This window comes from Clostridioides sp. ZZV15-6383, assembly GCF_020657735.1.
In the GTDB taxonomy this organism is placed as follows: Bacteria; Bacillota; Clostridia; order Peptostreptococcales; family Peptostreptococcaceae; genus Clostridioides; species Clostridioides difficile_D.
The window spans coordinates 1-57671 of sequence record NZ_JAGWCV010000015.1 but is presented as its reverse complement, the minus strand read 5'-3'; the positions used below and the strand labels follow the sequence as shown (position 1 = coordinate 57671).

General features: G+C 29.7%; 57 protein-coding genes, 1 pseudogene and 1 riboswitch (1 of these 59 running past the window's edge). Of the genes and pseudogenes, 42 read left to right on the top strand and 16 right to left on the bottom strand.

From position 1 onward, the window contains the following. The 16 genes from prdR to KGF42_RS07830 all read left to right on the top strand — a co-directional run. A protein-coding gene (prdR, locus tag KGF42_RS07905; protein WP_227823173.1) for a sigma-54 dependent transcriptional regulator PrdR crosses the window boundary here: on the top strand, positions 1-210 show its end. It extends 1551 nt beyond the left edge of the window; only the last 210 of its 1761 coding nucleotides appear in the window; the start codon falls outside the window, past its left edge; its stop codon occupies positions 208-210. 428 nt (positions 211-638) lie between these two features. After that, positions 639-2516, top strand: coding sequence for a D-proline reductase (dithiol) proprotein PrdA (prdA, locus tag KGF42_RS07900; RefSeq protein WP_227826080.1), 1878 nt, complete (start codon positions 639-641; stop codon positions 2514-2516). An 80-nt stretch (positions 2517-2596) separates the two neighbouring features. Next, positions 2597-2881, top strand: coding sequence for a CBO2463/CBO2479 domain-containing protein (locus KGF42_RS07895; protein ID WP_003422102.1), 285 nt, complete (start codon positions 2597-2599; stop codon positions 2879-2881). Between the two features lie 37 nt (positions 2882-2918). After that, the gene (gene prdB, locus KGF42_RS07890; RefSeq protein WP_077709716.1) at positions 2919-3644 is read left to right on the top strand and encodes a D-proline reductase (dithiol) protein PrdB; all 726 of its coding nucleotides are present in this window, start codon (positions 2919-2921) and stop codon (positions 3642-3644) included. Between the two features lie 79 nt (positions 3645-3723). After that, a complete protein-coding gene (gene prdD / locus KGF42_RS07885; RefSeq protein ID WP_227823171.1) occupies positions 3724-4482 on the top strand; it encodes a proline reductase cluster protein PrdD in 759 nt (252 codons plus the stop codon). Positions 4483-4496: 14 nt separating this feature from the next. After that, positions 4497-4964, top strand: coding sequence for a glycine/sarcosine/betaine reductase component B subunit (locus KGF42_RS07880; RefSeq protein ID WP_227826079.1), 468 nt, complete (start codon positions 4497-4499; stop codon positions 4962-4964). Between the two features lie 16 nt (positions 4965-4980). Further along, a complete protein-coding gene (locus KGF42_RS07875) occupies positions 4981-5364 on the top strand; it encodes a proline reductase (RefSeq protein ID WP_227826078.1) in 384 nt (127 codons plus the stop codon). Between the two features lie 19 nt (positions 5365-5383). After that, entirely contained in the window at positions 5384-6391 is a 1008-nt protein-coding gene (locus tag KGF42_RS07870; protein WP_227823169.1) for a proline racemase, read from the top strand. A 116-nt stretch (positions 6392-6507) separates the two neighbouring features. Continuing rightward, the gene (locus KGF42_RS07865) at positions 6508-7389 is read left to right on the top strand and encodes a TSUP family transporter (RefSeq protein WP_227823168.1); all 882 of its coding nucleotides are present in this window, start codon (positions 6508-6510) and stop codon (positions 7387-7389) included. A 667-nt stretch (positions 7390-8056) separates the two neighbouring features. Continuing rightward, entirely contained in the window at positions 8057-8692 is a 636-nt protein-coding gene (locus tag KGF42_RS07860; RefSeq protein WP_003422086.1) for a single-stranded DNA-binding protein, read from the top strand. A gap of 183 nt (positions 8693-8875) precedes the next feature. Continuing rightward, a complete protein-coding gene (locus KGF42_RS07855; protein ID WP_227823167.1) occupies positions 8876-9445 on the top strand; it encodes a methyltransferase domain-containing protein in 570 nt (189 codons plus the stop codon). A 211-nt stretch (positions 9446-9656) separates the two neighbouring features. Then, complete coding sequence (locus KGF42_RS07850) at positions 9657-11432, top strand: sigma 54-interacting transcriptional regulator (protein WP_227823166.1); 1776 nt, start codon at positions 9657-9659, stop codon at positions 11430-11432. Between the two features lie 464 nt (positions 11433-11896). Then, a complete protein-coding gene (locus tag KGF42_RS07845; RefSeq protein WP_227823165.1) occupies positions 11897-13204 on the top strand; it encodes an L-serine ammonia-lyase, iron-sulfur-dependent, subunit alpha in 1308 nt (435 codons plus the stop codon). A 261-nt stretch (positions 13205-13465) separates the two neighbouring features. Then, complete coding sequence (hpt, locus tag KGF42_RS07840; protein ID WP_227823164.1) at positions 13466-14005, top strand: hypoxanthine phosphoribosyltransferase; 540 nt, start codon at positions 13466-13468, stop codon at positions 14003-14005. A 98-nt stretch (positions 14006-14103) separates the two neighbouring features. Next, positions 14104-14328 carry a hypothetical protein gene (locus KGF42_RS07835; RefSeq protein WP_227826077.1) on the top strand — a complete coding sequence of 75 codons (225 nt, stop codon included), beginning with the start codon at positions 14104-14106 and terminating at the stop codon, positions 14326-14328. 103 nt (positions 14329-14431) lie between these two features. Continuing rightward, positions 14432-16117, top strand: coding sequence for an exosporium protein (locus KGF42_RS07830; RefSeq protein ID WP_227826076.1), 1686 nt, complete (start codon positions 14432-14434; stop codon positions 16115-16117). Positions 16118-16302: 185 nt separating this feature from the next. Here the strand turns inward: KGF42_RS07830 and dapB (KGF42_RS07825) are convergent, their stop codons facing one another. Next, the gene (gene dapB / locus KGF42_RS07825) at positions 16303-17058 is read right to left on the bottom strand and encodes a 4-hydroxy-tetrahydrodipicolinate reductase (protein ID WP_227823150.1); all 756 of its coding nucleotides are present in this window, start codon (positions 17056-17058) and stop codon (positions 16303-16305) included. A gap of 192 nt (positions 17059-17250) precedes the next feature. Between dapB (KGF42_RS07825) and KGF42_RS07820 the strand changes: the two are divergent. Beyond that, positions 17251-17898, top strand: a pseudogene (locus tag KGF42_RS07820) (SPFH domain-containing protein); the annotation flags it as partial. A 228-nt stretch (positions 17899-18126) separates the two neighbouring features. Here the strand turns inward: KGF42_RS07820 and dapD are convergent. From dapD to dapA (KGF42_RS07795), 5 genes are all read right to left on the bottom strand, one after another. Beyond that, positions 18127-18843 (bottom strand): 2,3,4,5-tetrahydropyridine-2,6-dicarboxylate N-acetyltransferase, encoded by a 717-nt coding sequence (dapD, locus tag KGF42_RS07815; protein ID WP_227826075.1) that lies wholly within the window; start codon positions 18841-18843, stop codon positions 18127-18129. Positions 18844-19024: 181 nt separating this feature from the next. Further along, entirely contained in the window at positions 19025-19774 is a 750-nt protein-coding gene (gene dapB / locus KGF42_RS07810; protein ID WP_227823149.1) for a 4-hydroxy-tetrahydrodipicolinate reductase, read from the bottom strand. Between the two features lie 66 nt (positions 19775-19840). Beyond that, complete coding sequence (dapA, locus tag KGF42_RS07805; RefSeq protein WP_227823148.1) at positions 19841-20728, bottom strand: 4-hydroxy-tetrahydrodipicolinate synthase; 888 nt, start codon at positions 20726-20728, stop codon at positions 19841-19843. 123 nt (positions 20729-20851) lie between these two features. Next, a complete protein-coding gene (locus tag KGF42_RS07800) occupies positions 20852-21853 on the bottom strand; it encodes an aspartate-semialdehyde dehydrogenase (RefSeq protein ID WP_227823147.1) in 1002 nt (333 codons plus the stop codon). Positions 21854-22025: 172 nt separating this feature from the next. Next, a riboswitch (Lysine riboswitch) is annotated at positions 22026-22199 on the bottom strand. Between the two features lie 77 nt (positions 22200-22276). After that, positions 22277-23158, bottom strand: a complete 882-nt coding sequence (dapA, locus tag KGF42_RS07795) for a 4-hydroxy-tetrahydrodipicolinate synthase (RefSeq protein WP_227823146.1) — start codon at positions 23156-23158, stop codon at positions 22277-22279. Positions 23159-23480: 322 nt separating this feature from the next. Between dapA (KGF42_RS07795) and KGF42_RS07790 the strand changes: the two genes are divergently transcribed. The 13 genes from KGF42_RS07790 (at position 23481) to KGF42_RS07730 (ending at position 35566) form a co-directional block, all read left to right on the top strand. Further along, positions 23481-24674: an L-serine ammonia-lyase gene (locus KGF42_RS07790; RefSeq protein ID WP_227826074.1), complete on the top strand. Its 1194-nt coding sequence runs from the start codon at positions 23481-23483 to the stop codon at positions 24672-24674. Between the two features lie 199 nt (positions 24675-24873). Next, entirely contained in the window at positions 24874-25992 is a 1119-nt protein-coding gene (locus KGF42_RS07785; protein ID WP_227826073.1) for an N-acetyldiaminopimelate deacetylase, read from the top strand. Positions 25993-26123: 131 nt separating this feature from the next. After that, positions 26124-26369 (top strand): small, acid-soluble spore protein, alpha/beta type, encoded by a 246-nt coding sequence (locus KGF42_RS07780; RefSeq protein ID WP_200907950.1) that lies wholly within the window; start codon positions 26124-26126, stop codon positions 26367-26369. Next, positions 26356-27102 (top strand): class I SAM-dependent methyltransferase, encoded by a 747-nt coding sequence (locus KGF42_RS07775; RefSeq protein WP_227826072.1) that lies wholly within the window; start codon positions 26356-26358, stop codon positions 27100-27102. Before KGF42_RS07780 ends, KGF42_RS07775 begins: the two co-directional genes overlap by 14 nt. 221 nt (positions 27103-27323) lie before the next feature. After that, positions 27324-28199 carry an Hsp33 family molecular chaperone HslO gene (gene hslO, locus KGF42_RS07770; RefSeq protein WP_227826071.1) on the top strand — a complete coding sequence of 292 codons (876 nt, stop codon included), beginning with the start codon at positions 27324-27326 and terminating at the stop codon, positions 28197-28199. Between the two features lie 335 nt (positions 28200-28534). Further along, complete coding sequence (locus KGF42_RS07765; RefSeq protein ID WP_227823141.1) at positions 28535-28690, top strand: hypothetical protein; 156 nt, start codon at positions 28535-28537, stop codon at positions 28688-28690. Between the two features lie 35 nt (positions 28691-28725). Continuing rightward, complete coding sequence (locus tag KGF42_RS07760) at positions 28726-28953, top strand: hypothetical protein (RefSeq protein WP_227823140.1); 228 nt, start codon at positions 28726-28728, stop codon at positions 28951-28953. A gap of 246 nt (positions 28954-29199) precedes the next feature. After that, positions 29200-31440 carry an excinuclease ABC subunit UvrA gene (locus tag KGF42_RS07755; protein WP_227826070.1) on the top strand — a complete coding sequence of 747 codons (2241 nt, stop codon included), beginning with the start codon at positions 29200-29202 and terminating at the stop codon, positions 31438-31440. A gap of 341 nt (positions 31441-31781) precedes the next feature. Continuing rightward, positions 31782-33317, top strand: a complete 1536-nt coding sequence (locus KGF42_RS07750) for a glycine betaine ABC transporter substrate-binding protein (RefSeq protein WP_227826069.1) — start codon at positions 31782-31784, stop codon at positions 33315-33317. 14 nt (positions 33318-33331) lie between these two features. Beyond that, positions 33332-34093, top strand: a complete 762-nt coding sequence (locus KGF42_RS07745; RefSeq protein ID WP_227826068.1) for an ABC transporter ATP-binding protein — start codon at positions 33332-33334, stop codon at positions 34091-34093. 111 nt (positions 34094-34204) lie between these two features. Continuing rightward, positions 34205-34366 carry a hypothetical protein gene (locus KGF42_RS07740; RefSeq protein ID WP_227826067.1) on the top strand — a complete coding sequence of 54 codons (162 nt, stop codon included), beginning with the start codon at positions 34205-34207 and terminating at the stop codon, positions 34364-34366. A gap of 58 nt (positions 34367-34424) precedes the next feature. Further along, on the top strand, positions 34425-34676 hold the full coding sequence (locus tag KGF42_RS07735) for a DUF3781 domain-containing protein (RefSeq protein ID WP_227826066.1): 252 nt from the start codon (positions 34425-34427) through the stop codon (positions 34674-34676). 230 nt (positions 34677-34906) lie between these two features. Next, positions 34907-35566: a class I SAM-dependent methyltransferase gene (locus tag KGF42_RS07730; protein WP_227826065.1), complete on the top strand. Its 660-nt coding sequence runs from the start codon at positions 34907-34909 to the stop codon at positions 35564-35566. A 133-nt stretch (positions 35567-35699) separates the two neighbouring features. Here KGF42_RS07730 and KGF42_RS07725 read toward each other — a convergent pair whose 3' ends face one another. Genes KGF42_RS07725 through KGF42_RS07715 form a run of 3 tightly spaced genes read right to left on the bottom strand, consistent with a single transcriptional unit; the run spans position 35700 to position 37414 of the window. After that, the gene (locus KGF42_RS07725) at positions 35700-36350 is read right to left on the bottom strand and encodes a hypothetical protein (RefSeq protein WP_054274246.1); all 651 of its coding nucleotides are present in this window, start codon (positions 36348-36350) and stop codon (positions 35700-35702) included. Next, entirely contained in the window at positions 36347-36850 is a 504-nt protein-coding gene (locus KGF42_RS07720) for a flavodoxin family protein (protein WP_054274245.1), read from the bottom strand. The genes KGF42_RS07725 and KGF42_RS07720 overlap by 4 nt, the downstream gene beginning before the upstream one ends. A 48-nt stretch (positions 36851-36898) precedes the next feature. Further along, positions 36899-37414 (bottom strand): PadR family transcriptional regulator, encoded by a 516-nt coding sequence (locus KGF42_RS07715; protein ID WP_021376471.1) that lies wholly within the window; start codon positions 37412-37414, stop codon positions 36899-36901. 340 nt (positions 37415-37754) lie between these two features. On the opposite strand from KGF42_RS07715, the gene KGF42_RS07710 reads away from it, so the two are divergent. After that, positions 37755-38216, top strand: coding sequence for a MarR family transcriptional regulator (locus tag KGF42_RS07710; protein WP_107595272.1), 462 nt, complete (start codon positions 37755-37757; stop codon positions 38214-38216). Beyond that, complete coding sequence (locus KGF42_RS07705; protein ID WP_227826064.1) at positions 38200-39603, top strand: MATE family efflux transporter; 1404 nt, start codon at positions 38200-38202, stop codon at positions 39601-39603. Before KGF42_RS07710 ends, KGF42_RS07705 begins: the two co-directional genes overlap by 17 nt. A 252-nt stretch (positions 39604-39855) precedes the next feature. Here the strand turns inward: KGF42_RS07705 and KGF42_RS07700 are convergent, their stop codons facing one another. Then, positions 39856-40008, bottom strand: coding sequence for a hypothetical protein (locus KGF42_RS07700; protein WP_227826063.1), 153 nt, complete (start codon positions 40006-40008; stop codon positions 39856-39858). Positions 40009-40394: 386 nt separating this feature from the next. Then, positions 40395-40586 carry a nitroreductase family protein gene (locus tag KGF42_RS20450; protein WP_413927000.1) on the bottom strand — a complete coding sequence of 64 codons (192 nt, stop codon included), beginning with the start codon at positions 40584-40586 and terminating at the stop codon, positions 40395-40397. 793 nt (positions 40587-41379) lie between these two features. Here KGF42_RS20450 and KGF42_RS07690 point away from each other — a divergent pair. From KGF42_RS07690 to KGF42_RS07665, 7 genes are all read left to right on the top strand, one after another. Further along, positions 41380-42030, top strand: coding sequence for a membrane protein insertase YidC (locus tag KGF42_RS07690; RefSeq protein ID WP_227826062.1), 651 nt, complete (start codon positions 41380-41382; stop codon positions 42028-42030). Between the two features lie 183 nt (positions 42031-42213). Continuing rightward, positions 42214-42885, top strand: a complete 672-nt coding sequence (locus tag KGF42_RS07685; protein ID WP_227826061.1) for a response regulator transcription factor — start codon at positions 42214-42216, stop codon at positions 42883-42885. Then, the gene (locus KGF42_RS07680) at positions 42882-44030 is read left to right on the top strand and encodes a sensor histidine kinase (RefSeq protein WP_227826060.1); all 1149 of its coding nucleotides are present in this window, start codon (positions 42882-42884) and stop codon (positions 44028-44030) included. Before KGF42_RS07685 ends, KGF42_RS07680 begins: the two co-directional genes overlap by 4 nt. A gap of 226 nt (positions 44031-44256) precedes the next feature. Next, positions 44257-44385 (top strand): hypothetical protein, encoded by a 129-nt coding sequence (locus KGF42_RS19820; protein WP_255643573.1) that lies wholly within the window; start codon positions 44257-44259, stop codon positions 44383-44385. Further along, positions 44382-45227 (top strand): ABC transporter ATP-binding protein, encoded by an 846-nt coding sequence (locus tag KGF42_RS07675; RefSeq protein ID WP_227823117.1) that lies wholly within the window; start codon positions 44382-44384, stop codon positions 45225-45227. Before KGF42_RS19820 ends, KGF42_RS07675 begins: the two co-directional genes overlap by 4 nt. Next, the gene (locus KGF42_RS07670; protein WP_227823116.1) at positions 45227-46255 is read left to right on the top strand and encodes an ABC transporter permease; all 1029 of its coding nucleotides are present in this window, start codon (positions 45227-45229) and stop codon (positions 46253-46255) included. Before KGF42_RS07675 ends, KGF42_RS07670 begins: the two co-directional genes overlap by 1 nt. Before the next feature lie 2 nt (positions 46256-46257). After that, positions 46258-47271, top strand: coding sequence for an ABC transporter permease (locus KGF42_RS07665; protein WP_227823115.1), 1014 nt, complete (start codon positions 46258-46260; stop codon positions 47269-47271). Between the two features lie 441 nt (positions 47272-47712). On the opposite strand, the gene cme is transcribed toward KGF42_RS07665, so the two are convergent. The 5 genes from cme to KGF42_RS07640 all read right to left on the bottom strand — a co-directional run bounded on the left by cme (position 47713) and on the right by KGF42_RS07640 (position 54338). Next, positions 47713-48963, bottom strand: a complete 1251-nt coding sequence (gene cme / locus KGF42_RS07660; protein ID WP_227823126.1) for a multidrug efflux MFS transporter Cme — start codon at positions 48961-48963, stop codon at positions 47713-47715. A gap of 85 nt (positions 48964-49048) precedes the next feature. Beyond that, positions 49049-49795: a MerR family transcriptional regulator gene (locus KGF42_RS07655; protein WP_227823114.1), complete on the bottom strand. Its 747-nt coding sequence runs from the start codon at positions 49793-49795 to the stop codon at positions 49049-49051. Between the two features lie 95 nt (positions 49796-49890). Next, a complete protein-coding gene (locus KGF42_RS07650) occupies positions 49891-50913 on the bottom strand; it encodes a serine hydrolase domain-containing protein (RefSeq protein WP_227823113.1) in 1023 nt (340 codons plus the stop codon). Then, positions 50913-53333: an excinuclease ABC subunit UvrA gene (locus KGF42_RS07645; RefSeq protein ID WP_227826059.1), complete on the bottom strand. Its 2421-nt coding sequence runs from the start codon at positions 53331-53333 to the stop codon at positions 50913-50915. Before KGF42_RS07645 ends, KGF42_RS07650 begins: the two co-directional genes overlap by 1 nt. 84 nt (positions 53334-53417) lie before the next feature. Next, positions 53418-54338, bottom strand: coding sequence for a GyrI-like domain-containing protein (locus KGF42_RS07640; RefSeq protein WP_227826058.1), 921 nt, complete (start codon positions 54336-54338; stop codon positions 53418-53420). A 294-nt stretch (positions 54339-54632) separates the two neighbouring features. Between KGF42_RS07640 and KGF42_RS07635 the strand changes: the two genes are divergently transcribed. The 3 genes from KGF42_RS07635 (at position 54633) to KGF42_RS07625 (ending at position 57363) form a co-directional block, all read left to right on the top strand. Then, on the top strand, positions 54633-54875 hold the full coding sequence (locus KGF42_RS07635; protein WP_227826057.1) for a hypothetical protein: 243 nt from the start codon (positions 54633-54635) through the stop codon (positions 54873-54875). Between the two features lie 587 nt (positions 54876-55462). Continuing rightward, the gene (locus tag KGF42_RS07630; protein WP_227826056.1) at positions 55463-55753 is read left to right on the top strand and encodes a hypothetical protein; all 291 of its coding nucleotides are present in this window, start codon (positions 55463-55465) and stop codon (positions 55751-55753) included. 671 nt (positions 55754-56424) lie between these two features. Continuing rightward, positions 56425-57363 carry a conserved phage C-terminal domain-containing protein gene (locus KGF42_RS07625; protein ID WP_227823110.1) on the top strand — a complete coding sequence of 313 codons (939 nt, stop codon included), beginning with the start codon at positions 56425-56427 and terminating at the stop codon, positions 57361-57363. Positions 57364-57671: the final 308 nt, after the last annotated feature.

Here is a 57671-nt window from a genome sequence, read left to right as displayed (position 1 = left end):
ATGATGGATTCTACAAATAATAGTACTGAAGAAGAAGAGTATCCTTTGGATTTGACTAAGGCAACTCAAAAGATTGAAATAAAGAACATAACGAAGGCACTTAAAATGTCTAATGGAAATAAGGCTAAAGCAGCCAAAATATTAAATATACCAAGAACAACATTGTATTATAAGATAGACCAATATAAAATAGATGTGTCTAAAATATGACACATGACTAAATTTTGACAAAATGATAAACTTTAATTTGAAAGCTAGTAAAACCAATGCTTGTAACAACATTATATATATGGGTATGTTAAAAAAAACAAAAAAGTGTTGATTAATTGACACTTTTTTTATTTGAGAAAATGTTTACAAATACAAAAAATAACATATTTTAAATAAATATTTATATAATGTTTGGCTAAAAATAGCGATAGATGGAGAATCTATTATAGAAAAAAACTTTTTGTTAATAAGTTGGCATAGGAATTGCTTATAATATAAAGTGACTTCAAGTGAGAAAAAAATAATATTAATCATAACAAATTATGTAGGTTTTAATTTACTTAATTTCTCAGTTAAGGGGTTACCTGTTGAGAAATTGAGATTTAAAATAATAAATAAGAAAATAATGTAAGGAGGTATTTTATACTATGTCAATAACTTTAGAAACAGCTCAAGCCCATGCAAATGACCCAGCAGTTTGTTGTTGTAGATTTGAAGCGGGAACAATTATAGCGCCAGAAAACTTAGAAGATCCAGCAATATTTGCAGACTTAGAGGATTCTGGATTATTAACAATACCAGAAAATGGATTAACTATAGGTCAAGTACTAGGAGCTAAGTTAAAAGAAACTTTAGACGCTCTTTCTCCAATGACTACAGATAACGTAGAAGGATACAAAGCAGGAGAGGCTAAAGAAGAAGCAGTAGAAGAAGTAATAGAAGCAGCTCCAGTAGCAGAAGCTGCAGTAGTTCCAGTAAACACAGGAGTTATAGGTGAAACAGTTAAAATACACATAGGTGAAGGTAAGAATATAAGCTTAGAAATACCTTTATCAGTAGCTGGTCAAGCAGGAGTTGTTGCTCCAGCAGCAAACGTTGCTGCTCCAGTAGCAAGTGAAGTAGCAGAAGTAGCTCCAAAAGTTGAAGAAAAGAAGCTTTTAAGAAGCTTAACTAAAAGACACTTTAAAATAGATAAAGTTGAATTTGCTGATGAAACTAAAATAGAAGGAACTACTTTATACATTAGAAATGCAGAAGAAATATGTAAAGAAGCTAATGAAACTCAAGAGTTAGTTGTAGATATGAAGTTAGAAATAATAACTCCTGATAAATATGAAACTTACAGTGAAGCTGTATTAGATATACAACCAATCGCGACTAAAGAAGAAGGCGAATTAGGTTCAGGTATAACAAGAGTTATAGACGGAGCTGTAATGGTATTAACTGGTACAGATGAAGATGGAGTTCAAATAGGTGAATTCGGTTCTTCAGAAGGTGAGTTAAATACTACTATGATGTGGGGTAGACCAGGTGCTGCTGACAAAGGTGAAATATTCATCAAAGGTCAAGTAACAATAAAAGCAGGAACTAACATGGAAAGACCAGGACCTCTAGCTGCTCACCGTGCATTTGACTATGTAACTCAAGAAATAAGAGAAGCATTAAAGAAAGTTGACAACTCTTTAGTAGTTGATGAAGAAGTAATAGAGCAATACAGAAGAGAAGGTAAAAAGAAAGTTGTTGTTATAAAAGAAATAATGGGACAAGGTGCAATGCATGACAACCTAATATTACCAGTTGAGCCAGTTGGTACATTAGGAGCTCAACCAAACGTTGACTTAGGAAACATGCCAGTTGTATTATCTCCACTTGAAGTATTAGATGGTGGTATCCATGCATTAACTTGTATAGGACCTGCATCAAAAGAAATGTCAAGACATTACTGGAGAGAGCCATTAGTAATAAGAGCTATGGAAGATGAAGAAATAGATTTAGTAGGTGTTGTATTTGTTGGTTCTCCACAAGTAAACGCTGAGAAATTCTATGTATCTAAGAGATTAGGTATGTTAGTTGAAGCTATGGAAGTTGATGGAGCTGTAGTAACTACTGAAGGTTTCGGAAACAACCATATAGACTTCGCATCTCACATAGAGCAAATAGGTATGAGAGGTATACCAGTAGTTGGTGTAAGTTTCTCAGCTGTTCAAGGTGCTCTAGTTGTTGGTAATAAATACATGACTCACATGGTAGACAACAATAAGTCTAAGCAAGGTATAGAGAATGAAATATTATCTAATAATACTTTAGCTCCAGAAGATGCTGTTAGAATAATGGCAATGCTTAAAAATGCTATATCAGGTGTAGAAGTTAAAGCTCCTGAAAGAAAATGGAATCCAAATGTTAAATTAAATAACATAGAGGCTATAGAAAAAGTTACAGGAGAAAAAATAGTATTAGAAGAGAATGAGCAGTCTCTACCAATGAGTAAGAAAAGAAGAGAAATATACGAAAAAGACGAAAACTAAAATTTAGATAACAACTAAGATTTAGATAATAATATAAATTTAGATCCAAGTTTAAAACAGTATAGAGAGGTAGAATTATAATGGATAGGTTAAAATATATCTCATCAGAGACTTTTTATGAAGGTATTATAGTTGACATCAAAGGTGGTGGAGTAACTATAGACCTAAAAGGTAGACTTGGACAATTTAAAATACCTAATAGAATGCTTATAACTGACTACGAACTTAAGATAGGTCAAGAAGTTGGATTCATGCTAAGCTATCCTGAGGTATTAAGTCCAGAACCTAATCAAGAGTATGTAGAAAATATTAGGAGAGAAAAAGAAAAACAAGCAGAAATGCAATCAAAACAAGAAGAAAAATAATAAATAATCGTTTGAAAATAGAAGGGAGAGGAAATATATGAGCCTTACAACAGTACAAGGACTTCAATCTGAAATATTCGTTCCAATAACACCTCCTCCAGTTTGGACTCCTGTAACTAAAGAATTAAAAGATATGACTATAGCTTTAGCTACAGCAGCTGGTGTTCATTTAAAATCTGACAAGAGATTCAATCTAGCAGGAGATACTTCATTTAGAGCTATACCTAATACAGCTACAGTTGATGAAATGATGGTATCACATGGTGGATATGACAATGGAGATGTAAACAAAGATATAAACTGTATGTTCCCTATAGATAGATTACATGAATTAGCTGCAGAAGGATTTATCAAAGGAGTAGCTCCTATGCACTATGCATTCATGGGTGGTGGAGGAAACCAACATGTCTTCACTGAAGAAACTGGTCCTGCTATCGCTGCTAAACTTAAGGAAGAGGGAGTAGACGGTGTAGTTATGACAGCTGGCTGAGGTACTTGCCATAGAACTGCCGTGATCGTGCAGAGAGCAATAGAGGAAGCTGGAATACCTACAATAATAATAGCAGCTCTTCCTCCAGTAGTTAGACAAAACGGAACTCCTAGAGCAGTTGCTCCATTAGTTCCAATGGGTGCTAATGCTGGTGAACCACATAACATAGAAATGCAAACACATATATTAAGAGATACATTAGAGCAATTAGTTGCAATACCATCTGCTGGTAAGATAGTTCCATTACCATACGAATATAAAGCTCACGTTTAAAATGTAATTTATATTTGAAAATATAGAACCCTTCTCCTACACAGTTAGGAGAAGGGTTTTAAGAACAAAGGTGGATATTATGGAAGAAAAAATAATGAGAAGGCTTGTTATAAAACCGTTTCATATGAATAAAGTTAATTTCGGTTCAAAAACTTCTATAAAGAAAGATGTACTTACAATCAATTTATCAAGTATAGATGAAATAAAAGAAAGAGAAGATTTAATAACAGACATAAAAGTAGACATTATAAAACCTGGAGATTATGACAGGGAAATTAATACTATTATGGACATTATACCAATATCAACCAAAGTTTTAGGCAGACTGGGAGAGGGAATTACACATACTTTAACTGGTGTATATGTAATGTTAACTGGTGCAGATGAAGATGGAAATCAAATGCATGAATTTGGTTCTTCAGAGGGAATTTTGAGAGAACAAATGGTGTTTGGTAGATGTGGAACTCCATCAGTTGAAGATTATATAATTCATGTAGATGTAACTTTAAAGGGAGGTTTACCTTTTGAAAGAACACTTCCACTTGCAGCTTTTAGAGCATGTGATGATTTTATGCAAGAAATAAGAGCGTCTTTGAAAATGGAAGACGGAAGAAATGCTACTCAAGTTCGTGAATATTTTGACAAAATTCGACCAAATGCAAAAAAGGTTGTCATAGTGAAACAAATAGCAGGTCAAGGTGCTATGTATGACAATCAGTTATTCTCAAAGGAACCTAGTGGATTTGAAGGAGGAACATCAATCATAGATATGGGAAATGTACCTATGATTATATCTCCTAATGAATACAGAGATGGTGCCCTTAGAGCTATGACTTAAGAGAGGTGGATATTATGGGAATAGGACCTTCAACAAAAGAGACATCTCTTCATCACTTTAGAGACCCACTTTTAGACATAGTTGAAAGTGATAAGGATGTAGATTTACTTGGAGTAATAGTAGTAGGAACTCCAGATGGAAATGAAAATAAAACCTTCGTGGGACAAAGAACGGCCGCTTGGCTAGAAGCCATGAGAGTAGATGGTGCTATAGTTTCATCAGATGGTTGGGGAAACTCACATGTTGATTACGCTAACACATTTGAAGAAATAGGAAAAAGAGATATACCTGTAGTTGGAGTGACATTTAATGGTACTCAAGCTAAGTTTGTTGTAAGTAATCAATATATGGATACCATAGTTGATATGAACAAATCAAAAGAAGGTATTGAGACAGAAGTTGTTGGAGAAAACAACACAAATGAAATAGATGCTAGAAAAGCTTTAGCATTTTTAAAACTTAAAATGAGAAAACATAGATAATGATTCTAACATAGACTTGTTAGGAGTGGTTGTAGTTGGGACATCAGAGTACAATGAATGGAAAACATTTTTAGCAACTAGACTTGGAAGATGGATTGAATCATTGCGACCTGGTGGAGTGATTATAACTTTAGATATGGCAGGAAACCAGCATATTGATTTTACAAATGCTATAGCAGAGTTTGTAAAATCAGATATACCTACAGTAGGTCTTACTATTATGGGAGCAGATGGACTAGTAATTACCAATCCATATTTGGATAAAGCTACCATAATTGATTATAAAAAGATAACAGGCTACATAGAAACAGAAGTAGTTGGAGACAATCACATGGATGAAGTTGATGTTAAAAAAGCATTGGCTTTCCTAAAATTAAAAATGCGTAAAGACGCAAAATAAACCTAAGGGGGAATTTGATATGAAATTTAGCAGAAGTATACAAGCTATAGACTCTCATACAGCAGGTGAAGCAACTAGAATAGTTGTAGGTGGAATACCTAATATAAAAGGAAATTCTATGCCTGAGAAAAAAGCATATTTAGAAGAAAATCTAGATTATTTAAGAACTGCTATAATGTTAGAGCCAAGAGGACATAATGATATGTTTGGTTCTGTAATGACTCAACCTTGTTGCCCAGATGCTGACTTTGGAATAATCTTCATGGACGGTGGCGGATACCTTAATATGTGTGGCCATGGTACAATAGGAGCTATGACAGCAGCTATAGAGACAGGTGTAGTTCCAGCAGTAGAACCTATAACTCATGTAGTTATGGAAGCTCCAGCAGGAATAATAAGAGGAGATGTTACAGTTGTAGATGGAAAAGCTAAAGAAGTATCATTCTTAAACGTACCAGCTTTCTTATATAAAGAAGGTGTTGAAGTTGACTTACCAGGTGTTGGAACTGTTAAATTTGACATATCATTTGGTGGAAGCTTCTTTGCTATAATACATGCAAGTCAATTAGGTTTAAAAATAGAACCTCAAAATGCTGGTAAATTAACTGAGCTAGCTATGAAACTTAGAGACATAATAAACGAGAAAATAGAAATACAACATCCAACTTTAGCTCATATAAAAACTGTAGACTTAGTTGAAATATATGATGAGCCAACTCATCAAGAAGCTACTTACAAAAACGTAGTTATATTTGGTCAAGGTCAAGTTGACAGATCTCCATGTGGAACTGGAACAAGTGCTAAATTAGCTACTTTACATGCTAAAGGTGAATTAAAAGTAGGAGAAAAATTCGTATATGAAAGTATATTAGGAACTTTATTCAAAGGTGAAATAGTTGAGGAAACTAAAGTTGCAGATTTCAATGCTGTAGTACCTAAAATAACTGGTTCTGCTTATATAACTGGATTTAATCATTTTGTAATAGATGAAGAAGATCCACTTAAACATGGATTTATTCTTAAATAAGTAATAAATAAATTGGGAAATTAAAATAGAATAGTAGCCACTTGTCTACTATTCTATAGCTTTTAGGCTATAAGATTCAGAATATATGAAAAAATAAAAAAATAGGAGGATGGATTATGGTAGCAATCTTAAAGGCATTATATGTAGTATTCGCAGCAATCTTTGCAGTTGTGTTTGGTAAAGACGTAGCTAAAGCAAACAAAGAGGGGAAACTAGAAGAACAAAGTACTCCAAAAGTTGCTGTAACAGGATTTATAACAGACTTCTTTGATACATTAGGAATAGGATCATTTGCTCCAACAATAGCAATGTCAAAAGCTTTAAAATTAAATATACCAGATAAAAAAATGCCTGGGACATTAAACGTAGCACATACTATTCCAGTTGTTACAGAAGCATTCATATTTACATCAATCATACCAGTTGATGGTGTTACTCTAGTATCTATGGTTGTGGCAGCAGCTGTTGGTTCATACATAGGTGCAGGAATAATAGCTAAGATGGACGAGAGAAAAATACAACTTGTTATGGGTGTAACTCTAGCATTAACAGCAGTATTAATGTTATTAGGTCATCCTTGGGTTAACTTATTACCAGGTGGAGGAAATGAATTAGGACTTACTGGTATTAAATTAGTAATAGGTGTAGTAGGAAACTTTATACTAGGAGCTTTAATGACAGCTGGTATAGGTTTATATGCTCCAGGTATGGCAATGGTTTACTTCTTAGGAATGTCTGCAAAAGTTGCGTTCCCAATAGTTATGGGTTCTTGTGCATTATTAATGCCAGTTGCAAGTATGAAATTCATAAAAGAAGATGCGTATACTAAAAAAGCATCAGTTATAATAGCTATCTGTGGTTTAATAGGAGTTTTCGTAGCTGCATATATAGTAAAAACTTTACCAATGGATATATTAAAAGCATTAGTAATAGTTGTTATAGCTTACACTTCTGCTACAATGATAATGGCTGCAAATAAAAACAAAAAGACTGCTTAGTTAAAGACTACTTAGTGTTTATTAAATATTACAGCTAATAATAAAGATTATAAACTGCTTTAAAATATTGAATTAATATTTTAGAGCAGTTTTTTATTTATTATAATTATATAAAGCAATTAACATGCCAATTATGCAATATATATAGTAATTTAGTAGATTTAATATAAAAATTGTTGTATTTTTAAGGATTAAAGCATAATTTAAAGCTAAATATTTAAATTTTATAATCAATAAGTTCAATAAATGTTCATATATTAATACAGATTAATAAAAGTATAAGTTATAATAAGTCTATTATAACTTATACTTGAGAAAAATAAGTTTATAGTGACTTAATACTTATCTGAATTGTTTGAATAAATTTAATCTGTTGAAATTGCTTGTATATAGTGGTTAAATTTAAGTTATATATGACTTAATAATTATATAATAAGAATTTTGTAATTAATCCAACACTGAAATAGATAGCTTGATTAGTATATGTGGTATAAAAATATAATAATTTTATAATCATAAAAGTAAAATATTAAATGAAATTTATAACTAAATAAAAACTTTTAAACAGCACTCAAAGATTTGTAATAAAATACATCCCTTACAAATATATTTATTATATAAGCTGATACCAGAAATATAAGAATTAACAATTGTGGAGGGATAAAATATGATAGCTGTTAAAGATGAGAATAACGTAGTAAACTTAAGAGGGGAGTTAGACAATAAGCTAGAATTTAGTCATGAGATATTTGGAGAAAAATTTTATAATATGAAAATAAAAATAAACAGACTAAGCGATTCTTTTGATATACTTCCAATGACTGTATCAGAAAGACTTCTCCAAGATATTGACCTTGATAAACAAAATTTAGTCAATGTTGTAGGTCAATTAAGATCATATAATAAAACGTTAAATAATAAAAATAGATTAGTGCTTACAGTATTTGTCAGAGAAATAAAGAGCATAGATGAGGAAAATAAAGACCCTAATAGTATATTTTTAGATGGATATGTATGTAAGGAACCTGTGTATAGGAAAACCCCTTTAGGGAGGGAAATAACCGATTTATTAGTGGCTATAAACAGACCTTATAACAAATCTGACTATATCCCATCAATAGTTTGGGGAAGAAATGCTAAGTTTGCAAAGAATCTAAAGGTTGGAGACAGGATACAGCTTTGGGGTAGGGTTCAAAGTAGAGAATATGAGAAAAAGATAGATGAAAATAATGTGGTTAAAAAAATGGCATATGAAGTATCCATATCGAAAATAAAAAAATTGGATGAAAATAACAATGAATAGGCATAAAAAGTAGACTGATTTTTATGAATAAAATACTAATAAGTTTGATATAATAACATATTAAAATGTATAAAGATTGTTTAAAAAAATACTAATGAAATATCTCTTGAATAGTTGCTCTCCATTTATTATAATGTAATCTGTACATAATTTATAATTGAGGAAATGAAGAGGTGAAGCATTGTGAAAAGCATATTATATCAGATAAATAGACAGCCGGTTAAAGCTAAATATACATCTGATGAATTAGAATGTTTTTTGGATACAATTGAGTATAATGTAGGTGATAAAATATTGCTTGTTGGTCATATAGGAAACCTAGGCAAGAGATTGAGAGGTCTTGGGACTTCTGTAACTATACTGGAGAATAGTAACTATGAAGATGTCTGTTATTCTTTAGTGTATAATGAAAATTGCAATGTAGTTAAAGGTAAGTTAGAGTTTCTACCATTTGATGATAATCATTTCAACAAGATAATAATAGTAGACCAATTTAATGTTATTACAGATTGTGAAAAAGCTTCATCTGAAATACAAAGAGTATTAAAGGGCAATGGAGAGGTTATATTAGAGGATTTAAATTTAAAAAATTTAAAAGTTAAGTTAAACTATCTTAAACATAAGTTTTGTGGTTCCGTTACAAAGATTCACTATCCACATGAAGTATTCAATATATTTTCAAGATTAAACTTTGACGGCATGATTAAAGAGTCAAATAAATTAAAATATATTTATGTGGGAAAAAGAAGATAAATGAGTTAAAATATAAATATGGATATAATATAAAAGACTAGGTTGAGCCTAGTCTTTTGTTATAAGGAGATGTTTAGATGGAAATAAATTATGAGTTAATAATAATTGTTATGCTCTTTGTAATCCTAATGTCAATCCAATTTACTTTAAATAAAATATACTTGATTCTTAAAGAAATAAGACAAATACTCATGTTAAAGAAAAATAAGGAATGATGATTATGATAGGTTTAGAATATATAAAATCTGATATTCAAAATATAGCTGAAGCTATAGTGTCAGTACTCAATATAGATGTAACTATAGTAAATAAGGAGTTATTTAGGATTGCAGGTACAGGAGTATATATAGACAAAATAGGTGAGAAAGTAGATAAATATACGGCTTTTAAAAAATCACTTACAGAACAGATTACAATACTAATTGATGACCCAAAGAGTAGTGATATATGTAGAGAATGTTATAAGAATGGGGCTTGTGTAGAGTTTGCAGAAGTGTGTTGTCCTATTATATGTGATGGTGATTCTCATGGTGTTATAGGTCTTATAGCCTTTACAAAAGAGCAAGCACAGATTATAGAAAATAATAAAAATGGTCTTATAAACTTTTTAGGTAAGATGGCAGATTTAATATCTAATAAATTAAAAGCTCAAATTAAAACGTATGAACTAGAATTAGAAAAGAAAAAATTAGAGACACTATTAAACAATATGGATAAGGCTGTTGTGTCTATTGATGTAGATGGCAAGATTGATAAATATAATTCAAAGTTTAAAGAGCTTTTTAATATAAAAGATAATATAACTGGCAAAAACATATTTGTTGAATTAGATTTTATAAAGAAGCCTTCTATAAATAACTTTAAAAAGGACAAATCATGTAGTTTTTTTTATAAGGGGTATGGATATGATTCAAAGGGAATATATAACATCAATAAAATAGTATTAAAAAATGAGTTAAAAGGATATGTTATTGACTTTATAGATAAAAGAGATGCTATAAAAAACTACAATAAGATAAATAAGGATTATAAGATAAAATTGGAAAATATAATTGGAGAAAGTGTGGCTATAAGAAATTCTAAAAAAGAAGCCTTAATAGCTTCTAAATCAACTTCGACAGTACTTATTACTGGAGAAAGTGGAACAGGTAAAGAACTCTTTGCAAGAGCCATACACAACCATAGTAATAGGGTAGATAATCCTTTTATAGCTGTAAACTGTGCAGCCATACCAGATAATTTATTAGAGAGTGAATTATTTGGATATGAAGAGGGTGCTTTTACTGGGGCTAAAAAAGGTGGAAAGCTTGGAATGTTTGAAGTAGCTCATAAAGGAAGTATCTTTTTAGATGAAATAGGAGATATGAGTTTGCATTTACAGTCAAAGTTATTGAGAGTATTACAAGAAAAAGAGCTTAACAAGATTGGAAGTAAATCAAATGTTTTGATAGATGTAAGAATTATCGCTGCCACAAATAAAGATTTAGAAAAAATGGTTCAAAATGGTACTTTTAGAGAAGATTTATATTATAGATTAAATGTTATACCTATAAAACTACCAAGTCTAAGAGAAAGAAAAGAAGATATACCACTTATAATCAAGCATATGGTTAAAGAGTATTCAAAAAAGCTAGATAAAAATGTTATTGATATAGATAGTAGGGTTGTCGATTCTATGATTGAATATAAGTGGCCAGGTAATATAAGAGAATTACAGAATATTATTGAATATAGTGTGAATATGTCTTCATCTCCGATAATTACAATGAATGTAATTCCTCAAAAAATTAAAAATACATCTGTAGAAGAATTAGAAGTTAAAAGTGATAGGATAGTTCCACTTGATGAACTTGAAAAGATTGAGATAATAAAAGCTTTAAATAAATATAAAGATTATAAAAAAGATAAAGAATTAACAGCAAAGGCACTTGGAATATCAAGAGCCACATTATATAGAAAAATTGAAAAATACAATATAATTTCATAGTAATGTAAGAATGTAATAAAAACTATATAAAGCTATATAAAATTTAAGTACAAACAAATAGTAGAAGTCTATAAAAATAGTAGATGTATAAGCATCCAAAAAAATAAAATCAGATGTAAAGTTAAAATTATTAAGAAGGATAATGTAAATACAGAGGATTGTTTCAAAGGTAAAAAATAATATGTATTATTCGTCTCAAAATGATATAGAATCTCATTTTGAGATTTTTTTTTGTCTTTTTGCGAAATTGTCATCCATTTCTCCATTTAAAAAAATATAAATCCTCTATGTAAATAAAAAAAAATATATATGGAAGCAGTCATATCAACAATTATAGAATATCATGCTGAAAATATGAACAGAAATAAAAAATATGGCATGTATTTTGCTATAAATATATAAGAAATTATTTAATAGAATTATTTGAGTACTAAATCTAAACTTAATTGGGAGGTTTATATATAATGAGAGATATAAGAAAAGAATTGGTGGAAATATTAAAGGCAGAAGTTAAGCCAGCAGTAGGATGTACTGAACCAGTAGCTTTAGCCCTAGCATGTGCAAAGGCAAAAGAATTATTAGGAGAAGAAATCGTTGAAAATCGTATGCTAGTTAGCCCTAGTATCTATAAAAATGGTATGTGCGTAGGTATACCAGGTACTGAAAGATTAGGATTAAAAATAGCAGCAGCTTTAGGTATAGTAGGTGGTCATTCTGAAAATGGGCTAAGTGTATTAGAGACTCTAACAAAAGAAGAAGTTAAAATAGCTGAGGATTATATGGATAATACTCCTCTATCAATAACACCTGCTGATACAAGAGAGAAAGTGTTTATAGAAGTTGTGTTAAAAGGAGCAAATCATATTGCTAAAGTTAGAATAAGAACTAAACATGATAATTTTACATTTTTAGAAAAAGATGGGGAAGTATTATTAGATAATGAACCAAAAGTATCTGCTTCAAGTGATACAGCAGAAAAAGCTGAAAATTTAATGGACACTGTAACTATACAAGAATTAATAAAAAATGTAGAAGGCATTGATTTTAAAGATATAGAATTTTTACTAGATGGAGTAAAAATGAATGAAGAAATGGCTGAATATGGATTAAAGCAAAAAACTGGTATTGGTGTTGGATATGGAATTAAAAAATCTATGGAAGAAGGTATTTTAGGTAATGATGTTATAAATTATGCAATGATGCTGACTGCTGGAGCTTCAGATGCAAGAATGGCAGGAGTAAAAATGCCTGTTATGAGTTCAAATGGTAGTGGAAATCATGGTTTAACAGCAATTCTTCCAATAGTTGCTTACAATAAAAAATTCCCACAATCTGATGAAAGACTAGCAAAAGCTTTGGCTATATCTCATCTAGTAACTGGTTATATTAAGAACTATACAGGAAGATTATCTGCTGTATGTGGATGTGGTGTTGCTGCATCTACTGGAGCAACTGCTGGTATCTCTTGGCTTATGAATGGTACTGAAAAGCAAATAGAAGGAGCTATAGAAAATATGATAGCCGATTTAAGTGGAATGATATGTGATGGTGCAAAAGCTGGTTGTGCATTAAAATTATCTTCTGCTGCATCTGCGGCTATACAAAGTGCTATAATAGCTAAGCAAGATTGTTTTGTACCACCACTAAATGGTATAGTTGGTTCAAGTGTTGAGCAAAGTATACAAAACTTAGGTAGAGTAAGTGATAAAGGGATGTCTATAACAGATGAGATAATCTTAAATGTAATGAATGATATGAATAAAGTTGACTAGTATTTTAAGATATGATTATGTATAAATTTATGTATAATAGAAAAAACTTGTTAGTGCAAGTTTTTTCTTTTTTTTGTCTAAAATATATAGTATGTAATTTAGGATTAGTATATGAACTACTTAAAATATAAGATACATTGTTAATAATTGTTGAATGTACTTAAAAACTCAATAATATTGGCTAATATTGAATAAGAGTATTGAAAAAGTGAGCAATCTCTTATAAAATTAAGAAGGATTATTACAATTGGAGGTCTTTTTATGGATATAGAAACAAAAAAATGGGAAGTGTTGTATTCAGAAGAAAAAATTAAAGATAAATTAAAAGAATTAGGAGCAATTATAGAAAAAGATTATAAAGATAAAAATCTTATGGTAGTATCTTTATTAAAAGGGAGCTTTATATTTTGTGCAGACTTAGTTAGAAATATAAATTTACCTCTTAGAGTTAATTTTATGACTACATCTAGTTATGGAAATAGTGAAGAAAGTACTGGAAAGGTTAAAGTAGTTTCAGATGTAACTACTGATGTAGCAGGATATGATGTATTGGTTGTAGATGATATTACTGACTCTGCACTTACTATGGATTTTGTATTGAAACATCTAAAAGCTAAAAACCCAGCTAGTTTAAAATGTTGTGTTCTTTTGGATAAACCAAGCAGAAGAAAAGTTGATTTAGTGCCAGATTATTGTGGATTTGAAATAGAAGATAAGTTTGTAGTTGGATATGGATTTGATTTTGGTGATTACTATAGAAATGTTCCGTATATATTCAATGTTACTGATGAAGATAGATAAGCAATTATATAATTTTGTAGATGCCTTAATATGATTTTTATTAATCGTGTTGAGGCTTTTTTAATAAAGATGATGATACGCCAAAGATACTAGAATTTATGCTTAAAGATGGAAGAGGAAAAAATTTAGAATTAATTGGTGGTTCAGATGGATATGACTTAAGTTATTCTAAGGGTAATTATTTTGAATCTTCTTTAGAGTATGAAATTAAAAAGGATGTTAAAAAGATAAGTATTACTCCAATAATAGAAGACTGGAATAAAGAAATGAATAATATAACAACGTTTAGAAATCAAAGCATAAATGTTGATATAAGTAAATAGATATATTTTCACATAAAAAATTGTCGACTCATATAATTATATAGGGGAATACTCGATATTTATAGAGTATTACTCTACCTTTAAAAGAAGGAGGATTAATTATATGAGTGATTACAATGGTCTTTCAGCTCCAAGCTTATATCAAGATGTAGGTGCAACAGGACCAACTGGTGCTACGGGTCCAACAGGCCCGACTGGGCCTAGAGGAATAACAGGAGCAACAGGAGCAAATGGAATAACAGGTCCAACAGGAAATACAGGGGCAACAGGAGCAAATGGAATAACAGGTCCAACAGGAAATATGGGAGCAACAGGAGCAAATGGAATAACAGGTTCTACAGGTCCTAGGGGAGCGACAGGAGCAACAGGGGCAAATGGAATAACAGGTCCAACAGGGAATACAGGAGCGACAGGAGCAAATGGAATAACAGGTCCAACAGGTAATAAAGGAGCAACAGGAGCAAATGGAATAACAGGCTCTACAGGTCCAACAGGAAATACAGGAGCAACAGGAGCAAATGGAATAACAGGTCCAACAGGAGCAACAGGAGTCACTGGGTCAACAGGCCCAACAGGAAACACAGGAGCAACTGGAGTAACCGGAGCAAATGGGATAACAGGAGCAACAGGGAATACAGGAGTGACAGGAGCAAATGGAGAGACTGGAGCAACCGGACCAACAGGAAATACAGGAGCTACAGGACCAACAGGAAGTATAGGAGCAACTGGAGCAAACGGAGCCACTGGGTCAACAGGTCCAATAGGAGTAACTGGTCCAACCGGAGCAGATGGAGAAGCAGGTCCAACCGGAGCAGTAGGAGCAACAGGTCCAGATGGAGCAATAGGTCCAACGGGAAATACAGGAGCAACGGGAGCGACAGGAGCAGATGGAGCGATAGGTCCAACAGGAGCAACAGGAGCCACTGGGACAAATGGAGAGATAGGTCCAACTGGCTCAACAGGAGCAACGGGAGCAGACGGAGCGATAGGTTCAACGGGAGTAACTGGAGCAACAGGTCCGACTGGAGCAGATGGAGCAGTAGGACCAACCGGAGCAACGGGAGCAACTGGGGCAAATGGAGCAACAGGCCCAACCGGAGCAGTAGGAGCAACAGGAGCAACGGGAGCAGATGGAGTGATAGGCCCAACGGGAGCAACCGGAGCAAACGGAGTGGCTGGAGCGACAGGAGCAACGGGAGCAACCGGAGCAAATGGAGCAACAGGTCCAACAGGAGCAGTAGGAGCAACGGGAGCAAATGGAGTAGCAGGAGCAATAGGTCCAACAGGAGCGACTGGAGCAAATGGAGCAACAGGCCCAACAGGAAACACAGGGGCAACCGGAGCAAATGGAGCAACAGGTCCAACAGGAAACACAGGAGCAACGGGAGTACTAGCATCAAACAATGCACAATTTATAGTATCTTCTTCAAGCTTAGGAAATAATTCACTAGTGACATTTAACTCATCATTTATAAATGGAACCAATATAACTTTTCCAACAAGTAGTACTATAAATCTTGCAGTTGGAGGGATATATAATGTATCTTTTGGTATACGTGCTACGCTTTCGCTTGCAGGGTTTATGTCAATTACTACTAACTTTAATGGAGCAGCTCAAAATAACTTTGTTGCAAAAGCAGTAAATACACTTACTTCATCAGATGTAAGTGTAAGTTTAAGCTTTTTGGTTGATACTAGAGCAGCAGCTGTTACTTTAAGTTTTACATTTGGTTCAGGTACAACAGGTACTTCTCCAGCTGGGTATGTATCAGTTTATAGAATACAATAATTAATATAATAAATAAGAAAAACTATAAATAACAAACAATATGATTTTACATGGTAATAAATAAAATAATAGTTAAAAGAATTTTTATAGGCAAAAAAGAATATATGTTAAAATCTCAATCCATTGAGTATTCAAATTACAAAATATGAATATCTAAATAGATTGAGATTTATTATGTACAAAACCTATCCTAATATATCTGACATTTTATAAAGTCCAGATTGCTTACCAATTAAAAATTTAGCTGCAACTATAGAACCGTTTGCAAATACCTCGTCAGATTGAGAATGATGACTTAATGTAAGAACTTCATTATCACCTGCAAATATAACATCATGGTCACTAATTATATTACCACCTCTTATAGAGTGTATTCCAACTTCATTTGATTTTCTTTTACAATCTCTACCATATCTCCCATGTGTATTTATCTTTTGAGGTAAGACTTCTTTAATTGCATTGGCTATCATAGTAGCAGTTCCACTAGGAGCATCTTCTTTTCTATTATGATGCTTTTCTATGATTTCAATATCAAAACTTTCTAACATTTTTGAAGCATCCTTAACTAATTTTATTAAAATGTTTACTCCAAGAGATGTATTTGATGATAACAATATAGGAATATTTTTTGATGCTTCTTCTATTTTGTTTAAATCACTTTCATCATATCCAGTAGTAGCCAATACTACAGGTGTATTATTTTTTAGTGCATATGATAATATTGGTTCTAAAGTCTCATGATGTGAAAAGTCTATTATTACATCAGCTTTTTCAGTTACATCAGTCATTGTTTTGTAAAGTTTTGTACCACCATGATAACTTTTTTCATCAGCAGACCTAGCTACACCACAAACTAACTCTAATTCATTATCTTTTTTTACACATTCAGCTAACACTCTTCCCATTGTTCCATTATAACCACTAATTATAACTTTCAACATAAATTCCTCCTATGAAATTAATAAAAATTTGTTATATTGCTATAAGTTTATTTTATCACTAATACAATTTATATAAAATAATATTAGTGATAATAAGCTTATAACTTACCAGATATTAAAAAAATTGCATCCAGATTTAATATATATTAAATATAAGTTCATATCTCATAAAATTTATTTAAAAATCAATATATTAATGTGTCAAAATCTTCATCTGATGAAAAAGTAGATATATCAACTAATTCAAGAGGTAAGAAAGTATCTTTAAAAACAATGACTCTTAATAATGAAAAGCAGAAAGTTAATGATTTATTAGGAAACCCGATTATAATAGGAGTTGTTGTAATTTGGAAGGTTATAGATGCAACAAAGGCTGTGTTCAATGTGGATAATTATAATACTTTTTTATCTATTCAATGTGATTCTACTATTCGTAATATTTCAAGACTCTATCCATATGATGTGTCTGAAGATGGAGATGAAAAATCTCTTCGTGGCAGTAGTCAGGAAATAGCAGATAGATTAAAAGATGAATTACAGTCAAGAGTTGATATTGCTGGAATTGAAGTATGTGAAGTGAGAATTACTCACCTTTCTTATGCACCAGAGATTGCAGCAGCAATGTTACAACGTCAACAAGCTGAGGCTATAATAGCAGCACGTAAAAAGATTGTTGAAGGGGCTGTAAGTATGGTAGAGATGGCATTAACTAATTTAAGTGAAAATAATGTTGTAACTTTAGATGAAGAACGTAAAGCAGTTATGGTAAGTAATCTATTAGTGGTTCTTTGTGGCAATAAAGATGCACAACCAGTAGTAAATAGTAGTTCTATTTATTAAGCTATAGAAAATTTAATAGTTTGTTTCGTTGATATATTGAAGGAAATAAAAATACTTATAAGCAAGAAATAAAAATGCTACAAGAATGAATAAGAGAATTGTAAAAATAAATAAAATAAGCATAAATAAGAGAAAAAATATTATAAAAAAGAGGGTGCCTCCAATGAATTAAATTCATACAGAGACACCTTTTTAATTAATCTTTTTAATTAATATATTACTATTTAATTAATCTAAATTTCTAAGGTCTTCCATAAGTTTAGTCTTGTCAGCCGTTTTTTCGTCTTTCATTTTTATAACTTTAGCAGGAGAACCAGCAACAACAGCACCAGCTTCTACGTCAGTAGTTACAACAGCACCAGCTGCAACAACAGCACCTTTACCGATTCTAACACCTTCAAGAATAACTGCATTAGCTCCTATTAAAACATCATCTTCAACTATAACAGGAGTAGCAGAAGGTGGCTCTAAAACACCAGCAACAACAGCACCAGCACCTAAATGAACATTTTTACCAAGAGTACCTCTAGCTCCAATAACAGCATTCATATCTACCATAGAACCTTCACCAATAACAGCTCCTATATTTATAACAGCTCCCATCATTACAATAGCATTTTTTTCTATAGTAACCATGTCTCTTATTATTGCACCTGGCTCAATTCTTGCATGTTCACTTAAAGTATTTTTTAGAGGAATAGCAGAATTTCTTCTATCGTATTCTACATGAGTATCTGTTATATCATTACCATGTTTGTCTAATACTTCCATTATATCTTCGTAGTCACCTACAAATATATAAGAGCCATTACTTCCAAATACCTTAAACTTATCAGTTGATTGGAAATGTAAAGAGTTTGTATTTACATATACCTTAACAGGTGTTTTCTTTTTAACTTCTTTTATATACCTTGCTATTTCATAAGCATCGTTTAAATTTACCATTTGTTAATTCTCCTTGTATTTCATTATATTTCTTTTATTATATACTTATTTGTCAATTTTAGTATATACTTACTTCTCATTATTTATATTTTATTTTACAGGTTTTTATTGTATAAGCATAGTATTAAATGAATTTATTTATTGTATATGTTTGATTATACTGTGTATTATTATCTTGTTATTATCCTAACATGCTGTCCATATTATAAAATCCTGGTTTTTGTTTAACTAAGTATTTAGCAGCAGCTATAGAACCACTTGCAAAGATACCACGAGATTGGGCTTGATGGCTTATTGTAAGGACTTCATTATCTCCAGCAAATAGAGCATCATGTTCACCAACGATATTTCCACCTCTTATAGCATGAATACCAACTTCATTTGGTTGTCTTTTTGCACTACGGCCATATCTACCATAATTATTTTCAACGTTTGGTAAAACCTCTTTTATAGCGTTAGCAATCATAACAGCTGTGCCACTTGGGGCATCTACTTTTCTGTTGTGATGTTTTTCTATTATTTCTATATCAAATCCTTCTAATAATTTAGCTGCATCTTTAACCAATTTTACTAATACATTTACACCAAGAGACATATTATATGATTGGAATACAGGAATAACTTTAGCTGCTTCATGTATTTTGTTCATTTCTTCATCATTATATCCAGTAGTAGCAATTACTAAAGGAGTCTTAGTCTTTAAAACATAAGATAAGATATTATCTAAATTAGAGTGATGAGAAAAATCTATAACCACATCAACTTCTTCCACTATAGTGCTCATATCTTCATAGATTTTAAGGTCGCCTTCACAGCTATCCATACCTCTAGCTGAAACACAAACCAATTCTAATTCACTATCTTCTCTTATAGTATCGGCTAAAATCTTACCCATTTTTCCATCATAACCAGTTGCTATAACTTTTAACATAATTTCCTCCTATGATTAAGGGCTAACTTTTGACCAAACTTATTTTTTATCCTGCATTAATTTTTATTATGCATTAACTTTTAGTCCAAAGTTAACTAACTCTTTCTTTAACACTTCTAAATTTGCTGGGTCCATTTCTGCTAGAGGTAATCTTAAATCTCCAACATTGAATCCCAATAAATTCATTGCAGTCTTAACTGGTATAGGATTTACTTCTATAAATAAAGCTGCAATTAGAGCATCCATACCAAGTTGTAATTTTCTAGAACCTTCTATATCACCTTCAAAGAACTTAGCTACTAAATCGTGAGTTTCTTGAGGGCAAACATTAGCAAGTACTGATATAACTCCTTGACCTCCTAAAGATAATAAAGGAAGTATAGTATCATCATTACCAGAGTAGATAGCAAAGTCATCTGGAACTAAACTAGCTATTTCTGCAACTTGTCCTAAGTCCCCACTAGCTTCTTTTACAGCAACTATATTATCTATCTTAGCAAGTTCAACTATAAGACTAGGGCTTATATTTACACAAGTTCTTCCAGGGACATTATAAAGTATAATTGGAAGTTTAACACTGTTAGCGATTGTTTCAAAATGACGCTTAAGTCCAGCTTTATTAGCTTTATTGTAATAAGGAGTTATTATTAATAGAGCATCTACTCCTAATTTTTCAGCTTCTTGACTTAAATTAACTGAGTGCATAGTATCATTAGAACCACTTCCAGCTATAACAGGAACTCTTTTATTAACTTTTTCAACAACATACTTAATAGTAGCAAGTTGTTCTTCATCAGTCATAGTATTAGCTTCACCAGTAGTACCACAAGATACTATAGCATCAGTACCATTAGCTATTTGGTATTCAACTAATTCACCTAATTTGTCAAAATCAACTTTGTTATCCTTTGTAAATGGAGTAATTAGAGCAACAGCAGAACCTTTAAATATCATATAAAATCAATCCCCTCTTTTTTAGTTTTGTGTTTCATATTACAGCTACTTCTAATGCTTATTTTTTTTATTTATTATTAATATTTTACAAAATTATATATTTATACAAATTTGTATACTATACTATACTAAATCGTATGATAAAGCCATTTCAGCTATTTGAATTGCATTAGTTGCAGCACCTTTTCTTATATTGTCAGCAACAACCCAAAGATTTACACCACTGTCAACACTAAAGTCCCTTCTTATCCTTCCAACAAATACCTCATCTCTATCATCAAATTCTACAGCAGTTGGATATTCGTTTTTAGCAGGATTATCAACTACTACAACACCTGGAGTTTCTTCAAGTGTTTTTACTAAATCCTCTAATTCAAATGAATTGTTAAACTCAACATTTATAGATTCACTATGACCATTTCTTACTGGAACTCTTACAGTAGTTGCAGTTATTTTTAAATCGTAGTTATCAAGTATTTTCATAGTTTCATTTACCATTTTCATTTCTTCTTTAGTGTATCCATTTTCAGTAAATGAATCTATATGAGGAAGACAATTGTAAGAGATTTGATGAGGGTAGAATCCAGTAGGATTACCATTCATTCCTTTTTCTAAATCTTCAACACCTTTAACACCAGAGCCAGATACAGCTTGGTAAGTAGAGTAGACTACTCTCTTAATTTTGTACTTATCATCAAGTGCCTTAAGAGGAACCATAGCCTGTATAGTAGAGCAGTTAGGATTAGCTATTATACCTTTATGATTTTTTATAGCCTCTGGATTTACTTCAGGAACTACTAAAGGAACATCTGGATTCATTCTCCAGTGACTAGAGTTATCTACTACTAAGATTCCATTTGAAGCAGCTATTGGAGCATACTTTTCACTAATACTTCCTCCGGCAGAGAATAATGCTATTTGTATGCCTCTATCAGTAAATGAAGTTTCTTTTAATTCTTCTACTATATATTCTTTACCACAAAACATTACTTTAGAACCAGCTGATTTAGAAGAAGAGAATAAAAATAAATTTTCTATTGGAAAGTTTCTTTCTTCTAATACTTTTAAAAATGTTCTACCTACCATTCCAGTAGCACCAACTATTGCTACATTTACTTTTTTCATATAAATTCACCCCAATTTTAAATTATTAAAACATTATTTGATTTTAATTATACAAGTAAGATATGTTAATATTTTTATATATACAAAAACTTTAATATTATATTAACAACTTTAACTATATACAAAAAACGTACAAAGGTATACTTTGTACGTCTAGTTTATCACTCAAAGTAAACCCTGTAGCTCATCACTTACAATATAAGTGACAGTATTACACATGTTATGTGTAATCCCAGAAAATATTATTGCAAGAAATATTTTCTTCGGCTGTAAATCCTTTTTCCAATCATTAACACCTGCCAGCTACTATTGGATACTCTTAGTTACAGCTACCTCTACCCTAGGTTAATAGGATATTAAAATTTGATTATTCTAATAATAATACATATTCAAGAAAAAATCAACTTATTTATATACATATTGCTAAAATTTAAATCCAAAATTTGTCAATTCATCTTTTAACACACTAAGATTAGCTTCTTCCATTTCAGCTAAAGGAAGTCTTAAATCTCCAACATTAAAACCTAAAATATTCATGGCAGTTTTAACTGGAACTGGATTTACTTCTATAAATAGGGCAGCAATTAAAGCATCCATATCAAGTTGTAATTTTTTTGAGCCTTCAATATCACCTTCAAAGAATTTATTTACTAAATCATGTGTTTCTTTAGGACAGATGTTAGCAAGTACAGAGATAACACCACTTCCACCTAATGATAATAGTGGTAGTATAGTATCATCATTACCGGAGTATATAGCAAAATCTTTAGGTACTAATTTAGCTATTTCTGCAACTTGAGCTAAGTCTCCACTTGCTTCCTTTACAGCAACTATATTATCTATTTTAGCAAGTTCAGCCACAACAGATGGTTTTATATTTACTTTAGTTCTTCCTGGCACGTTGTATAAAATAATTGGTAACTTAACACTATTTGCTATTGTTTCAAAGTGAAGTTTAAGACCTTTTTCATTAGTCTTATTATAGTAAGGAGTTATTATTAAAAGACCATCCACACCTAATTTTTCGGCTTCTTGACTCATATGAACAGACAACATAGTATTGTTTGAACCAGTACCTGCTATAACAGGTATTCTCTTATTAACTTTTTCAACTGTATATTTTATTACAGCAAAAATTTCAGATTCACTCATAGTAGTCGCCTCACCTGTTGTTCCACAAACAACTAGTGCATCTGTGTCATTCTCAATGTGGTATTCGATTAATTCACCTAATTTTTCAAAGTTGACATTATTATCCTCTGTAAATGGGGTAACTAAAGCAACAGCAGAACCTTTAAATAACATATAATCAAATCTCCTTTTTTATCTAAATTTAATTTTTTAAGTACAATAATAATTATAGTACAAATTAATTAATTTTAATAGGTATAGTTAATATCTTAACTGTTTAAATAAGATATTTATATTATATTAATATTAGAAAAATTTGAAATAAATGTTTTATTCTCAAAATATGCATATTAATTTAATAAAATATACCAAAATGGAAATAAAAAATAAATTTTATGCGAATTTAATAACTAATAATTAATATATTTAGGTTATAATAAATATGTGCGTAAAATCTAATAATAAGTAATAATACCGAAAATTTAGGAGGAATAATATGGATACTTTAAAGGAACTTTTTAAAATAGGAAGTGGGCCTTCAAGTTCTCATACTATGGGGCCACAAAGAGCAGCAGAAAAATTTAAGAATGAAAATCCAGATGCAGAAAGTTTTAGAGCAATATTATATGGTAGTTTGGCAGCTACAGGGAAAGGTCATTTAACTGACTATATAATTGAAAAAACTATAGCACCTAAAAAAGTTGAAATTGTTTGGGAAGAAGATATTATAAAAGATTTTCACCCAAATGGAATGAAGTTTGAAGCTTTAGATAAAGATGGAAATGTAACAGCTGAATGGACTGTATATTCTATAGGTGGAGGGACTATAGCAGAGGAAGGTCAAAGAAACAGTAAAAGTAACAGCATATATCATTTAGATACTATGGATGAAATAGTAAAATGGTGTAAAGTAAATAATAAGACTTTAGTAGATTTTGTGTTGGAATGTGAACCAGAAGACATAAAAGATTATATAAAAACTATAAAAGATGCTATGAGAAAATCTATTGATGATGGATTAATCACAGATGAAATAATACCAGGTAAACTATTATTAAAAAGAAGAGCAAGTACATTTTATAATGAATATCAAAAAGATAAGAACTTCTCAACACTTGTATATGCATATGCACTAGCAGCTTCAGAGCAAAATGCTTCTGGAAATATAATAGTTACAGCTCCAACTTGTGGCTCTGCTGGTGTAATTCCAGGAATATTCTTTGCAATGCAAGATTTTTATAAGTACGATGACGAAAAAATAATTGAAGCATTACTTGTAGCTGGAATAATAGGTAATATAATAAAAACTAATGCTTCAATATCTGGAGCAGAGGTAGGATGTCAAGGTGAAGTTGGTGCAGCTTGTTCTATGGCAGCAGCGGCAGTAGCATACCTAAAAGGTGGAACTATAGACCATATTGAATATGCAGCAGAAATAGCACTTGAGCATCATCTAGGAATGACTTGTGACCCTGTATATGGATATGTTCAAATTCCATGTATAGAAAGAAATGCTATGGCAGCTCAAAGAGCTTATGATGCAGCTAATTATGCATTATTAACTGATGGCTCACACTCTGTCTCCTTAGACCAAGTTGTTGAAACAATGAAAGAAACTGGTATCGATATGATGGATAAGTACAAAGAAACAGCCAAGGGTGGACTTGCTAAACATTTCTTCTCTTGTTAAAAATAAAATTTTTTAATAATAATTCCCCTGTTTTGATTTATGAAACAGGGGAATTATTATTAATGGTGAATTATTTAATAATGCGAAATATTTTTATATTCAATCTAAATTTTTATTTAGTATAACATGTTATATAATATTTTAATTATAAGAGATATAGAAATATTTTTTTAATAAATTAGAAATTGGAGGAGATTACATGAGAGAGGCATCATATTTACAAGAACAAATTTATAAGCATAGGAAAGCATTAAACCCTATTGCAGAGATTGGGAGAAAAGAGTATAAGACTTCAAAATACATAAGAGATTATCTTGATAAATTAGGAATTGAGTATGAAGTTTACTTAGAAACAGGTATAGTAGGCGTAATAGAAGGTAAAAGACCTAAAAGAGATATAGCTTTTAGAGCTGATATAGATGGTCTTCATAGTGAAGAAGGGGTAAAACATTTATGTGGTCATGATGGACATGCTACTATATTACTTGGATTAATTGAGTATTTAAATGATAATAAAGAAGAGCTAAATGATAATATAGTATTCATATTTCAACCAGCAGAAGAAGGACCTGGTGGGGCAAAAGCTTTAATAGATGAAGGTGTGCTTAGGAAATACAATGTTGATGAGATATATGGGCTTCATATATATCCAGAGTTGCCAGAAGGTTATGTAGGTACAAGGGAAGGCTACTTTATGGCACAAATAGGGGATATTGATATAGAAGTAGTATCTAAAAGTGGACATGGAGCTATGCCACAAAATGGAATTGATGGTATAGTGATAGCTTCAAACTTTGTAAGTTCACTTCAAACTATAGTATCAAGAAATATAAGTCCAATAGACAATGCAGTGCTGACTATTGGTAGAATTGAAGGAGGGGCTAGAAGAAATATAATAGCTGAAAATATAAAGATGGAAGGTACTATGAGATGTTTTAGCCCAGAAGTGTATGAGAGAATGAAGCTTAGAGTTAGAGAGCTTGCTAGAGGGTTTGAATTAGCTTATAACTGTAAGATTAATATAAATATTATAGATGACTATATTGCTGTTAAAAATGATAAGGGATTGTATCAAGAGTTTGTTGAAGCTGTTGGAAATGATACTGTAGTAGAGTTAGAACCACTTATGATATCAGAAGATTTCTCTTATTATCAAAAGGAAGTTCCAGGATTATTTTTTATGCTAGGCTCAAGAAACGAAGAAAAAGGATTTGTAAATGGTCTTCATAATATAAACTTTAATTTTGATGAAAAGATATGTGTAAATGCATTGAATGTTTATGCAAAATTATTAAAATACAAAAAGGCTATAGATTAGAAAAATAAATTATAAGAATTAAAAAGCTGAAATACCTAAATTTAAAAAGAAGTGTATTGATAAATACCCCTTAGATATTTGTATAAATTTCTTTTAATTGACAAAAATACAAATGAGAAGGGGTGATTTTTTTGAAAGAAAATATGCAAAGAGAAAAGAAGCTAACTAATGGCAAGAATACTAAAATATTGACAAATGATGATATAATGAAATATGAGATAGCCTCAGAACTAGGTCTTATGGACAAAGTTGGTGAACGTGGATGGGCAGGGCTTACAGCTAAGGAAGCTGGAAGAATTGGAGGTATGCTTACATCACGCAAAAAGAGGCTGAAAAAGATTGTGGAGGGGCAGAATAAAAAGGATGAGTCAATATAGTGATTTTGCGTTTGTATATGATGAACTTATGAATGAAGTTGATTATAATGGATGGGTTAAATATATAGAAGACATAATAGATAGTGAAGGTGTAAAAGTAAAAAATATATTGGAATTGGCATGTGGTACAGGTAATCTTACAATCCCATTGACTAAAAAGAATTACGATATAGCTGGTATAGATATATCTGATGAAATGCTTAGTGTGGCAAGAGAAAAGGCAGAAAAAGAAGGAGTAGAACTAGTTTTACTTCAACAAGATATATCAGAGCTTGATTTTGAAATATCTGATTTGGATTGTGTACTTTGTGCTTGTGATGGATTCAACTATATAACTTATGATGATGATTTGGAAAATGTATTTTCAAAGACATATGAATTATTAAAGAAAGATGGAATATTTATATTTGATATAAGTTCATTTTATAAATTAGCCAACATATTGGGAAATAATATGTATGGAGAAAATAGAGAAGATATAGCATATATGTGGCAAAATTACTTTGATGAAGAAGAGAATCTAATTGAAATGGAACTGACATTTTTTATTAAAGACGAATGTGGAAAATTTGAAAGATTTGAAGAAATACACCAACAAAGAGCATATACTGAAGATGAGATAGTTGATATGCTTGAAAAATCTGGATTTAAGGATATAAAATCTTATGGAGATTTTACATTTGATAAACCTAATGAAGAAAGCCAAAGAATCTTCTTTATATGTAAAAAATAAGATATCTTTGGCTATACAAGATAATTATTAAAAATAACCATTATATAAAAATATAGAAAATGCAGTTCTATAGATTAAAATGAAAATAGAATGACTATTACTTAGTAAAATTAAAATAAAAGGGGTTTTGCCCAAGGTTAAGATAGATAAGTATTTATAGATTAAAATTAAGGTAGTAATATAATAAAATAGGACAATTAACGGAACATGGAGGAATATTAATGAGTGATTATGTACTAAGAGCAACATCAGGAAATGGTCAAGTTAGAGCATTTGTCGCAACTACTAGAAATACAGTAGAGGAAGCTAGAAGATTACATAAAACTACAAAAGTAGCAACAGCAGCACTTGGAAGAACATTAACAGCTACATCTATAATGGGACTAATGATGAAAAATGATAGTGATAAATTGACTGTAATAATAAAAGGTGGCGGTCCAATCGGAACTATTATTGCAACAGCAGATTCTACGGGAATGGTAAAAGGATATGTGGGAAATCCACAAGTAGAGGTTGAAGACTATCCAAATGGAAAGTTAAATGTAGCCGCAGCAGTAGGAACAGAAGGTGTTGTAAAAGTTATTAAAGACTTAGGTCTTAGAGAACCATATAATGGGACTTATCCATTGGTAAGTGGAGAAATTGCAGAAGACTTTACTTATTATTTTGCTGTATCAGAACAAACTCCTTCAGTAGTAGCTTTAGGTGTTCTTACAAAAGAAGATGAAGTAGAGTTTGCTGGAGGATTTATAGTGCAATTAATGCCAGATGCAGAAGAAGAGACTATTGCTAAGTTAGAGGAAAATGTAGCTAAATTATCTTCTATAACTAAAATGTTAAAAGAAGGAAAATCACCAGAGGATATATTAAATATTGTTTTAGATGGTTTGGAGCCTAAAATACTTGATACCTGCGAAGTTGGGTTTATGTGTGAATGTTCAAAAGAAAGAGTAAAAACTGCTTTGGTTGCAATCGGTAAAAAATCATTGGCTGAAATAATAGAAGAAGATAAAAAAGCAGAAGTTGGTTGCCAGTTCTGTAATAAGAAGTATGTGTATAGTGAAGAAGAGTTGCTTGAGATTTTAAAAGAAATGTAGACTATAAAAATAGTTGTATTGATATAAGCAATGTCAAAATGACATAGTAATGTCGTATTGATATAGTAATTAAAGTATAATTTATTAATAATAGGCATATTTCTATTAAAAAATAAGTTTATAAATTTTTAAGCTTAATAAATTTTAAGAATTAAGAAGCTTTCTGGCTGTAATATTTGAAGTGTTGCAGTTAGAAGGCTTTTTTATTTTATTATAGTTCGTGTCAAAGATTGTATGAAACAATAAAATATTGTAAAATAATTTGTATATTTAGACCTGATTGACACAAAGGTTTATAAGATATTTGAATTGATAAGAAGGAGAAAGTTTTACATATGGAAAGTAAAACGAAGCACATAGGAATAAGTATATTAATATTATTGATGATATTTTTAATTGCAAAGAATTTTAACGGAAAACTTGAAATGCCTATTCCTGAGAGTAATAGTAGAAAATTTAAATCAGCCATAGAAAGAATGGGGCAATTTTAAAGAAGCTTAAACGTGAACGTAAGATAAAAGATGATTTGTATTTTATTAAGCCAAAATATGTAAAGTATATACCAAGAAATGAAAGAGCTATCTATAAGGCAATGGATTTTAATGACTACAACAAAGTTAAGAGTGCATGTTATGAATATAAGGTTGTAAACTCAAAGCGCAAAATGTATGGTATAGGATATATTTCAGCGCATAGCTATTTTGAGCATCTTTTAAACGACCTTGAGCTTACATCTGTATTAAGTGAAGATTAATTAAAATAAAAGGATGCTATTTAGATAAAATATATGTGATAATGTTTAAATAAAATAGATATATATTTTACAAAAATCAAACCCTACACTATACTACCAGATAAAATCTACATGCTATAATTTGACCTGTATTTATGAAAAAGAAGGAGTAATCTAATAAAATAGTATTTTACTTATGTATAACTAACAACTATTATTACGATTTGCTCTAAAGAATTTAAAGAAAAATAATGCAGGAGGTAAAATATGAACAATGAATTTATAATTTTAAAAGGATGCAAAGAAAATAATTTAAACAACATTTTCTTAAAAATACCGAAAAGAAAAATAACCATATTCACAGGTGTATCAGGCTCTGGAAAATCATCTATTGTATTTGAGACAATTGCAAAAGAATCACAACGCCAACTAAATGAAAGGTTTAGTACATTTGTAAGAAGTTTTTTACCTAAGTATGGAGAGGTTAAAGCTGATTGTATAGAAAATCTTTCAACACCAATTATCATAGACCAAAGTAGACTTGGTGGTAATTCAAGGTCAACTCTAGGTACTATTACAGATGTAAATTCATTTTTAAGGGCTTTATATTCAAGATTTGGTAGTGAGTATATAGGTAACGCTAACATGTTTTCTTTTAATGATATTGATGGTATGTGTCCACACTGTCATGGACTTGGAAAAAAGTTAATCCCTAATATGAGTCAGATTCTTGATATGAATAAATCACTAAATGAAGGTGCTATATTGCTTTCAGGATTTGGAGTGGGTTCTTGGCACTGGAATATATTTGCTGAATCAGGATTTTTTGATATTGATAAAAAGATATGTGATTATTCAGATATAGAGTTAGAAAAATTTTTACATGGTAAAGCAGAAAAGATTAAGATAGAAAATGCTGGTCAAACTAACATGACATATGAAGGGTTAATGATTAAATTTAATCGTCTATATCTAAGTAAAGAAGGAGAAATCTCTGAAGCTACTAAGAAAAAATTAAGTAAACTTCTTATAGAAGATAAATGTCCTGTCTGTGATGGAAAAAGACTTCATAAAAGAGTATATAAGTCTTTGATTAATGGTTATAATATAGCAGATTTAACTAGTATGCAAATTGATGAATTGGTTGAAATTATTAAAAATATAGATGAGCCAGAAGCACAACCTCTACTTAAAGGAATAGTAGAAAAGTTAAATAGTATCATAGATATAGGTCTTGGATATTTAACTCTAGATAGGGAGACATCTTCTCTATCAGGAGGAGAATCACAGCGTATAAAGATGGTTAAGTATTTAAATAGTAATCTTGTTGATTTAATGTATATTTTTGATGAACCAAGTGTGGGGCTTCATCCAAAAGATGTGCATAAACTAAATAACCTTTTAAAACAACTACGTGATAAAGGGAATACGATTATAGTTGTTGAACATGACCCAGATGTTATTAAGATTGCAGACCATATTGTAGATATGGGACCAAGGGCAGGTAAGTATGGTGGAGAAGTTGTGTATGAAGGCAGTTATGAAAAGCTACTTACAAGTGGTACATTGACAGGGAATGTTTTAAGTAAATCTCTTTCTATTAAAGAAAGTATAAGAGAACATAGGGGATATTTAGAAATTAAAAATTGCAATAAGAACAACTTAAAAAATGTATCTATTGAGATACCTAAAGGTGTATTGACTTTAGTTACTGGAGTAGCAGGAGCGGGTAAAAGTACATTAATTAAGGATGAATTTTTAAAGCAAAACCCTAATGCTGTACTTATAGACCAAAGCCCTGTTTCAGCAAATTCAAGGTCAAGTTTAGCAACATATAGTGGAATTATGAACAATATAAGAAGTATATTTTCAAAAACAAATGGAGTAAAGGCTTCTTTATTCAGTTCAAATTCAGAAGGAGCTTGCGATAATTGTAAGGGTTCTGGTATAGTAGAGATGAATCTTGCTTTTATGGAGAGCATAAAGAGCACTTGTAATGCTTGTGAAGGTAAAAAATTTAAAAAAGAAGTTTTAGAATATAGATTTCAAGAGAAGAATATAATAGAAGTTCTTGAAATGTCTGTTTTAGATGCAATTGAATTTTTTAATTTAAAACAGATTAAAACAAAATTACAATGTATTGAAAAAATGGGTCTTGGATACCTTACTTTAGGACAAACTCTTGATACTTTATCTGGAGGAGAGTGTCAAAGATTAAAGCTTGCTAGTGAATTAAATAAGGAAAGTTCGGTGTATATATTAGATGAACCAACAACAGGTCTTCATATGGCTGATATTGAGAATTTTATAGGTATAATTGAAGAAATTGTAGATAATGGAAATACGGTTATAATAATTGAACATAATATAGATGTAATTAAAAGAGCTGATTGGATTATTGAGATGGGTCCTGAAGGAGGAACCAAAGGTGGGAGAGTAATATTTGAAGGAACTCCCAAACAATTATGTAACAATAAAATATCATTAACAGCAAAATATATAGTATAATAAATATATATGATATATTAATAAATATAATGGGTATATAAAATGATACTGAAACTTAATAGTAGTAAATAATATAAGAAATATTAAAATTTAATTAAATATAGTGTCAGAAATTCGTTTAAATATCAAATTTTTAACGATTCTGGCATTTTTTCTTATTTTTATGTAGGGTATCGAGATAAGATTCTCTAATAGTTACTTTTTTGTGCCTACTTGCAAGTTTGATATTATAATCTTAACATGTAATTTATAGAATAATTTGTTGATATATAAATGATGACTATTAACTACATTAAAATTTAAATCTTGTTAAGTAAAACTCATGAAAAGGAGTGAGATGAATGATAAAGGATATTCTAACCTTATTGTCTGAAAGAAGTGATTTTTTTATAAAGCTATCCATAGAGCACTTGACTATTTCTATTATTTCTATAATAATTGCAATTGTTTTAGGTGGTATAATTGGTATTATTGTAAGTGAATTTCATAATTCTTCTAAACCCATATTAGGAACTATCAATTTTCTATATACTATTCCATCTATTTCTATGTTAGGATTTCTTATACCATTTTCTGGAATAGGGAATACTACTGCTATTATTGCTCTTACTATTTATGCATTATTGCCTATGGTTAGAAATACATATACTGGAATTACTAATGTGGATAAAAATATTATTGAAGCTGCTAGAGGAATGGGAAGTACAGATTTTCAGATACTGTATAAAATAAAATTTCCACTAGCCTTGCCTGTTATTATGTCTGGTATTAGAAACATGGTAATTATGACAATTGCTCTAGCTGGTATCGCTTCATTTATAGGTGCTGGAGGTTTGGGTGTAGCCATATATAGAGGAATCACGACAAATAATACAGTAATGACAATTACTGGAAGCATACTTATTGCGCTATTAGCTCTAATATTTGATTTTGTTTTAGGACTAGTAGAAAGATTCTTTCAACGAAAAAGAAAAAAGAAAAATAGAAAAAAAGTTTTTGCTATTCTAGGAAGCCTTATTCTTATAGTAACTATCTTTACATTGTATTTCTTTAATTTTTCAAAGATTCAAACTATTCATATTGCTACAAAACCTATGACTGAACAATATATTCTTGGTGAGATGTTGGATATTTTGATTGAAAAAAACACAGACCTAAAAGTAGAAATTACACAAGGTGTAGGTGGGGGAACATCTAATATTCAGCCAGCTATGGAGAATGGAGAATTTGATATTTATCCAGAGTATACAGGGACAGGTTGGAATATGGTACTTAAAAAAAATGAATTATATACTGAAAATATGTTTAGTAAACTACAATCAGAATACAAAAATAAACTTAAAATGCAATGGACTGGTATGTATGGTTTTTCTAATAGTTATGCATTAGCAGTTAGAAAAGAAGTTGTAGATAAATATAATCTAAAAAAAATATCAGATTTAAAAGACATATCTTCTAAATTGACATTCGGAGCAGAATATGACTTTTATGAGAGAGAGGATGGATATACTCCATTGTGTAATACATATGGACTAAACTTTAAAAACACAGTTGATTTAGATATTGGATTAAAATATCAAGCTATCAATGAGGGTAAAATTGATGTAATGCCTATATTTACAACTGATGGTCAGTATAGCGTTTCAGACGTTGTAGTTTTAAAAGATGATAAAAGCTTCTATCCATCTTATCAATGTGGAAATGTTGTTCGTTCAGAGGTATTAGAAGAAAATCCAGAGCTATCAAAGATATTTAAGATGGTTGAAAGTATTCTGACTGATAAAGAAATGGCTAAAATGAATTATGATGTAGAAAACAACAATTTAGAGCCTAGAGAAGTTGCTCGTGAGTTTTTGAATAAAAAAGGTCTTTTATAATTGGAGGAAATAGAATGATACCTATTATACAATTTAAAAATATTGAAAAACAATACAATGACAAAACTATTATAGATAATCTTAATTTAGAGATAGAAAAAGGAGAATTTTTGACTGTTATTGGTTCATCTGGTTCTGGTAAGACAACACTCTTAAAAATGATTAATGGTTTGATTTTGCCAGATGGAGGAAATATTTTGATAAACCAAACCAATATCAAAAACGAGGGCTTAATTAAATTAAGAAGAAGAATAGGATACTGTGTACAAGGAAGTGTTCTTTTTCCTCATATGACTGTAGAAGAAAATATTTCATATGTACCAAACCTTCTAAGTAAAAAAAATAAATCAGAAGTAAAAAATGCTGTAGACAAATGGATGGAAATAGTGGGATTGCCAAATGATATGAAAGTACGTTATCCATCAGAATTGTCAGGTGGTCAACAACAGCGTGTAGGGATTGCAAGAGCTTTAGCTTCTTCTCCAGAAATTTTATTAATGGATGAACCTTTTGGTGCAGTCGATGAGATTACACGAAAGCAATTACAAAAAGAGATAAAAGAAATTCATAAAAAAACAGGAGTTACGATTATATTTATTACACATGATATTTATGAAGCTTTGATTTTAGGTACAAAGACTTTGGTATTAAATCATGGAGTTATTCAACAGTATGATACTCCTGATAACATTTTAAATGCCCCTGCTAATCAATTTGTAGACCAGTTATTGAATATAAGGAAATCTATAATAGATGGCGAGGATTTAAAAGAATAGATTAAAATTAAAAATTAAATTATTATGATAAAAACTATTGCCTTAGAGTTAACTTCAAGCTGTATACTTGAAGTGTAAAAGAGTTAGATTAAGGCATAGGGGGAATTAAAAATGATTAGAGACGAAGATTTAGGGATAGGAGCAGTTTTTCCTATTGGTGATGAAAATAAAGCATTTGAACAATATTTTACAGGAGAATGTTATTTGAATATGCTTAGCACTAATGGAGTAACAAAAGGTTATAATAAAATATACGAGGCTATAAGCTTATGATAAAATAGTACTAAGTATATAGATTTAATTTTGCAAATGATAAGGTGTTCTAATAAAAATGAATGTAGAAAATGAATTACTTAAAAATTTAGATAGATTACATACAACAGAGCTAGGTGTTGTAAGAATTAAGAAAAATCTTTCTTTGGAGACAAATGATGTAGTGGACTGGTGCAAAACTAAAATAGAATCTCCAAACGCCATTATTAACAGAAAGGAAAAAAACAGGTATATAAGTGTAGATGGTTGTATTATAACAGTAAATGCTTACAGCTATACAATTATTACAGCTCATAAAGAAAAGAAATGAATTGCAAGATACGAAAGTCAAGAGCATTTTCCACTGTTTGTAGTACCTATGAAAAAGTATGCAAAATAATATTACTTTTGAATAATAATTTGAATTTTAGAGGTTGATAAAATGAATGATACTGTAAAAGAAAAACTGGCAGAGTCACTAACTTCTAATACTACTGATATTTTACCTTATTTGCCTTATTTATTACAAGATTTTTGGGAATTAGGAAGTCACCAGAACAAATGCTACAATTATTTAAAAAATACATACCTTTTAATGGGGATACAAAAGTTTTGGATTTAGCTTGTGGGAAAGGTGCTGTATCTGTGAAGCTTGCAAAAGAGTTGAATATACATATTAAAGGTATAGATTTAATACCTGAATTCATTGATTATGCGAGAATAAAGGCTATTGAGTATAAGGTTGATGCTTTATGTGATTTTGAAGTGAATGATGCTAATAGCTCTGTAAAAGTTGAGCATGATTATGATTGTGTGATTTTTGGAGCTGTAGGAGATATTTTAGGTAATTATAAAGAAACTATCAGCAAGCTATTATCTACAATAAAAAGAAAGGGATTCATTTTAATTGATGATGCATATGTAGCAGATAAATCTACAAATGAACAACTTAACTTTGAGAGAGTGTATCCTACTTACAATGAGTGGAGTGTACTGTTCAAAGAATTAGGTCTGAAATTAATTGAATGTGTACCATGTTTAGAGCTTGAAAATGATGTTGATGAAGAAATGAACTGGATTATAACTCGTGCAAATGAACTAATTAAAAAATATCCTTCTCAAAAAGATATGTTTGAACAATATGTTATTAGCCAAAAAAATGAATATACTGATTTACAGCAGGACCTTGTTGGAGCAACTTGGATTTTACAAAAAGAATAAGACAAATATTAGACTAGATAATCAATGTCGTACTGAATTATCTCATGCCTAGTGAATATAAATAACATAAAAACCGTCAAGATGAATAGCTTAATCTTGCTTGACGGTTTTTAGTGTTTGTTGAAGTAAAATTTTATTTCTTTAGTATATCGCTTTTAGTCAAACCATTTGATTTAGCTTGAGTATTCCACTGATGATTACCCATAAGTTTATATAGGAATCTAGGGAAGTTAGGTGAAATAAAAAGATTATTTTTACTGGAATTATTAATATTTATATTGTCATTAAGTATATTTTTTGACAGTTTTTTTAATGTAATCCCTAAATCTTTTTTTTGTCCTTTACCCAAAGGGACGGATTCTAGTGAACCAAACATCTCCCCAGCTCCAATTCCAATACCTTGAACCCATGTAAAGTTGATTTTTTTACACCAATGCTCTATCATTTGAATCGCCAAATGATTATGTTCACCTTCATTGAATCCACAGTTAACTATTGCATACACTTGAATAGGTTTTTTATTTTGTGTCTTTAAAAATTTTTCACATTCCTCTAAAAAATGAAGCAAATGAGATGGAATACCATCTACATAAAGAGGAAATGCGATTATTAATCTATCACAATTAAGTATGGAATTAAGAGCATCAGTATACTTAGATGTGCTATCTATTTTAAATGTAAAAATTTTATTGTCATTTTGAATAAGTTGTTCTATTTCAGATAAAAAGTACTGTGAATTATTTTTACCTACTTTTGGACTACCATTTATCATTACTATATTCATATAGATTCACCTCTTATATCTTGGATATTTTCATAGAAACAAACAGAATGTTCTTTTATATTAAAATTTATAGCATTCCCATTTACTAATTTGGTAGCAGTTTCTTTTTCAGCTTCTGTAATACAATCTCCATAGAATATAGCTTTTAAATTTATCTGTTTGTCGTATCTACTTTTATGACGCATCATATTATTTTTTATTACAAAGTATGGAAGAATATAACTAATACTTTTATCAAGTACGTTTTTGACAAAAGGGCTAAACCCTCCGTAACAACATCTGCTTATTATAATAATTCCATCAGATTCATTTATAAGTTTACCCATGTTGCCGTAATAATCCTTTACAACACATTCAGTAGGTGTTTTAATCCAGCAACCAAAACAACCAATACATTTGTGAATTTCTTTTGTGTTTGGAAGTATTTTTATATTGTCATCAAGCTTAGGTAATATATTATCTAATTCTTCCTCGGTCAAATCATGTATTAAAAGCCTCATAAATTTAATCTCCTTTTATTATGTATGTTTACTTTTAAAAATTATATCTTATAGATTTTTCAGTAAATCTTTACACCAATTAATTACAAAATTATAATAGTCAACTCCATAAATCATTGTGGCATACATATATGTATATTGGTCAACACAATGATTTTCTTCTACATCAATTTTTTGTTTACTTAATTTATTTAGAAGTAATTCTACTTCAGTTATTAACATTTTTAAGTTTGTTTCAATTATTTCTTTGGGTAGATACTTGTAAAAGAATATATTAACAAGGTGGTCTTGCTTTGTTTTAGAAAAATTTATAGGTTTCTTTAACCATTCAAGAAATACTTCTTTACCAGTATTAGTTATGGAATATAGTTTTTTTAATTTGCTACCGTCTATAACTTCGTGATAGTGTATATATCCTTTTGTTTCTAATCTTTTAAGTGCAGGGTAGATACTGCCAAAGCTAGCGTCAAAAAAATATGAGGTACTTTCTGACATTATTTGTTTTAAGTCGTATCCACTTAATTCTTTTTCCATTAAAAATCCTAAAATAATGTATTCTAACATATTGCCTCCTAGTATCAATTAGATATATAACGATTCGATATACTTGTTATTCCAGATAATACATACTGTGTCAAGATACTTTTTAAAATAAGCAAAAAAGAATTAGAAATTAGTGGATAAATAAGAAAAAAAATTAATATAAAAGGTAATTAAATATCAATGGAGATTTAAAAATAGTTAAATCAAAGTAAGAGTCTAATATATAAAATTTATAGTAACTTTATAATTTAAATATAAACTTGGGTGATATTGACAAAGTATAAGATTAGCAGTAAAATAGTTGCATGAGCAAATAGATTGTTGCGTACGCAAAAAATACAGCGATAATAAAGGAGATAACATGAGAGAGCTATTAAAATGGGTTTCCATTATAAATAGGTATAATACAAATTATATTGACAGGAAATTGGCGGATATTGGAATCAACAATAGCCAATATTTTTATGTATTACACATATGCAATAATCCAGGTATTACGCAGGATACTATATTTGAGAAAATTCTTGTGAACCCTAGTAATATAACAAGAGCTTTGGCAAATTTGGAAAAAGAAGGATTTATAATGAGGGAACCAGGTGTAAAGGATAAAAGAACATGGCATTTATATCCTACAGAAAAATCTTTAGAATGCTATGATGAAATACTAAAAATAACAAATGGGTATGTAGAAGAGTTGTTGAGTTCATTTGAAAAAGAAGAGCAAGAGTTATTTATGTCAATGTTAAAAAAGGTTGCATTTTTGGCTATTGATATGAATGAAGAAGCAAAATTGGAGGCGAAGGAAAATGGAAGAAAAATATAAGGAGCCATTGGAATATGAGAAAGTTTCAAAGTTATTAACCAAGTATGCAGTTCCAAGTATTATAGCAATGTTAGTAAGTGCTTTATATAATATTGTTGACCAAATATTTATTGGGCAAGGTGTTGGGGTATTGGGTAATGCTGCTACAAATGTTACTTTCCCATTAACAACAATATGTACTGCAATTGCATTATTGTTAGGAATTGGGGGAGCATCTAAGTGTTCATTGGAACTAGGAGCTAAAAATTCAGAAAAAGCTACAAAAGCAGCAGGAAATTCTATTTGTTTGATGGCTGTTTTTGGAATAAGTTTATTTATAATAGTATCAATATTTTTAACACCACTATTAAAATTCTTTGGCTCTACGTCAGAAATACTACCTTATGCACACACATACACAAAAATTACATCAATCGGATTGCCATTTCTTATAATGTCCACTGGAATGAGTAAGTTGATACTTGCAGATGGAAGACCAAAAGCTTCTATGTTTTGTATGTTAGTAGGAGCAGTTATTAATACAATTTTAAATCCACTATTCATTTTTGTTTTTAATATGGGGATTGCTGGGTCTGCTTTAGCAACTGTTATTGGGCAACTTATATCTTTTGGAATCAGTGTTTATTATGTAAAGAATTTTCAACACATTAAATTACATAAGAAAAGTTTTAAATTAGAGAGTATAATTTATAGACATATATTTGCACTAGGTTCAAGTTCATGTTTTAACCAATTAGCAATGACTATAACACAGATAGTTATGAATAATACGTTGGCATATTATGGAGCTAGGTCAGTTTATGGAAGTGAGATTCCACTTGCTTGTGTTGGTATCATTATTAAAGTAAACATGATTTTTATATCTGTAATTATTGGGATATCACAAGGTATGCAACCAATTATAGGATACAATTATGGGGATGAAAAATATAATCGTGTAAAAGAAGCGTATAAGTTTGCAGTAGGAAGTGCAACTATTATATCTGTTATTGCATTCTTATGTTTCCAATTCTTCCCACGACAAATTACATCTATATTTGGTAACGGAAACGAGACTTATTTTATATTTGCAGAACATTATTTTAGAACTTTCTTATTTTTAACATTTATAAATGGTGTTCAAATAGTATCATCAACTTTCTTTACATCAATTGGGAAATCAGTACTAGGACTTTTTACTTCTTTGACTCGTCAAATTCTATTTTTAATTCCATTAATCGTGATTTTACCAATCTTTATGGGAATTGATGGAGTAATGTTTGCAGGACCAATAGCAGATGCAGCAGCGGCAATGGTATGTATATACTTTGCAGTTCATGAAATAAAATCATTGACTATCAAGCAAAACAATGTGATGGGTAATCATAAGAAGGTTGTAGAGGCATAAGATAATTTTTAAGAAATATAGTAAATTAATTTTAAGAAATATAATAAATTAATTCTCTAAGTAACGCCAAATTAAATATAAGCAAAATAACGTTCATGTGTAAATTTAGAAGTGCATTTTCAGGAGCTAAGGATATATTTAGAGTGCTATGCTCTGACTTGCTTGAGAAGTTTGTTTTATAAAATAATTAACTTTTTATAATAACTCAAGTGATAGCTCAAGAAAATGCACTGTTTATAATGCTTATTTTGATTACTTTGCTTTATTTCCAACTTTAGAAATAATTATCCTAATTAAATCTAAAATTATACCATAAATAAGAAAAGAAAGTATGGATGCTATGTACCAATAAATCGAAATTGACCCTGTAATTGTTCTACATGGGATTTGCATACCTGAATTCATAAAAACAAAAAAACTATCAGTGTCAGAAATAATAGACAAAATAGGATTTAAGCTTATTAGAACAATACTTTTTGAGTCTTGACCAATTTAGTGCATATAAATCTCAAATAATGCAATTAAAAGAAAACAAAATGTAAAAGATTTAATAATTTTTTTCATTAAAATACCTCACCTAATGTAAATTCAGTTTGCACTATTTGCTTACTATAACTATTTATCTCCATTCAGTCACATTACTTAATTGTAATCTAGGTCTTCTTGATGGTTCTTCATCAGGATAACCCAAAGATATTGCTGCCACTAATTGACTATCTGTATTTAATCATTCACATAATTCACGATATGAAAAGTATACATCACAAATCCAAAGACTACCTAGACCTAATTCAACAGCTGTAAGCGACATGTTTTGAATTTTTTTCTTTTTCAGTGACAACAACAAAACGCCATGGTTGTCTGTTTTTAGATGAAGGTGCATTTATTCCAGCTTCAATTATTTTCTCTATAGTTTCATGTGAAATGCTTTGATTTTTATATTTTCTAATACTGCGTCTTTTCGATATAGAATCACTTATCATTTTTAAGTAACCTCCGTTTATTTTTTTGGAAAATCTATGTTGATTTTTATTTTCTATTATTTTAGCATTAATCAGAAAAAAAGTCATTGATTTTAGTATCCAGTTATAATGATTATATTAAGAATTGTATCAAAGATTATACGATTATACTAAGGGATTGTATTGGCGATTATATTTAACACTGTATCAAAGGGTTGTATTTAATATTATATTAGGACTTATATTGAATTGAGGCTTATAATTGGAAAATAAACTATAAAAACTCAATATTGTTTTGTTCAGACATAAAAAAGAATACTTTAGATGATTTTTATTAAAAATTAAGGGGGTTAAGATTGGATACTTATAAATGTAAAAATGGTAAATAATAATGCAAAATATGATAATCTATATATTTACATTAGGAGTTTTCTATACTATAATTATTTAAAACTAAATATGAATACTGGAATTATTTAAGACTTGAAATTGTCTAAAAATAAATATAAATACTAAAGAGGTGATGTGGTGAGATTAGATATGGATAGTATGCTATATGTACTAATTTATATGACATTATTGGTATCTATCATTGGAAGTATATTTTATTTTTGTAAAGACCTCTTAAATCATAAAATTAAATATGTTTTAATAAGAAACATATTTGTAAATAGAACTACATATTCTGAAGAAAGGTTGCCTAAACAGTATATAGTTTTTCAGAAATATGATATTTGGAGGTATTGTAGTTTATTTTAATTTGAAATGAATCTGTTATAATTCTAAAGATTAAAAATAAAAAGGAGAGAATAAAATGGATTTCATTTCAAGTATATTGCAAGGATTATTAAGTACATTATTTAACTTTACAGGTGATTTTGGAATTTCTATTGTGCTTATAACTTTAATAGTTAAGTTAGTACTAATGCCACTATCATTAAAACAAAGATTTTCCGTAAAAAAACAGCAAGAATTAGCAGAAAAAATGGAACATATAAAAGAAAAGTATAAGAATGATACTAAAGAGCTGGAAAAGCAGATACAAGTAAATTCTGTAGAAAGTATGAAGAGTATGTTGGGATGTCTTATAGTTTTGGTGCAAATGCCAGTAGTATATGCCTTATATCATGTATGTTTAGATATGACAAAGGAATTTACAACAATTATAATTCCATGGATTGCTAATTTAGGTACATTTGATAATTTATTTATATTACCTTGTATATATACATTAATTATGTTAGCTTCAAATTTAGTGAATTATATACCATATTTCAAGATAAATTCTCAAGTAAAGTTTAACAAACAAATGGCTATGGTAACTACTATAACAAGTCTTATATTGACTGTTAGAACTCCAGTAGCCATAGGTCTGTACTTTATAACAAGTGCAATTTATTCATTAATTGAAGATATTTGTTTTAGAATATATTTTAATCGAAAAAATAGAACAGTGATAAAGTAGTCTAATTATTATTCTAAAAATATTTTGGCCTGCTAACATGAGATAAAGTTAGCAGGCTATTTTTATCCATGATATCAATGCCATTAATAATAGTATAAAAAATACTATGGAAAAAATAGTTGAAAAATAAATAAATTAATATAAACTAAAATAAAGTATACAAAAAAGAGGTGATAAATAGAAATGGCTAAAATACTGGTTGTAGAAGATGAAAAAAGAATGCAAGGTATTATTGTAGAATATATGCAAAAAGGAGGATATACTTGCATAACTGCTGATGATGGGGTTGAGGCACTTGCAGTATTAAAAAACAACGATATAGATTTAATGATATTGGATATTATGATGCCATATTTAGATGGATTATCAGTATGTAGAGTTTCACGTGAAATGACTAATATACCTATTATTATATTGACAGCTAAAGGTGAAGAGGAGGATAAATTAAAGGGTTATGAATATGGTGCAGATGATTATATAACAAAGCCGTTTAGCACAAAAGTACTTTTAGCAAAAGTTAATGCCTTATTACGTAGATATACTACTGATATTCCAAAAAATTCATTAAATTTAGGAAAGATTTTTATTATGCTATCATCAAGGCAAGTATATATAGAGGATAAATTGATTGATTTAACATATAAAGAATTTGAATTATTACGTTTGTTTATGGAAAATCCTAATCAAGTTTTTTCTAGGGAGAAACTTTTAAATTGTGTATGGGGATATGAATTTGAAGGAAACACACGAACTGTAGATACACATATAAAAACTTTACGCAAAAAACTTGGGAGTGAAGGACATCATATAGTTACATTAATTCGTTCAGGATATAAGTTTGAGGTTAAGGAATGAGTAGTTTAAGAAAGCTTACAGAAAAATTAAGTAATATAGATATTTCAAATTGGATTAAACAAAACTTTGGACTACATTCAGTTAGGAAAAAAGTATTTTTCCTTTCTAAATTATCAGGAGCATTAATTATATTATTTTATTTGCTTGTTGAAGAATTTTCTATAGACAATAAATTTGAATTTTGGCTTTGGTTTATAATATTAGTTATCTTTATCATGAGTATTGATTTTTTATTGGGAAAATTTATTTCAGAACCAATTACCTCTATAAATAAATCTGCAAAGAGTATGTCTCAACTTGATTTTTCTAATCCATGTACTGTAAATACTAATGATGAATTTGGAGAACTTTCTAGGAGTTTGAATACAATGTCTACAAATCTACAGCAGGCATTATCAGACCTAGAGAGTGCAAATATCCAACTTGAACAAGAGGTAAATAAGGAAAGGATGCTATTGGAACAAAGAAAGGAATTGGTAGATACAATTTCACATGAAATGAAGACTCCGCTTGGTATTATACGTGCATATACAGAAGGGCTTATGGATGAAGTTGACGAAGAAAAAAAGAAAAATTATATGGATGTTATTATAGAAGAAACTGATAGAATGAATAATATGATTGTATCATTATTAGACTTATCTGCATTAGAAGCAGGAGTTTCTAAACTTAACCCAGAATGTTTTGATTTTATAGAGTTTGTTGAAACTGTGGCAGGACGACTTTTAATCGATATACCAGATGTCAATTTTTATTTTACATATGATTTGCCAGAACATGAAGTTTTTGTAATAGCAGATAAAATGAGAATGGAACAAGTAGTAAAAAATCTAATTATTAATGCAAAGAAACATGTTATATGTAATGGAAATTTAGATTTATCTATTACATGTGAAAATGGCTTACTTTTATTTAAAATTTATAATGAGGGTAGGATTATAGAGCCAGATGAGATTTCAAAAATTTGGTCTAAGTTTTATCGCAGTGCTCAATCTCAGCGTACAGGAGGTTCAGGATTAGGGCTTGCAATTGTTTCACAAATACTTACAATGCAAGGGCTAGAATATGGAGTTAGGAATCGTGATAAAGGGGTAGAGTTTTATTTTATGATTCCAATTGATGAACAACTTAATATTAATTTATAAATATATAAAGATTTGATGTAAAATGCTTGTCTTTGTTTGCAAGGGTATCTCAAAAAAATAAAATATAAAAAAGCTTAATGAAGAAGTCTTGTTTTCTTGGTGAAAACAGGGCTTTTTATTATTTCACTTAAATTTCACCAGAGACACACTTTGATTTCACCAAATAGAAATAAAATAAATTAAAAAATAGAAGAGTAATTAAATAAGCTTGGAAGGGGGAGTACTTATGAAATGGTATACATGGTTGGCTATTGTGTTGATAGTCTTGGTTTCTATTCCATTTAAAATTAAATTTATAAAGTGGTGGGATAGACGACAAAAAGAAAAAAATGATAAAGGAGGCTATGATAGATGATAAAAGTCGAAGAGTTGAAATTTTCTTATGGAAAAGATAAACAGATATTACATGGACTTAATTTTGAAGTAAAAGAAGGAGAAATATTTGGATTTCTTGGACCTAATGGTTCAGGAAAATCCACAACACAAAAAATATTAAATGGTGTTTTAAAAGGGTACAATGGTCACGTATCCCTTTTTGGTAAAGAGGTTGAAGCATACACAGAGTCCTTATACCAAAAGATTGGTGTTTTATTTGAATTTCCTTATTTATATGCGAACTTAAGTGCAATTGATAATCTAGAATATTTTTCATCTTTTTATCCTAAAAATCAAAGGAGAGATATATATGAACTCTTAGATTTGTTAGAGTTTAAGAAGGAGTTTATAAATAAGCCTGTATTGTCTTATTCAAAAGGTATGAAGCAACGTATTAGCATGGCAAGAGCATTGGTAAGTAATCCTAAATTGTTGTTTTTAGATGAGCCTACTAGTGGACTTGACCCATCTGGAGCTGTGCTATTTCGTAAGATTATTGAAGAAGAACGAAAAAAAGGAACAACTATATTTTTGACTACTCATAATATGCTAGATGCAGATTTAATGTGTAATAATGTGGCTTTTATTGCAGATGGTAAGATTATGGCAATAGATAAGCCTAAAAATTTAAAAATGAAAAATAGCAATAATAAAGTTGAAGTAGAATTTATATATAATGGAAATCGAGATATTAAAATTGTAGATATACAAGAGTTAGAATCTGGAATAACTTTTAAATACGATGAAATCTTAAGTGTACATTCAAAAGAGCCTACACTAGAAGAAGTTTTTATTAAATATACAGGAAGGATGTTAGTGTAATGTATTCTAAATTTTTTACCTTAGTAAAAAAAGATTTTTGGATGATGATTTATGGTAAATTTTTTGTACTAACACTTGGCTCTCTCATACTTTATTCATGTTATATTAACTTTGGTTATGTAAAGTTTATGGATGAAGATAGTTATCATAATAATGTATATCTGTATAATCCAGAGAATATAAGCATGAGTGCATCTCCATTAATTCATCAAGTTTCTTCTATAGATGAATTAAAAGCAAAACTTGATGAAGATACAAATGCAGTTTGTATTGATATGAGTGCTAGTAAGCCAAAAGTAATTTTACATGAAAGTATTAAAAGAGTTGATAATTATAGAACTGATTATGCGTTGTCATTATTATCATCAGAAAAAGATAATAATACTAAAATATCGGACAAAAATGCAATAATTCAAATAAATGATAAAGACACATCTGAGATAAAACAAAGAAAAGAAATGACTTGTGAGATTTTATTCTTTGAAATTGTAGCTATTGGATTTCTAGGAATTGCCTCTTTATTATTTAAAGAAAAACAGATGGGTGTAATGCGTATTACTGGTATTTTACCTGTAAAAAGAAGTCTTTTTATATTATCAAAAATATTTGCTTTTTTGATATGTGACCTATGTTTTACAGTATTTTTAGTAATACTTAATGTTGGATTTTCTGAAGGAATAAAAATACTTCCTCAAGTATTAGTTCAAGCTAGCATTTTATCAATTATTATGTCTTTGATTGGACTTGGATGTTCAATGTTATTGAGAGATTTTAAGCAATTTTCTCTTATATATCTTGTGGTTGCTGTATTCATAACTACACCTATATTTCTATCTGCAAATACATCTTTTGAAATAGGTTGGATTAAATATCATCCTTTCTATCATGTTTATAGTCAGATTAAAAATGCGTTTTTCATGAATTTTTCAAATGAATTAATCTATTTTGTAGTGTGTTCTTTGACAATAATAGTTCTATTTTTACTTGTAAAAAATATTTTTAACAAAGAGTTGGTTAAGGAGGGGTAGTGTTGATAGGATTACGTTACCAGTTGAAGAGTATAAGAAAAGATAAAATGTGTATAATTTCCTTCTTTTTACCAGTTGTTATGGCAATTTTAATAAATTTTATGGGAAGTATTGATATATCTTCATTAGGAGAGTTACGTTTTGGTATAGTAAAAGATACACTTCCTCTACAAACGGAGCAGTGGTTAAAGAGTTATGGAACAGTAAGTATATATCAAACAGAAAATGATTTAATAAGTGAAGTTAAAGATATTAAAACAGATATGATTGGAGTTGTTAGAGATGGTAAAGGGATAAAAACTATGCTTTATGGAAATGAAATTAATGCTATAAAAAATGTCGCAAAGACATTGCCAGAGATTTTTATACTAAAGGGAGATTTAAAAGATGTTGAGGTTACAATATTGCCTAAAGATAGTGTTTTAAAAGAGTTTCAAAATGTTTTTATTGCTATGATTTTAATTACTGCTATGTTTATGGGATGTACCTTTAATGCAATGAATATTATATCTGAAAAAGAAGATGGAATATCGTTTATAAATGAAGTTTTACCACAGAGTAGAAGCAAGTATATTATACAGAAAGTATTTTTGGGTCTTTTATGTGGGTGTTTATCTTCAATGATAACTGTATTTATATGTTTGGATATTTCAATATTAGATACGATAATGATGTTGTTACTTGTTGTATTTTCAGCATTTATTTCATCACTGATAGGTCTATTTATTGGGAAGTTATCAGAAGGTCTTATGGTAGGAATTGTTTATATTAAAATAGTAATGATTTTATTTATAGGTGCTCCTTTATTGATATATCTTCTAGGGGTTGATATGAGTGGTATAGGGAATTTATGTTATATAATGCCATCAGTTGCTACATTTAATGGTATTATGGAAATTATTAATGGTAATGCCATTATTGTAAAGGATATTTTAATTTTAGTCATACATTGTGTAGCATGGTTTATGCTGTATATGATTTTAGATAAAAAAAGAAAGCTATCTTTTAGTAGATAACTTAATATAATGATAATTGGTGTAATTTAATATATGATTTAATATACTTTGTATAGTGTAATTTGTGTAGTGTAATAGTTAATTCTATTTTATAATTATTCAATGTAATTTAGTAAGAAGTTCAGTATAATTAGAGCCACTTAGTGGAAAATTTAATAGGTACTTAAACTATACAAAAAGCTTTATTTTCCTCCATTTGTATCATAAATTTAATTGATGATATAAATGGAGGTATTATTAGATAAAGTCAATAAAGATATTATCAAAAATTATTTGTTAATAGATGGGTGTCTCAAAATCGAGATAAACCTATTTTTCATTGTTGAAATGATAAAAATATATTTGATTTCATACAAAAAAGAGTTCTTCATGAACTAAAAAGCTCATTTTGAGACACCATTATTTTTAATCAGATAAATCAAGTTAAACTGTTTAAGTATATCATTCAGATTCATTTGATTTAAATATTCCTTGCTTGTAAAACTGTTTTGAGTAGGGGATAGCCAAAGCAAAGAATAAGAGTATAATACCTGCTACGATTATTAAATTATTAATAGATATTACATCTGCCATTGGACCAAAAATCACCATACCAAGAGGTATAAAACCAGTATATATGATAATAGGTAAGCTAAGAACTCGACCTTGCATTTGTGGTTCTACATACTCTTGTAACATAGTCATAGCTGATGCTTGAATAATTGGAATTGAAAAATTGGTAAAAAACATAAATATAAAAAATTGCCAAGCCTGTGTTACAAGACCTAGAATAATTGAAAAAATGGCATAAGATAATATCGCTAGAAAAAAGGTCTTATTTCTATTTTTAAAGCCACCAAAGACCCCTATAATCAATCCACCTAAAACCATACCTAAAAATCCAATCATTTCAATAATAGACAGATATATATAGCCCTTGCCAAATGTTCGTTCAATCAAAAGTCCTATGAGAAATCCTGATGGAACACAAAGAAGCATGAATGCTCCATAAGTAAAAAGCACTTTTCTAATGAATTTATCTAAAAAACAGTACTTTATTCCTGATACCATATCCGCAAAAAATGAGACTTTTTCAGTTTGTTTTGGTATATCGTGTTTAGGAATTTTGATAAATATCAACAATACAATAGCAATAATTGCAGTAAATACATCGATTAAAAGAACTTGATTTATTTTATTACCAAAGCCAAGGATTGCCGCAGCCACAATAGGAACTATAAACTGTACTATAGACTGTAAGCTACCATTTATACCATTAAAACGCATTAAATGTTCTTCTGGGACAAGTTGAGGAATCATTGCATTTACAGCAGGTGTTTGTACACCACTTCCTAGTGAACGTATAACAGATATTACTGATATGGCTATTAATTCACTTGTTGTTCCATTTGATGACATCATAAATAGAATTAGAGCTAATGTAGACATAGCAATTATTGCATCTGATACAATGATGAGTAACTTTCGATTGTAATAGTCTGCCCATACACCAGCAAAAAAAGAAATTATCATTTGAGGTATAAAGGAACATACAGTTAAAACTGTTACCCATATACCTGATGATGTTTGAAGTGTGACGTACCATATCATTGCCATCTGTACAAGTGATGAGCCAAATAAGGAAATATATTGGCTTGCTAAAAAAATAATGACTTTTTTCTTCCATGTAGAATGAGTATTTTTGTTTTCCATCCTATTCCTCCTTTGATTTGTGTGTTGAATTTTTCTTGCTCTTAAGGATAGCACACAAATCAAAGTCTGGAGTTAGAGTGGAGGGCTAGGAAAATTGTTTTTTCATAATTTGAAGATGAGATTTCATGGTTTTTGCGTTATGTTCAGCTTCTTTCAATGAAGTTATCAGTTTGTCACATACTGAGATAATTTCGTCATCGTCTTTTGGAGTGTCAAGGACAGTTTTAATATTAGTATTCGGATTAGAAGATAAAGCATTTAGCATTCGTAAAATAGCTGAAAGAGAATAGTTTGCACAACGAAGTGCGCTTATGATTTTAAGTCGTTTTATATCTTCGTCAGTATATACACGATAACCGTTTTGTTTTCTTTTTACTTTTAACAAACCATTCATTTCCCAATTTCTCAAAGTATCTATTGTAACATTTAAGTGTTGTGCAGTTTCTTTTCTAGTTAAAAAGAGTTTATCTGTTTCTGGAGTATTTCCATTTAAAATCTGTGTAACAATAGTAAGTGCTTCCTCGGCATTAGATTTTTCTATTTCTAATTGTTGTAAGTATTGATTTACAAGACAAATAGCCTTGTCAAACTCTCTATTTGCTGATGTTCTGACAATCTCAAGAGCATCTTTTCTTAATCCTCTTTGTATCACTTCAATTTTCATGGCTGTACGAGCAAATCTAAATTGTTCTATATGAAAATCATTAAAGATACGATAACCATTGGTATTACGCTTAGGTTTAGGTATTAAGTTGAGTTCTTCATATAAACGTACTGTATTAGGATGTACACCAATTAAATTTGCTACCTCTGATGTCGTGTAAGTGTCCATTAGTATTCAACTCCTTTTAGATATATAGTACCAGTCATAATAACACCAAACAAAAGTCTGGTGTTATAGTGGAGGGTTTGGCTATCTAAGAGTAATTAGTCTATTATAGAAGTAATTATGTGTTTTTCAATAAGCTCCCATCTATCACGAGGTTTAAACACTATCTTAGATGGTATGGCTATCACTAAGTCGTATTGTGGGATACAACAAATAGCATTTCCTCCAGCTCCCATTGCTGAATACCACAAAACGCCATCTTTTTTACATAGCCACCACAGATAACCGTATTCATTACTATTCATTTTAACTGATTCTTCAATCCACGATTTAGATATAATACGTTTATTATTCCAAATACCATCATTTAAATACAGAAAACCAAATCGCAACATATCTCTAGCACTCAATGTAAGTCCCCAGCCACCTGTAGAATTGCCCTGTCTATCTTTTGCCCAACCCTTAAGATTTTTTCCAAAGAAATCTTCAAAACCAAAATCTTTCATATCATAATCTGGTATAATTTTCATACCAATAGGTTTAAATAAGTATTCATTAGCAAATTCACGAGCAGATTTTCCAGTAGTTTTTGTTATAATAGCTGAAAGTAGATGCGTTCCAGCTGAAGAATATTTGAAAGTACCAATTTCACCTTTTTGACCAAGTTGATTCAAGGTATATTTTATCCAATCTTTTTGTTTGCAAAGTCTTTCTAAAGACTCAGTCATATTTTTAAAAGGGTATGGTGCAGTCATTGTAAGTAGGTGACGTATAGTTACTGCTTTTTTACATATTTCAGAAGGACTACAAGTATATTCAGGGAAAAAATCAACAACCTTTTGGTCAACATCTTTTATGTATCCTTTGTCTATTGCAATGCCTATTAAGGCTGATACAATACTTTTTGTAACCGATGCAACATGAAAAGTATCATCAGCATTATATCCATTATAGTACTTTTCAAAGACAACTTTTCCTTTTCTTGCAATAATTATTCCATTTATATTGCTATATTGTGAGATTATTAAAGGTTCAAGTTGTGAAAGCTTTTCTGAACTCATGCCAACACTTAAAGGGTCTACTTTTTCAAAAATTAAATCTAAGCAGTTGTTTTTACTCATTACAAATACCTTCCTGTTATAGATTTTGGATTTTCTTTTAGAGCTTTGGGAGAGCCTTCTGCAATTATATAGCCTCCTTTGTCACCACCTTCTGGACCAAGTTCAACAATCCAGTCACAAACATTTAACACATCTATATCATGTTCAACAACAATTACAGAATTTCCATTTGCTACTAATTCATCTAATAGTTGAATTAGCTTAGCAGTATCGTATAGACTTAGACCAGTAGTTGGCTCATCCAATACATAAAGGATATTACCATTTCGTTTTTTACCAATTTCTTTTGCAAGCTTGATTCTTTGAGATTCACCACCACTTAAAGTCGGTGTAGGTTGACCTAATTTTATATATCCCATGCCTATTTGTTCTAATACATTTAAGTGTGAAACAATATTTGGAATATCTTTGAAGAAATTTACGGCTTCAGAGACACTCATATTTAAAATATCATGGATATTCTTATTTTTGTATTTAATAGATAAAGACTCATCATTAAATCTTTTTCCCTGACATTCACTACATATATGGTCTATACTTAGATTATTTCCTAACCAGACCTTTTCATATCCACTACCACTACATTTAGGACAAGCACCTTTGGAGTTAAATGAAAAATGACCAGCTGTAAATCCTCGTTCTAATGATTCTGGCTGACTTGCAAATAGTGTACGTATCTTATCCCATATACCAATATAAGAAGCAGGAGTTGAGTTCATGTTTTTGCCAATAGGAGATTGAGATATCTCTGAATATCCAGAAATATGTTTAGTACCAATCAATCTATCTGCAATAGTCTCAACAACTGCATAATCGTCTTCATCACCTATTTCACTTTCTGTAGAATTTGTTTGATTATTGCTAGTGTGGTTATTAAATTGACTTCTAAGAAGAGGAAGTAATGTGTCTGATATAAGTGAACTCTTGCCACTACCTGATTTGCCAGATATTCCAACCATAGCACCCAAAGGTAATGATACTGTTACATTTTTAAGGTTATTTGTATTTGCATTTTGAATAGTCATACAAGGTATTTTATCAATATGTGTAATGTTTTTAGAGGTTGTTCTATTAGGCATTGAATATTTTCCAGATAGATATTGTCCAGTGAGTGATTTGTCGGATTGAAGTAGACCTTCTAAATCTCCTTGATATACTAATTGACCACCTTCAACACCAGCCTTTGGACCAATATCAATAATATGCTCTGCCATCTCAATTGTATTTTTATCATGTTCAACCACTATGACCGTATTGCCTAAGTCTTTAAGTTTCTTTATTGATTTTAAGATGTCTATTTTTTCTGATTCATGCAATCCAGCAGTTGGTTCATCAAGCACATAAATTAATGAATCCATCTCTGAATCGAGATGTGAATTTAAAAATAGTCTTTGCATTTCCCCACCACTCAAAGTTGACATTTCTCGGTATAAGGATAGATGACCTAATCGTGATTCTATTAAATGTCGAGTTTTCGACAAAATATCATTTACAAGATTTGTACCAAATGTGTTTAAGTTGCCTTGGCCTAGTAAGATTTTAAGGAAATTATCAATTTCTAAAATCGTCATTTTTCCAAGTTCTCCAATATGTTTTCCGTTTAAAAGTACTCCACGTGCTTCTTCACCAATTTTAAAACCATTGCAATCAGAACAGGCAGTCATAGTATAAACTCCATTTAAATCTTCACCCCTTTTGTAGCGATTGTGAAATACCTTTGATAAAGAAGAACTTTTTTTACCATTTTCATAATGACCATAGAGTACTTCATTTCTTACTTCTTCAGGTAATTGTAAGAACTGTATATCTAAATAATCGTTGAATTTTTTAGAGAACACTCTCAAATATCCTGGTGTAATTTTTGCTCTATCTAAGACTTGTTTTAGGGTATCGTGCTTATCAAGGACTAACTTTTCAATATTAATCTCAAAATATGCTCCATGTCCAGAACATTTCATACACATTCCATCTGAAGAGTTGTATGAGAAATAGCTTGGTCTCAATCGTTCTCCTTCATGCCCACAATTATTGCAAATTAGATTATTGCCTATAGGGGTATTACACATTGTACATATTATTTGACCTTCTACTGAATACAATAGTGTAAGCATGTTGAGAATATTGGTTCTTGTGCCTACTGTTGAACGAGGATTGCTCTGGCGAATAATATTTTGTTGAACAGCTATAGTGGGAGCTAAACCTTGAATATTATCGAATTTATCCTCACTATCAATACCTGCAAGTATGCCTAAAGATTGCAGATATTGTTTACGTCCTTCCTCAAATACAATGTCAAACATAAGGCTAGATTTACCTGAGCCACTGACACCTGTTGCAACAACCAGTTTATCTTTGGGAATAGAAACATCTATATTTTTCAGATTGTGTATCTTTGCTCCATTAATTTTTATTTCTTTCATTGGTTCACCTCATTTTATCAATTTTATCAAACCGTAAAATAAGGATATATTAATCCTTAATACAAGAAAGTTTAGATGAGGTTATTAAAAAGGTTCTATAGGTAAATATATATCGACCAAGTGTCTACTTTGAGGGTGATTGTGTGGGTTGTTAAGATATACTTCAAAAGGGAAGGATGCACGTAGCTTATAATTACCATTTGATAGCCATTCATTATACATAAAATCCCACGCATCACTATATTCAGATTTTGAAATATCAAAATGTCCCACAAGATATTTTCCAGAAGGTATTATCATATTGCCAAGGTTGTTATTTTCTTTAACAACAATGTCATCTGGAATGGTCATACAAATACTAGTCCTTAAGTGATGCTCCTGTGTAAACTGTGGATTATCATGATAAATGGCTAGTATTTTTGTGTTTTCAAGTCCAATTAGATTCTGCTCACTGGCATATGTGAATAACCTCTCTAAAAGTTTTGGGAAAGTACTAGTTAGATTACCATATGAACCAGTATATCTAGTGTAAATAGTATTCATATTATCAAGTTCTAGAATTTCAATTTCACCTTTAACCTCTCTAGTATTCTTACATTTAGGTTTTGATATGCTTCTATTGTACTGAGAAATTTTATATGGTTCTTTGCAATTCTTGCTATAATTATTTCTATATTTTATAGGGCTTATTTTATAGTAATTTTTGAATGCTCTAGAAAAAACTGCTGAGTCAGTAAAACCAAAGTAATGTGCAATATCAGTAATGGTCATGTCAGTTCGATGAATAAGAAAAGCAGTTGCGTTCTCTAGTTTTAGTCTATTTACGTACTGTGACAATGTTTCTTTTTCTATTGCTTTGAAAATTCTATGAAAATGAAACTTTGAAAAACCTGCTATATTAGAAAGTTCATCAAGGGAAAGAGGTTCATGTAAATGTTCTTCTATATAGTCTTGTACTTTGCAAATACGATTTAGATATTCTTTTTTACTTTTAGCGTTTGTCATATATAGCCCTCCTTATTGTGTAAAATGTGTATTAATTAATTTATAGTAATAAAATTTTATGTTTTTGTAATTTATGATAAATAAGATAGCGTTCAATTTTTTATAATTAATAAAAGATATAAGATGTTTTATATTTATCTTTGCATATAAGTATAATCTTCATAATAATTAGTATACCATAGTGATTTATTTTTAATTGGGGCTGTCGCACTAAAAAATAGTGCTACGCCCTTTTTTATACAAAAAAATAAATCCCAAATTCAAAAGAACCTAGGATTCTTGTATAATAATTGTATGTTAAAACAAGATACTATACAAATTGATTATACTATTTATAGTGATAATTATCAATTTAAATTACCACTAAATATTGATTATATGATTCCAAAAGATGATTCTGTAAGGTTATTAAGTCAAATTATTGAGGAGATGAATTTAGAAAAGTTATATAAGGCTTATTCCCGAATTAGAGGAAATGGAGTAACCCCTAGACAACTTTTGAAAATTATAATATATGCAAATATGAACTGTATCTAAATACTGGCATTCTATTGTTATACAAAAAGTTTAATTAAATAATTATAAAAGCTATGATATTTATGGTAAAATTAAGCTGTTATTAAAAATAAATTGGTCAGTTTTGTGAGGATTATATGAAGAAAAATTATGAAAGAATTTTATTTAGAAAATTTAATTTAGTTTTTTATTTATGTTTATAGTATGGAGTTACTTTTTTACAGATTACATAACAATAACTATGTGGTTTACATCAGTGATATTTGCTGTATCAGTTATTATTATAATTTTACTGATTTGGACAAAAGAAAAGTTATTAAATATAAAAGAGTTATAAAGATATCTATTTTAAGTATATTCTTAGAGATGATTTTATTTTTAGTATTAGTATGGAAATATTGAAATATTTATAAAGTTTTTATATAGGATGAGTGTAAGTTATTCAGATTATGGTTATAAATATTTGTATAACTTTATTTTTTATAATGGTTCAAAATATAACATTTTATATATATAAGCAGTTATAATTTTTTAAATAAAATGCTATAATTATAGATAGCTTAATACACAATTGTTATATAATTAGAAATAGAAAAAGGTGAGAAAATATGTGGATAATATTTGGGGGTATAGCAATAATAGCTACTTTTTTAAATCTTTATATGTATAAAGTAGGAAAAAATTATAAACTTGCAATGGCAATAGGATTATCATTTACTTCGTTGACAATTTGTTCAGAATACTCCATTTTATCTGAATGGGTACAAGCGAATGACTGGGCTGCTTTAGCAGATGTAGTACCTACTATGAAAAATGCATTATGGGTTTTAACTATTATATCTATTGTACTTAACATGACACCTATACTTTTAGAACTTAAAAAAAATAGTCGCTTTTAATATTACGAACTAAAAATGGGATATCTCAAAATAGAGGTATCCCATTTTTAATCTCAACATACTATACATAATTAAAATGATTTAAAACTCCTATTAGTATTATATTGTCAAAGTATTTATTCAACTTATCAATGCACTTAAAAATAAATGTTAAATTATAATGGTTAAGTAATTCTAAATTATCTAGAGCAAGTAATTTAAAGTATGAATCATCGTTTTGATATATTGCAACCATCAGAGCAATTAAAAATATACCTAATTAAGATAAGTAAAAAAGAGTTTTTACAGAACAAATTTAGTTTGCTCATGCGACAGCTCCAACTTATGATATGGACGAATTATTATGCAAATAAGCTGTAATTAAATAAATTACAATATAAACCAGTTAAAACATAAGCTAGAAAAATACTATCAAATTTATTACTTAGCACAAGAGTATAGAGAAGATAAAATAAGATTAAAAAATTACATACTAAATTTAATAAAATTTTTATATTAAAAATAATATTAAATTTATTGTTTAAATAAAAAAGTTAAATCTGAACTATTAACTTATTACACTCAAAACTTTAAAATGAAAATATAAAAGAATACTTTTTAATAAAAATAATCATTTAATAAGTTATTTAGAAATCTAAAAACTTTACAAATTAAATTTGAGGAGTGGGAATATGAGTAATGGTTTTTATCAATTAAATTCAGCAGTATTGTATTTTAATGAACGAAGTGATGTAAATAGAATAAGATTTAATCACTATGTAATGAGAAAAGAAAATATACAAAGATTAAAAGGAACTCTGCCAAGAGGACAATTTATGATGACGGTAAGGAAAGCTGCATCTGACCTTGATGTATCTATATCTACAATAAGTAGACTTGTAAATGAATTTATAGATTTAGGTATATTGAGATTAATAAGGAGAGGAGTAAAGGGAAATTGTTGTTCTGTATACAGTTATGTTTGTTCTGAAAATAGTAATGCAGATATTGTAACGAAGAATAGTGATATTTTTAAAAATATAGAGAAATACATTAATGGAACTATTAACAATAACCAAAAAACAATGAAATATAAACATAGAGATGAGTTGTTCAAGAGCAATAATACCAACACATACAGCCGTATAAATGAAGAGAGTATAGACAAAGATTATGATTCAATAATTCATACTGGGTATGAAACAGAAAATGAGACAAAGAAAAAAGAATTATTAAAAAATAATTTAAATAAAAAGAATTTAAATAAAAATACCTTTGAAAATTCGGATGAAGATTTGACTAAAGATTCGACTTATGAAAGTCCAGAAAGTATACATGAAATTATTATAAGAAAATTAAATAATGAATCTGGAAAAAATTTTAAAGCTGATTTAAGTATAACTAAGGAACTTATAGATAAAAGATTAAAAGAAGGGTATAGTTTAGAAGATTTTTACAAGGTTATAGAGGCAAAAGTAAGAAGATGGAGATATACAGCTATGGAAATATATATAGAACCAACAATTCTATTTGGATGTGAATTTGAGTCGTATTTAAGTGAGGAGAGTTCTTTACCTGCTTGTAATTATGGTGATATGTGTTATGAGGATATGTATGGAGATATTTATTAAGATATTAGTTGTTTTTTAGTTGTTTAAAATATGGTTATATATAAAAATAAATAGTGTATTAAAAAGGGAGTTGTTTCAAAATAGAGAGAAGCCTCTTCTTAATTGTTGAAATGATGAAAATATATTTGATTTAATACAAAGAGTGGGGTCTTTAAAATAAAGTGTGTATTCTTCTAAAAAATGGTGATAATTAAAATATTAAATATCACTATACAAAGGAAGGTGCACACTTTTTATGTTTAACAAAAACGAAATATTAAAAAAACTTATTGAAGAATAAGATGTTAAAACAACTACAGACATTCAAG

Coding starts and splice junctions, on each gene's coding strand:
- KGF42_RS07640 (WP_227826058.1), bottom strand. CDS start 54,338: ATGACAAACGCTAAAAGTAAAAAAGAATATCTAAATCGTATTTGCAAA.
- KGF42_RS07700 (WP_227826063.1), bottom strand. CDS start 40,008: ATGAATTCAGGTATGCAAATCCCATGTAGAACAATTACAGGGTCAATT.
- dapA (WP_227823148.1), bottom strand. CDS start 20,728: ATGATATTTAAAGGTTCTGCTGTTGCTCTAATTACTCCATTTACAAAG.
- dapB (WP_227823150.1), bottom strand. CDS start 17,058: ATGTTGAAAGTTATAATTAGTGGTTATAATGGAACAATGGGAAGAGTG.
- KGF42_RS07650 (WP_227823113.1), bottom strand. CDS start 50,913: ATGAGTAAAAACAACTGCTTAGATTTAATTTTTGAAAAAGTAGACCCT.
- KGF42_RS07690 (WP_227826062.1), top strand. CDS start 41,380: ATGGATTTCATTTCAAGTATATTGCAAGGATTATTAAGTACATTATTT.
- KGF42_RS07740 (WP_227826067.1), top strand. CDS start 34,205: ATGATTAGAGACGAAGATTTAGGGATAGGAGCAGTTTTTCCTATTGGT.
- KGF42_RS07630 (WP_227826056.1), top strand. CDS start 55,463: ATGTGGATAATATTTGGGGGTATAGCAATAATAGCTACTTTTTTAAAT.
- KGF42_RS19820 (WP_255643573.1), top strand. CDS start 44,257: ATGAAATGGTATACATGGTTGGCTATTGTGTTGATAGTCTTGGTTTCT.
- KGF42_RS07880 (WP_227826079.1), top strand. CDS start 4,497: ATGGGAATAGGACCTTCAACAAAAGAGACATCTCTTCATCACTTTAGA.
- prdA (WP_227826080.1), top strand. CDS start 639: ATGTCAATAACTTTAGAAACAGCTCAAGCCCATGCAAATGACCCAGCA.
- KGF42_RS07845 (WP_227823165.1), top strand. CDS start 11,897: ATGAGAGATATAAGAAAAGAATTGGTGGAAATATTAAAGGCAGAAGTT.
- KGF42_RS07685 (WP_227826061.1), top strand. CDS start 42,214: ATGGCTAAAATACTGGTTGTAGAAGATGAAAAAAGAATGCAAGGTATT.
- prdD (WP_227823171.1), top strand. CDS start 3,724: ATGGAAGAAAAAATAATGAGAAGGCTTGTTATAAAACCGTTTCATATG.
- KGF42_RS07705 (WP_227826064.1), top strand. CDS start 38,200: ATGGAAGAAAAATATAAGGAGCCATTGGAATATGAGAAAGTTTCAAAG.
- KGF42_RS07625 (WP_227823110.1), top strand. CDS start 56,425: ATGAGTAATGGTTTTTATCAATTAAATTCAGCAGTATTGTATTTTAAT.
- KGF42_RS07850 (WP_227823166.1), top strand. CDS start 9,657: ATGATGATTATGATAGGTTTAGAATATATAAAATCTGATATTCAAAAT.
- KGF42_RS07755 (WP_227826070.1), top strand. CDS start 29,200: ATGAACAATGAATTTATAATTTTAAAAGGATGCAAAGAAAATAATTTA.
- KGF42_RS07735 (WP_227826066.1), top strand. CDS start 34,425: ATGAATGTAGAAAATGAATTACTTAAAAATTTAGATAGATTACATACA.
- hslO (WP_227826071.1), top strand. CDS start 27,324: ATGAGTGATTATGTACTAAGAGCAACATCAGGAAATGGTCAAGTTAGA.
- cme (WP_227823126.1), bottom strand. CDS start 48,963: ATGGAAAACAAAAATACTCATTCTACATGGAAGAAAAAAGTCATTATT.
- KGF42_RS07870 (WP_227823169.1), top strand. CDS start 5,384: ATGAAATTTAGCAGAAGTATACAAGCTATAGACTCTCATACAGCAGGT.
- dapA (WP_227823146.1), bottom strand. CDS start 23,158: ATGTTATTTAAAGGTTCTGCTGTTGCTTTAGTTACCCCATTTACAGAG.
- KGF42_RS07655 (WP_227823114.1), bottom strand. CDS start 49,795: ATGGACACTTACACGACATCAGAGGTAGCAAATTTAATTGGTGTACAT.
- dapD (WP_227826075.1), bottom strand. CDS start 18,843: ATGGTAAATTTAAACGATGCTTATGAAATAGCAAGGTATATAAAAGAA.
- hpt (WP_227823164.1), top strand. CDS start 13,466: ATGGATATAGAAACAAAAAAATGGGAAGTGTTGTATTCAGAAGAAAAA.
- KGF42_RS07645 (WP_227826059.1), bottom strand. CDS start 53,333: ATGAAAGAAATAAAAATTAATGGAGCAAAGATACACAATCTGAAAAAT.
- KGF42_RS07730 (WP_227826065.1), top strand. CDS start 34,907: ATGCTACAATTATTTAAAAAATACATACCTTTTAATGGGGATACAAAA.
- KGF42_RS07750 (WP_227826069.1), top strand. CDS start 31,782: ATGATAAAGGATATTCTAACCTTATTGTCTGAAAGAAGTGATTTTTTT.
- KGF42_RS07720 (WP_054274245.1), bottom strand. CDS start 36,850: ATGAGGCTTTTAATACATGATTTGACCGAGGAAGAATTAGATAATATA.
- KGF42_RS07680 (WP_227826060.1), top strand. CDS start 42,882: ATGAGTAGTTTAAGAAAGCTTACAGAAAAATTAAGTAATATAGATATT.
- KGF42_RS07745 (WP_227826068.1), top strand. CDS start 33,332: ATGATACCTATTATACAATTTAAAAATATTGAAAAACAATACAATGAC.
- KGF42_RS07865 (WP_227823168.1), top strand. CDS start 6,508: ATGGTAGCAATCTTAAAGGCATTATATGTAGTATTCGCAGCAATCTTT.
- KGF42_RS07800 (WP_227823147.1), bottom strand. CDS start 21,853: ATGAAAAAAGTAAATGTAGCAATAGTTGGTGCTACTGGAATGGTAGGT.
- KGF42_RS20450 (WP_413927000.1), bottom strand. CDS start 40,586: ATGATAAGTGATTCTATATCGAAAAGACGCAGTATTAGAAAATATAAA.
- KGF42_RS07860 (WP_003422086.1), top strand. CDS start 8,057: ATGATAGCTGTTAAAGATGAGAATAACGTAGTAAACTTAAGAGGGGAG.
- KGF42_RS07830 (WP_227826076.1), top strand. CDS start 14,432: ATGAGTGATTACAATGGTCTTTCAGCTCCAAGCTTATATCAAGATGTA.
- KGF42_RS07895 (WP_003422102.1), top strand. CDS start 2,597: ATGGATAGGTTAAAATATATCTCATCAGAGACTTTTTATGAAGGTATT.
- KGF42_RS07635 (WP_227826057.1), top strand. CDS start 54,633: ATGTTAAAACAAGATACTATACAAATTGATTATACTATTTATAGTGAT.
- dapB (WP_227823149.1), bottom strand. CDS start 19,774: ATGTTAAAAGTTATAGCAACTGGTTATGATGGAAAAATGGGTAAGATT.
- KGF42_RS07715 (WP_021376471.1), bottom strand. CDS start 37,414: ATGTTAGAATACATTATTTTAGGATTTTTAATGGAAAAAGAATTAAGT.
- KGF42_RS07675 (WP_227823117.1), top strand. CDS start 44,382: ATGATAAAAGTCGAAGAGTTGAAATTTTCTTATGGAAAAGATAAACAG.
- KGF42_RS07670 (WP_227823116.1), top strand. CDS start 45,227: ATGTATTCTAAATTTTTTACCTTAGTAAAAAAAGATTTTTGGATGATG.
- KGF42_RS07775 (WP_227826072.1), top strand. CDS start 26,356: ATGAGTCAATATAGTGATTTTGCGTTTGTATATGATGAACTTATGAAT.
- KGF42_RS07725 (WP_054274246.1), bottom strand. CDS start 36,350: ATGAATATAGTAATGATAAATGGTAGTCCAAAAGTAGGTAAAAATAAT.
- KGF42_RS07765 (WP_227823141.1), top strand. CDS start 28,535: ATGGAAAGTAAAACGAAGCACATAGGAATAAGTATATTAATATTATTG.
- KGF42_RS07835 (WP_227826077.1), top strand. CDS start 14,104: ATGCTTAAAGATGGAAGAGGAAAAAATTTAGAATTAATTGGTGGTTCA.
- KGF42_RS07785 (WP_227826073.1), top strand. CDS start 24,874: ATGAGAGAGGCATCATATTTACAAGAACAAATTTATAAGCATAGGAAA.
- KGF42_RS07710 (WP_107595272.1), top strand. CDS start 37,755: ATGAGAGAGCTATTAAAATGGGTTTCCATTATAAATAGGTATAATACA.
- KGF42_RS07790 (WP_227826074.1), top strand. CDS start 23,481: ATGGATACTTTAAAGGAACTTTTTAAAATAGGAAGTGGGCCTTCAAGT.